The organism is Streptomyces sp. Tue6028 (assembly GCF_002300165.1).
Lineage (GTDB): Bacteria > Actinomycetota > Actinomycetes > Streptomycetales > Streptomycetaceae > Streptomyces > Streptomyces siamensis.
This window is the reverse complement of the sequence record NZ_MLCE01000032.1, coordinates 186205-243073: the sequence shown is the minus strand read 5'-3', so window position 1 is coordinate 243073 and position 56869 is coordinate 186205. Positions and strand designations below refer to the sequence as shown.

At 72.3% G+C, this 56869-nt stretch carries 50 protein-coding genes (2 of these 50 running past the window's edge); 21 read left to right on the top strand and 29 right to left on the bottom strand.

Features of this window, described 5'->3' with window-relative positions:
* Both BKI49_RS31160 and BKI49_RS31155 read right to left on the bottom strand, forming a co-directional pair.
* Window positions 1-609, bottom strand: partial view of a phage holin family protein gene (locus tag BKI49_RS31160; RefSeq protein ID WP_095937616.1) — the start only. It extends 1467 nt beyond the left edge of the window; the window shows 609 of its 2076 coding nt (coding positions 1-609); its start codon is at window positions 607-609; its stop codon lies beyond the left edge, outside the window.
* A gap of 105 nt (window positions 610-714) precedes the next feature.
* Window positions 715-1110, bottom strand: coding sequence for a hypothetical protein (locus BKI49_RS31155; protein WP_028801830.1), 396 nt, complete (start codon window positions 1108-1110; stop codon window positions 715-717).
* Between the two features lie 273 nt (window positions 1111-1383).
* On the opposite strand from BKI49_RS31155, the gene BKI49_RS31150 reads away from it, so the two are divergent.
* Complete coding sequence (locus tag BKI49_RS31150; protein WP_095937615.1) at window positions 1384-2157, top strand: MBL fold metallo-hydrolase; 774 nt, start codon at window positions 1384-1386, stop codon at window positions 2155-2157.
* 100 nt (window positions 2158-2257) lie between these two features.
* Complete coding sequence (locus BKI49_RS31145) at window positions 2258-2881, top strand: DedA family protein (protein ID WP_095937614.1); 624 nt, start codon at window positions 2258-2260, stop codon at window positions 2879-2881.
* Between the two features lie 137 nt (window positions 2882-3018).
* On the opposite strand, the gene BKI49_RS31140 is transcribed toward BKI49_RS31145, so the two are convergent.
* The 4 genes from BKI49_RS31140 to BKI49_RS31125 form a co-directional block, all read right to left on the bottom strand.
* Window positions 3019-4206 (bottom strand): MBL fold metallo-hydrolase, encoded by a 1188-nt coding sequence (locus tag BKI49_RS31140; RefSeq protein WP_095937651.1) that lies wholly within the window; start codon window positions 4204-4206, stop codon window positions 3019-3021.
* Window positions 4203-5450, bottom strand: coding sequence for an aminotransferase class I/II-fold pyridoxal phosphate-dependent enzyme (locus tag BKI49_RS31135; RefSeq protein ID WP_095937613.1), 1248 nt, complete (start codon window positions 5448-5450; stop codon window positions 4203-4205). The genes BKI49_RS31140 and BKI49_RS31135 overlap by 4 nt, the downstream gene beginning before the upstream one ends.
* Window positions 5451-5580: 130 nt before the next feature.
* Window positions 5581-6711, bottom strand: a complete 1131-nt coding sequence (locus BKI49_RS31130) for a collagen-like domain-containing protein (protein ID WP_095937612.1) — start codon at window positions 6709-6711, stop codon at window positions 5581-5583.
* A gap of 204 nt (window positions 6712-6915) precedes the next feature.
* Window positions 6916-7641 carry an ANTAR domain-containing response regulator gene (locus BKI49_RS31125; RefSeq protein WP_095937611.1) on the bottom strand — a complete coding sequence of 242 codons (726 nt, stop codon included), beginning with the start codon at window positions 7639-7641 and terminating at the stop codon, window positions 6916-6918.
* 126 nt (window positions 7642-7767) lie between these two features.
* On the opposite strand from BKI49_RS31125, the gene BKI49_RS31120 reads away from it, so the two are divergent.
* Window positions 7768-8895: a PAS domain-containing protein gene (locus tag BKI49_RS31120; RefSeq protein WP_095937610.1), complete on the top strand. Its 1128-nt coding sequence runs from the start codon at window positions 7768-7770 to the stop codon at window positions 8893-8895.
* Between the two features lie 15 nt (window positions 8896-8910).
* On the opposite strand, the gene BKI49_RS31115 is transcribed toward BKI49_RS31120, so the two are convergent.
* Complete coding sequence (locus BKI49_RS31115) at window positions 8911-9705, bottom strand: RNA polymerase sigma factor SigF (protein WP_095937609.1); 795 nt, start codon at window positions 9703-9705, stop codon at window positions 8911-8913.
* Window positions 9706-10077: 372 nt separating this feature from the next.
* On the opposite strand from BKI49_RS31115, the gene BKI49_RS31110 reads away from it, so the two are divergent.
* Both BKI49_RS31110 and BKI49_RS31105 read left to right on the top strand, forming a co-directional pair.
* Window positions 10078-10464, top strand: a complete 387-nt coding sequence (locus BKI49_RS31110) for a DUF2795 domain-containing protein (protein ID WP_095937608.1) — start codon at window positions 10078-10080, stop codon at window positions 10462-10464.
* Window positions 10465-10557: 93 nt separating this feature from the next.
* Window positions 10558-10938 (top strand): CBS domain-containing protein, encoded by a 381-nt coding sequence (locus BKI49_RS31105; protein WP_095937607.1) that lies wholly within the window; start codon window positions 10558-10560, stop codon window positions 10936-10938.
* Between the two features lie 255 nt (window positions 10939-11193).
* On the opposite strand, the gene BKI49_RS31100 is transcribed toward BKI49_RS31105, so the two are convergent.
* From BKI49_RS31100 to BKI49_RS31090, 3 genes are all read right to left on the bottom strand, one after another.
* Window positions 11194-11811, bottom strand: a complete 618-nt coding sequence (locus BKI49_RS31100) for a TIGR03086 family metal-binding protein (RefSeq protein ID WP_095937606.1) — start codon at window positions 11809-11811, stop codon at window positions 11194-11196.
* Between the two features lie 5 nt (window positions 11812-11816).
* Complete coding sequence (locus BKI49_RS31095) at window positions 11817-12122, bottom strand: DUF6158 family protein (protein WP_095937605.1); 306 nt, start codon at window positions 12120-12122, stop codon at window positions 11817-11819.
* Window positions 12123-12277: 155 nt separating this feature from the next.
* Window positions 12278-13897, bottom strand: a complete 1620-nt coding sequence (locus BKI49_RS31090) for an ATP-binding cassette domain-containing protein (protein WP_095937604.1) — start codon at window positions 13895-13897, stop codon at window positions 12278-12280.
* Window positions 13898-14277: 380 nt separating this feature from the next.
* Between BKI49_RS31090 and BKI49_RS31085 the strand changes: the two genes are divergently transcribed.
* The 3 genes from BKI49_RS31085 to BKI49_RS31075 all read left to right on the top strand — a co-directional run bounded on the left by BKI49_RS31085 (window position 14278) and on the right by BKI49_RS31075 (window position 16959).
* On the top strand, window positions 14278-15795 hold the full coding sequence (locus BKI49_RS31085) for a bifunctional phosphatase PAP2/diacylglycerol kinase family protein (protein WP_095937650.1): 1518 nt from the start codon (window positions 14278-14280) through the stop codon (window positions 15793-15795).
* Window positions 15796-15923: 128 nt separating this feature from the next.
* Window positions 15924-16745 (top strand): class I SAM-dependent methyltransferase, encoded by an 822-nt coding sequence (locus tag BKI49_RS31080; protein ID WP_095937603.1) that lies wholly within the window; start codon window positions 15924-15926, stop codon window positions 16743-16745.
* 43 nt (window positions 16746-16788) lie between these two features.
* The gene (locus BKI49_RS31075; RefSeq protein ID WP_095937602.1) at window positions 16789-16959 is read left to right on the top strand and encodes a hydrophobic protein; all 171 of its coding nucleotides are present in this window, start codon (window positions 16789-16791) and stop codon (window positions 16957-16959) included.
* A gap of 122 nt (window positions 16960-17081) precedes the next feature.
* Here BKI49_RS31075 and BKI49_RS31070 read toward each other — a convergent pair whose 3' ends face one another.
* From BKI49_RS31070 to BKI49_RS31055, 4 genes are all read right to left on the bottom strand, one after another.
* Window positions 17082-17867 carry a GvpL/GvpF family gas vesicle protein gene (locus BKI49_RS31070; protein ID WP_095937601.1) on the bottom strand — a complete coding sequence of 262 codons (786 nt, stop codon included), beginning with the start codon at window positions 17865-17867 and terminating at the stop codon, window positions 17082-17084.
* Window positions 17868-17967: 100 nt separating this feature from the next.
* Window positions 17968-19815, bottom strand: a complete 1848-nt coding sequence (locus tag BKI49_RS31065) for a transketolase (protein WP_095937600.1) — start codon at window positions 19813-19815, stop codon at window positions 17968-17970.
* Window positions 19812-21155: an NAD(P)/FAD-dependent oxidoreductase gene (locus BKI49_RS31060; RefSeq protein ID WP_095937599.1), complete on the bottom strand. Its 1344-nt coding sequence runs from the start codon at window positions 21153-21155 to the stop codon at window positions 19812-19814. The genes BKI49_RS31065 and BKI49_RS31060 overlap by 4 nt, the downstream gene beginning before the upstream one ends.
* A gap of 179 nt (window positions 21156-21334) precedes the next feature.
* Window positions 21335-21820, bottom strand: a complete 486-nt coding sequence (locus tag BKI49_RS31055) for a phage holin family protein (protein WP_095937598.1) — start codon at window positions 21818-21820, stop codon at window positions 21335-21337.
* A 171-nt stretch (window positions 21821-21991) separates the two neighbouring features.
* On the opposite strand from BKI49_RS31055, the gene BKI49_RS31050 reads away from it, so the two are divergent.
* Window positions 21992-22342: a VOC family protein gene (locus BKI49_RS31050; protein WP_028801850.1), complete on the top strand. Its 351-nt coding sequence runs from the start codon at window positions 21992-21994 to the stop codon at window positions 22340-22342.
* Between the two features lie 246 nt (window positions 22343-22588).
* Here the strand turns inward: BKI49_RS31050 and BKI49_RS31045 are convergent, their stop codons facing one another.
* The 13 genes from BKI49_RS31045 to BKI49_RS30985 all read right to left on the bottom strand — a co-directional run bounded on the left by BKI49_RS31045 (window position 22589) and on the right by BKI49_RS30985 (window position 40330).
* Window positions 22589-24562 carry a DUF5107 domain-containing protein gene (locus BKI49_RS31045; RefSeq protein WP_095937597.1) on the bottom strand — a complete coding sequence of 658 codons (1974 nt, stop codon included), beginning with the start codon at window positions 24560-24562 and terminating at the stop codon, window positions 22589-22591.
* A gap of 51 nt (window positions 24563-24613) precedes the next feature.
* Window positions 24614-25510 (bottom strand): arginase family protein, encoded by an 897-nt coding sequence (locus tag BKI49_RS31040; RefSeq protein WP_095937596.1) that lies wholly within the window; start codon window positions 25508-25510, stop codon window positions 24614-24616.
* A gap of 4 nt (window positions 25511-25514) precedes the next feature.
* Window positions 25515-26075 (bottom strand): GNAT family N-acetyltransferase, encoded by a 561-nt coding sequence (locus BKI49_RS31035; RefSeq protein ID WP_095937595.1) that lies wholly within the window; start codon window positions 26073-26075, stop codon window positions 25515-25517.
* A 26-nt stretch (window positions 26076-26101) separates the two neighbouring features.
* Entirely contained in the window at window positions 26102-26347 is a 246-nt protein-coding gene (locus BKI49_RS31030; RefSeq protein ID WP_095937594.1) for a LapA family protein, read from the bottom strand.
* A 119-nt stretch (window positions 26348-26466) separates the two neighbouring features.
* Window positions 26467-28284 (bottom strand): CocE/NonD family hydrolase, encoded by a 1818-nt coding sequence (locus BKI49_RS31025; RefSeq protein WP_373557612.1) that lies wholly within the window; start codon window positions 28282-28284, stop codon window positions 26467-26469.
* A 182-nt stretch (window positions 28285-28466) separates the two neighbouring features.
* Window positions 28467-29402, bottom strand: coding sequence for a S66 peptidase family protein (locus tag BKI49_RS31020; protein WP_095937592.1), 936 nt, complete (start codon window positions 29400-29402; stop codon window positions 28467-28469).
* Window positions 29403-29433: 31 nt separating this feature from the next.
* Complete coding sequence (locus tag BKI49_RS31015; RefSeq protein ID WP_095937591.1) at window positions 29434-31407, bottom strand: prolyl oligopeptidase family serine peptidase; 1974 nt, start codon at window positions 31405-31407, stop codon at window positions 29434-29436.
* A 9-nt stretch (window positions 31408-31416) separates the two neighbouring features.
* Window positions 31417-32721 carry a M20/M25/M40 family metallo-hydrolase gene (locus tag BKI49_RS31010; RefSeq protein WP_095937590.1) on the bottom strand — a complete coding sequence of 435 codons (1305 nt, stop codon included), beginning with the start codon at window positions 32719-32721 and terminating at the stop codon, window positions 31417-31419.
* The gene (locus BKI49_RS31005) at window positions 32714-33547 is read right to left on the bottom strand and encodes a M55 family metallopeptidase (RefSeq protein WP_095937589.1); all 834 of its coding nucleotides are present in this window, start codon (window positions 33545-33547) and stop codon (window positions 32714-32716) included. The genes BKI49_RS31010 and BKI49_RS31005 overlap by 8 nt, the downstream gene beginning before the upstream one ends.
* A 76-nt stretch (window positions 33548-33623) precedes the next feature.
* Entirely contained in the window at window positions 33624-34349 is a 726-nt protein-coding gene (locus BKI49_RS31000; RefSeq protein ID WP_095937588.1) for a class I SAM-dependent methyltransferase, read from the bottom strand.
* A 171-nt stretch (window positions 34350-34520) separates the two neighbouring features.
* Entirely contained in the window at window positions 34521-37013 is a 2493-nt protein-coding gene (locus BKI49_RS30995) for a SpoIIE family protein phosphatase (RefSeq protein ID WP_095937587.1), read from the bottom strand.
* A 303-nt stretch (window positions 37014-37316) separates the two neighbouring features.
* On the bottom strand, window positions 37317-39707 hold the full coding sequence (locus BKI49_RS30990) for an MFS transporter (protein ID WP_095937586.1): 2391 nt from the start codon (window positions 39705-39707) through the stop codon (window positions 37317-37319).
* A 176-nt stretch (window positions 39708-39883) separates the two neighbouring features.
* Window positions 39884-40330, bottom strand: a complete 447-nt coding sequence (locus tag BKI49_RS30985; RefSeq protein WP_095937585.1) for an SRPBCC family protein — start codon at window positions 40328-40330, stop codon at window positions 39884-39886.
* A gap of 170 nt (window positions 40331-40500) precedes the next feature.
* Between BKI49_RS30985 and BKI49_RS30980 the strand changes: the two genes are divergently transcribed.
* From BKI49_RS30980 to BKI49_RS30970, 3 genes are all read left to right on the top strand, one after another.
* Window positions 40501-41547, top strand: coding sequence for an Rv2578c family radical SAM protein (locus tag BKI49_RS30980; RefSeq protein WP_095937584.1), 1047 nt, complete (start codon window positions 40501-40503; stop codon window positions 41545-41547).
* Window positions 41548-41752: 205 nt separating this feature from the next.
* Entirely contained in the window at window positions 41753-43336 is a 1584-nt protein-coding gene (locus tag BKI49_RS30975) for an alpha/beta hydrolase (protein ID WP_095937583.1), read from the top strand.
* Window positions 43337-43535: 199 nt separating this feature from the next.
* On the top strand, window positions 43536-44048 hold the full coding sequence (locus BKI49_RS30970) for a GNAT family N-acetyltransferase (protein WP_095937649.1): 513 nt from the start codon (window positions 43536-43538) through the stop codon (window positions 44046-44048).
* Window positions 44049-44217: 169 nt separating this feature from the next.
* Here BKI49_RS30970 and BKI49_RS30965 read toward each other — a convergent pair whose 3' ends face one another.
* The gene (locus BKI49_RS30965) at window positions 44218-44796 is read right to left on the bottom strand and encodes an adenylosuccinate lyase (RefSeq protein WP_095937582.1); all 579 of its coding nucleotides are present in this window, start codon (window positions 44794-44796) and stop codon (window positions 44218-44220) included.
* 369 nt (window positions 44797-45165) lie between these two features.
* Here BKI49_RS30965 and BKI49_RS30960 point away from each other — a divergent pair, with 369 nt between their 5' ends.
* From BKI49_RS30960 to pssA, 9 genes are all read left to right on the top strand, one after another.
* Window positions 45166-46971: a 3-hydroxyacyl-CoA dehydrogenase family protein gene (locus BKI49_RS30960; RefSeq protein WP_095937581.1), complete on the top strand. Its 1806-nt coding sequence runs from the start codon at window positions 45166-45168 to the stop codon at window positions 46969-46971.
* Between the two features lie 136 nt (window positions 46972-47107).
* On the top strand, window positions 47108-47920 hold the full coding sequence (locus tag BKI49_RS30955; protein ID WP_179332640.1) for a TetR family transcriptional regulator: 813 nt from the start codon (window positions 47108-47110) through the stop codon (window positions 47918-47920).
* 959 nt (window positions 47921-48879) lie between these two features.
* A complete protein-coding gene (gene ccrA, locus BKI49_RS30950) occupies window positions 48880-50217 on the top strand; it encodes a crotonyl-CoA carboxylase/reductase (RefSeq protein WP_095937579.1) in 1338 nt (445 codons plus the stop codon).
* A gap of 9 nt (window positions 50218-50226) precedes the next feature.
* Window positions 50227-52254, top strand: a complete 2028-nt coding sequence (locus BKI49_RS30945) for a protein meaA (RefSeq protein WP_095937578.1) — start codon at window positions 50227-50229, stop codon at window positions 52252-52254.
* The gene (locus tag BKI49_RS30940) at window positions 52251-53216 is read left to right on the top strand and encodes an HpcH/HpaI aldolase/citrate lyase family protein (protein WP_095937577.1); all 966 of its coding nucleotides are present in this window, start codon (window positions 52251-52253) and stop codon (window positions 53214-53216) included. The genes BKI49_RS30945 and BKI49_RS30940 overlap by 4 nt, the downstream gene beginning before the upstream one ends.
* 5 nt (window positions 53217-53221) lie before the next feature.
* Window positions 53222-53749 carry a MaoC family dehydratase gene (locus tag BKI49_RS30935; RefSeq protein WP_095937576.1) on the top strand — a complete coding sequence of 176 codons (528 nt, stop codon included), beginning with the start codon at window positions 53222-53224 and terminating at the stop codon, window positions 53747-53749.
* A gap of 2 nt (window positions 53750-53751) precedes the next feature.
* Window positions 53752-54957 carry an acyl-CoA dehydrogenase family protein gene (locus BKI49_RS30930; protein WP_095937575.1) on the top strand — a complete coding sequence of 402 codons (1206 nt, stop codon included), beginning with the start codon at window positions 53752-53754 and terminating at the stop codon, window positions 54955-54957.
* Window positions 54958-55127: 170 nt separating this feature from the next.
* Complete coding sequence (locus BKI49_RS30925; protein ID WP_028801875.1) at window positions 55128-55775, top strand: phosphatidylserine decarboxylase; 648 nt, start codon at window positions 55128-55130, stop codon at window positions 55773-55775.
* Between the two features lie 22 nt (window positions 55776-55797).
* Complete coding sequence (pssA, locus tag BKI49_RS30920; protein ID WP_028801876.1) at window positions 55798-56616, top strand: CDP-diacylglycerol--serine O-phosphatidyltransferase; 819 nt, start codon at window positions 55798-55800, stop codon at window positions 56614-56616.
* Between the two features lie 69 nt (window positions 56617-56685).
* On the opposite strand, the gene BKI49_RS30915 is transcribed toward pssA, so the two are convergent.
* Window positions 56686-56869, bottom strand: partial view of an ABC transporter substrate-binding protein gene (locus tag BKI49_RS30915; RefSeq protein ID WP_095937574.1) — the 3' portion only. 1079 nt of this gene lie beyond the right edge of the window; 184 of the gene's 1263 nt are visible here — the last part of the coding sequence; its start codon lies beyond the right edge, outside the window — the gene reads right to left on this strand; the stop codon is at window positions 56686-56688.

The following is a 56869-nucleotide window of genomic DNA, read 5'->3' as shown; positions in this document are numbered from 1 at the left end:
GTGGGTGGGGCGGTCGCCGCCGAGCCACCGCGCCACGGTCGGCATCAGGCCCTTCCCGGCGGCCTGCACGAGGAGGTCGTGTCCGACTCCGTCGAGCTGGACGAAGACGGCACCGGGAGTCGAGGGCCCGGCCTGCCCGTCGCCCCGGCGGCGGCGCCGGTCGGCGAGCCGGTACAGTCGGCGCCGGTACGCGTCGTCGTCCCGTACGGCCAGGGCACCGCCCGTGGCGGAGGCGACGGCGGACATCACGGCGGCGACGACCACCGCGGTCTCCGGGGCGGCCTCACCCTGCCCGGAGGGGCTGATCCGCAGGGCGAGCAGCAGCAGCGACCCGTTGAGGAAGAACACGAGGAGGCCGAGCACGAGGGCGGGCACCAGCAGCAGGGCCCGCACCAGCAGCGGCCACACCAGCGACGACAGCAGACCGAAGACGCCCGCTCCTGCCGCGGCGGTGACGGCGATCTGCGTGGCGCTGTCGCCGTCGTCCGACTGGAGCTGGAAGTCGGGCAGCAGACCGGCGAGGACGAGCATCGTCGCCGTGGACGCGGCCCAGACGGTGATGCTGCGCCACACTCCGCTGAGGAACCGCCGCCAACGTCCTCCACCCACGCCCAGTCCACCTCGCCTCGCGGCCCGCCCGGTCCGCGAGGCCTGCTCCCACCCTGTCACACCGGCGGCACCGGGCCACGGCCCGTTCGCCGCGCGGGACGCACGTCAGCGGCCGTCGTAGCCCGCCGTCGGCATCGACAGACGGCGGTGGATCCGGGCCTTCATCTGGGCGTCGTACGAGGGTTCGGCGCAGCCGACGGTCTCCACGCGCACCCCGCGGCGCACGCACTCGGCGGTGAACTCGTCGACGGAGACGAGAGCGCGCTCCAGGACCCGGCGGCTCGGTGCGACGAACAGGTCGACGAGACCCGCCTCGACGTCCTCCCACAGGGTGCGGTGATCGGTGCGCAGGCCGCCCACGAGCAGTTCCCGCGTGACCACGTAGCCCCGCTCGGCGGCCCAGCGGGCACAGATCGCGTGCTGGCTGCGGGAGTCGACCAGGAACGGGTCCGCTTCGAGCTCCTCGAGAGGGATCAGGCTGGCGATCGCCGTGACCCGCAGCGCCCGTGAGCGGTCCCGGTCGAGCGGGTGGCCCGGCGTGTGCGGACCGCGGGCACCGCTCGGTCCGAGCGGACGGTCCGGCGTGTGCGGGCCGGGGCCGCCGTGCTCCGGCGGGAACCGGCCGGCGCCGCTCTCCTCCAGCGGGAACCGGCCGGCGTGCGGGACCGAGGCACCGCGCGCGTCTCCCATGGCGTCCCCCTCACCTCCGGGTTTCGCCGCCGACCCTACTCCTGCCCGTAGGCTCGGGGGGAGTCGCGCGAAGGAGGCAAAGAAGTGCCGGTGGAGATCACCTGGTGGGGGCATGCCACCTGCACGCTGGAGGACTCCGGGACACGCGTGCTCACCGACCCCCTCTTCGCGCGCCGGCTCGCGCACCTGCGGCGCAGGCGCGGGGCGCCGCCCCCGCCCGAGGCCGCGGTCGCCGACGTGGCGCTCGTCTCCCATCTGCACGCCGACCATCTGCATCTGCCGTCGCTCGCGCTGCTCGCGCCCGGCACCCGGCTGCTCGTGCCCGAGGGCGCGCCGCGCGCGGTGCCCGGGCTGCGCCGGCTGCGTCATCTGCTGCTCACGGAGGTGGCGCCCGGCGACCGGATCCAGGTCGGTGACCTGGTCGTACGGGCCGTCCCGGCACGGCACGACGGACGCAGGCTCCCGGTCGGACCGCACCGCTCCCCCGCCCTCGGATACGTGGTCGAGGGTGAGGCGCGCACGTACTTCGCCGGGGACACCGGCCTGTTCCCGTCGATGGCGGAGGAGGTCGGGCCGGTCGACGTGGCGCTGCTGCCGGTGGGCGGCTGGGGTCCGTACCTCGGTGAGGGCCACCTCGACGCGGGGCGGGCCGCGCAGGCGCTCGCCCGGTTGTCGCCGCGCAGCGCGGTGCCGGTGCACTACGGCACGTACTGGCCGATCGGGATGGACGCCGTGCGCCCCCATGAATTCCATGCGCCGGGCGAGGAGTTCGTGCGCCTCGCGGCCGAGCACGCGCCCCTGGTCTCGGTGCACCGGCTCGGTCACGGCGAGAGCGTCCGTCCGGAGGTCGCGCGGTGACCGCGATGACGGCGATGACGGCGATGACGGCGACGGAGCTGTCCCGGGGCACGGTGCGCGGCCCGGGACGCGGCGACGGCGCACGACCGGGGGTCGATCGGTGATATCCCTGTCCGCCGCGGCCACCAGCGTGTCGCCCGAGTCGACCCAGCAGGCCATCGGTTACCCCACGCTGTTCCTGCTCGTCCTGGTGGGCGCGCTCGTCCCGGTGGTGCCCACGGGAGCGCTGGTGAGTTCGGCGGCCGTGGTGGCCTTCCACCAGACGGCGCCGTTCGCGCTGCTGATGGTCTTCGCCGTCGCGTCGCTCGCGGCCTTCCTCGGGGACGTCGCGCTGTACTGGCTCGGCCAGCGCGGCATGCGGTCCAAGAACGGCTCCCGGTGGCTGGCCACGCTGCGCGACCGCGCCCCCGAGGAACGCCTCGGCCAGGCGCAGGAGAAGCTGAACGACCACGGCATCGCCGTCCTCGTGCTGTCCCGTCTCGTCCCGGCGGGCCGTATCCCGGTGATGCTGGCCTGCCTGCTCGCGAAGATGCCGCTGCGCACCTTCGCCCGCGGCGACGTGCCCGCCTGCCTGGCCTGGGCGGTGACGTACCAGCTGATCGGCATACTCGGCGGTTCGCTGTTCAGCGAGCCGTGGGAGGGCGTGGTCGCGGCGGTCGCGGTGACGCTGGCGATCAGTGCCGCGCCGAGCCTGTGGCGCAGGGTGCGGAAGCCGGCCACGTAGACCGGGGCCGCTTCCGCGGGGCCCGCGAGCGCTTCCGCGGGGGCGGACCGGGCCCGGCGTCCGCGAGCGCGCAGGGGCCCCGTTGTCGCCGGGGCGCGCAGGATCCCCGGCGTCCGCACGGACGCGGGGCCGGTGGCTCAGTCGGGGACGCGGGAGGCCGCGAGCACGCGTGAGGCCCCGACCGGCAGGTCCCACAGGTCCTCCCGGGGCAGCCCTTCCTTCTCCCAGGCCGCCCGCACCCGCGTCAGCGGCTCCAGGACGGGCTCGGCGGACAGGACGAACGTGCCCCAGTGCATGGGCGCCATGCGGCGGGCGCCGAGATCCACCGCCGCGCGGACCGCCTCCTCGGGGTCGCAGTGCACGTCGCTGAGCCACCAGCGGGGGTCGTACGCCCCGATGGGCAGGAGGGCCAGGTCGATGCCCGGGTAGAGTTCGCCGATCCGGGAGAACCAGTGGCCGTAACCGGTGTCCCCGGCGAAGTACACGCGCCGGCCGTCGGGCGCGGTCAGGACCCAGCCGCCCCACAGCGTGCGGCAGGTGTCCGCGAGGCTGCGCTTGGACCAGTGGTGCGCGGGGACGAAGTCGAAGCGGACTCCGCGCAGTTCGGCCGCCTCCCACCAGTCGAGCTCGGTGACCTGGCCGAACCGGCGGCGCCTGAACCAGCCGCCGAGCCCGGCCGGTGCGAACACGCGTGTCTCGCGCGGGAGTCGGCGCAGGGTCGGCGCGTCCAGATGGTCGTAGTGGTTGTGGCTGATCACCACCGCGTCGATCCGCGGCAGCGCGCTCCAGGCCACGCCGACCGGGGTGATCCGGGCCGGGGTGCCGAGGATCTTGCGCGACCACACCGGGTCGGTGAGGACGGTGAGCCCACCGATCCGCACCACCCAGCTCGCGTGCCCCGCCCAGGAGACGGCGACCGTACGGGCGTCGACACGGGGCAACGGCCCCGGCTCGTAGGGCAGTCGCGGAATGTCGGCCAGCCCCGCGGTCCCGGGGCGCAGCGCCCCCTCGCGCGCGAACCGGGCGAGGGCCCTCAGCCCCGGCAGCGGCGCGGTGAGCCGGTCCGCGAAGGACCGTGGCCAGCGCCGCTTCTCGCCGAGCGGGCGGGGCTCGGCGAGGGGCCGGGGACCGGCGAGGGGACCGGGGGCGGCAGCGGGACGGGAATCGGCGAGAGGACGGGCGTCGACGAGGGGGCCGGCCTCGGCCGGCGCGGCGAGGGGAAGGGGTGAGGACACGTGCCCGGCCGCCGCCGGGCTCGCACAGGACGCCGGATCGTCGGCGTCCTCGGTGGTCGTGCTCGTGGTCGACTCGGACTGCTGCGTCATCGAGGAGGCTCCCATCGCTGAGCTTCGTCGCGGAGATCGTCGAAGGCAGACCCCAACAGGGTCAACGCCTGTTGCACATGCGGCAGTTCCAACGGTGAGGGGGCGGTGAGGCATTCCTCCCGCTCCTCGTCCGTGGTGCCGAGCAGCGGCCCCGTGCCCAGGCGTACGCGCAGCGCGGCGAGGTCGTCGCCGAACCGATGGCCGCCCGGCGCGGGCATCCCGAGCCGGGCGGTGAGGAAGTCCTCCAGGTCCTGGGCGTCGCCCACACCGTGCGCGCCGAGCGCGGTGCGGAAGGGGCCGAGGTCCGCGTACAGGTGTCTGCCCGCCTGCGGGGGCCGCGCGAGCGCGCCCGCGCCGACCACCGCGCGGTGCGCGGCCCGGGCCACCTCCGCGTGCAGGCGTACGGCAGCCGCGAGCCGCTCCGTGACCACCTCCGGCTCGCCGAGTGCGTACGTGGCTGCCGCGGCGACCGGTTCCGCGACGCGCGCCCCGAGCACGGTGAGCACGTCGAGGACCTGCGAACGCAGCCGCGCCCCCGGGTCGTTGTCGGGGAACCGGGCGACGGCGGCCGGCCAGCCCTGCGGCAGGAACGGGCCCGCGAGGTCGGTGAGGACGGTGACCCGGTCGGGGAGCATCTCGGCCGGACTGAGCAGCACGGTGTCGTGCGCCCGGTGCACGGTGTCGCGCCACGTCTCGTCGCTGACGACGTGCAGCCCCTCGCCCGCCGCCGCCTCCACGGTCTCGTGCACCAGTTCGGGGGGTGCGACGGTGGCGGTGGGGTCGTCGGCCACCGAGAGGACGACCAGGCGCGGATCGCCGCCCTCCGTGCGGATCCGGCGGACGGTCTCCAGGAGGGCGTACGGGTCCGGGACGCCGCCGCACTCGGCGGGTGTCGCCACATGGAAGACGGACCGTCCCAGCAGGCGGGCCTGCGGCTCCCACCACGCGGCGCAGGGACGGGGCACCAGGACGTCGCCGCCGAGCGCGCCGGTCAGGGCGAGGAGCAGCGCGGGAGCGCCGGGAGCGGCGGCCACCAGGTCGGCCGTCGCGGGCAGTCCGCGGCGGTTCCAGTAGCCGCAGGCCGCTGCGAGGAGTTCGGGTCCGCCGCCGCAGGGCTCGGCGCCGGCCGGGCCGGCGGCAGCGGCGAGCACGGAGCCGAGGGCGGGCAGCACGGGCAGGCCCTGGCCGGGCAGCGGCGGGCCGTAGCGGACCGGGCCGTGGTCTTCCGGATCCGTCCGCCGCATGAGTGCCTCCGCGCAGTCCGTGGTGCCGTGCCCTGTCCGGGTTCCCGTCCCGGCACGGCCCTCGGCCGTCTGCGTACCCACGGTGCCACCGCCCCATGGGCACCCGGCCGGGCCGGGCCCCGCCGCGGTGTCAGCGCCCCCAGGTCCTGCGCCGGCGGCGCAGGCGGTGCACCGCAGCTCCCACGGCCCCGGCGATGAGGACGCTCCCGCAGATCAGGGCGGGGACGGAGTCGGTGAAGGTGCCGCCCGAACCGGCGTCCACCCCGCGCTGGACGGCCGCGGCGCCGTACTCGTCGGTGCCGTGTTCCCCGCCGGTGCCGTCCTCCCCCGTCTTCCCGTGGTCCTCGGCGCCGCCCTCGTCCTCGGCCTTCCCGTGTTCGCCACCGGTGCCCCGGGCCACGGAGTAGGAGGCGCTCCAGGGCTTGGACCGGCCGCCGGCCTCGGCGGGGCAGGCACCGTCGACACCCCACTTGGAGTCGGCGTCGGAGGCGCTGCCCCCGGTCGGGATGCGGGCCGTGCCGCGGTACGAGACGGCCGTGGCGCCACCGGGATCGGCCACACCGGCCGTGCCTGCGGGGTCCGTCAGACCGGACGTACCACCGGGGTCCGTCAGGCCGTTGGTACCACCGGGGTCCGTCTGGCCGTTGGTACCACCGGGGTCCGTCAGACCGGACGTGCCTCCGGGATCCGTCAGGCCCGTCCCGGTACCCGGGTCCGTCAGTCCCGCCGAACCGTCCGGGTCCGTCAGACCCGCCGAACCGTCCGGGTCCGTCAGACCCGCCGAACCGTCGAGGTCCGTCAGACCCGCCGAGCCGTCAGGTTCTGTGAGACCCGCCGAGCCGTCGGGATCGGTCTGCCCGGTCACGCCTCCCGGATCCGTGAGACCCGCCGCGCCACCGGGATCCGTGACACCGGGTGTGCCCGGCGCCTGCGTCGGACCGGGCACGCCACCCGGATCGGTGGTGCCCGACGTCGTTCCCGCACCCGGTGCGCTCTGTGGACCCCCCGCTCCGGTCGCGCCGTCCTGGACGCGGTGCAGCTGGATCTTGCCCTCCTCGAACCCCTTCGAGGTGGCGTCGATGGACTCCGGCGGGGCACCGGTGAGCTCGTCGCAGGTCACGGAGATGGTCACGGTGCCGCCGGGTTCCACGGACCCCGGGCTGACCTTCGCGTCCGGATCCGCGGACGCGGCCGACGCGGAGGCACCCAGGGCGGCACCGGCCAGGGCGAGGGCGGACAGGGCACGGGCGGTGCGGCGCATGGAGGGGGCTCCTTCGGCAGGGCGGTTTCCCGAGGAGCACGGCCGTCGCGCTCCTCGGGCCCATCACAGCCCGCCCCGCTGCGGGGCGCGCGCGGCCGGACACCATTCGCGGGAAAACGGGCGTCCGAGCGGGTGACACCGCACGGCCCGCCCGGTGTCCGCCGGCGCCGCGCGGGACAGCCGCCGGCCGGCGCCCGCGGCCGCTCAGCCGGACAGGGAGAGCAGCTCCCGCTCCAGCCCGCGGCCACGTCTGTCCACGACGGCGCCGGCGACGTCGGTGAGTTTCCGGTTGGTGCCCTGCGAGATCCGGCGCAGCACCGCGAAGGCCCGGTCCGCGTCGCAGCCGAGGGCGTGCATGACGATGCCGCAGGCCTGGTCGACGACGGGCCGGGAGCGCAGCGCCGCGCCCAGCTGGTCCAGTTCGGTGAGGGCGGCACGGTAGGAGAGGTCGCGGACCAGACAGCTCGCGGCGAGGTCGCCGAGCGCGCGGGCGGGGCCGTGCGGAGCGTCCTTCAGGGCGCCGGGCCGGAAGCTGTAGAGGCTGAGGGTGACGGTCAGCCCGGACCGCCGGAAGGGGATGGTGACGCTGGAGCGGACGCCCGAGTCGAGGGCCATCGCCCGGTACTCCGGCCAGCGCTCCTCGACGAGCAGGTCGGCCGAGTCGACGGGTCCACCGCGTTCCACGGCGGCCGGGATCGGTCCGTCGCCGGACCGAAGCTGCACCGACACGAGCCCGGCCAGATCGGGGTGGGTCACCGCGGCGGGGCGCTCCGCGCCGCCGCGGGACACCGTGCTGCTCGCGCCGCAGCAGTCGACGGTGCAGCGCGCGGCCTGCTCGGCGAGTTCCGACAACCGGCGTCCCGGATGGGCCGAGTCGGGTGACTCCGCGCCCAGTACGCCGAGTTGACCGTTCTCCGGCGTGATCGGCATGATCGCCTCCTCCGCTCCATCCGCTCCTCTCCCTCGGCGCCTTCCCGCTCACCTGCGCGGAAAACGGGCCCTGCGGGTTCTCCCCCCGGCCCACCCGGAACGGCGGGTTCGGGTTACGTTCGTCGCATGGCGGAGACGGGCGAATTCGGTGAACAACTCGCGGATTTCGTGCGCCGTGTCGCGGAGTTGAAGGCGGCGCGGTCCGTTCCGGCCGGCGACCTGCCGACCGTGCTGGACGCGGCGCTCTTCGAACTCGACCATGTGGTGGACCGGTTGTGGCCGTGGTTCCAGCGGCTGTCCTCGGACGGCGTGACCGCCATGGCCTCGGTGGACCGTCAGGAGCAGCAACTCCTCAAGGCGCTCTTCCAGCGGGTGCCGGTGCCCGTCGCGCTCGTGGACCGCGAGACGGTGGTGCGCAGACTGAACTTCGCCGCGACCGCGCTCGCCGGTGTCCGCGCCGGTTACGCGACCGGCCGGCCGCTGACCGGGTTCCTGGCGCACGCCGACCGGGCCGCGTTCCGTTCGCAGGCGGCGGCGGTGGCGCGCGGCGAGGGCGACCGCGGCCTCACCGTGCACCTCCAGCAGGAGCCGTCGGTGCCGGTGCGGGCGACGCTCACCGCGCTGCGCCCCGGCGGGGAGCCCCGGACCGCCGTGCTCGTCGTGCTGCAGCCCGCGGACGACCTGGTGCCGTCGGGGCGGGACGCGCCCGGCCCCGCGGTGCCGAGTCTGTCCGAGACCACCCGGCGGGCGGCGCTGATGGACCTGGTGGACGCCATGGCCACGGCGTTGCTGAGCCTGCCCGACGAGGGCGCCGCACCGGCCCTCGAACGCGCGGCGGGGGTGCTGCACGGGCGGTTCGCGGACTGGGTGGTGGCCGACTCGGGCGCCGCGCGCCTGACCCGTACAGCGGTCCTGGGACCGGCGCAGTGCGCCGAGGAGGTGGCGGCCCTGGCCGGGCAGGATCCCGCCGCGTGCCCCCTCGTGGTCGAGGCGGCGCGCGGCGGTTCGACGGCACTTCAGGTGCGGCCCGAGGACCCGGAGGCCTTCGGCCGTGACGCCTCCGGCGCGCCGGTCCTCGTACGCGCGAACGTGACGTCGTTGCTGTGCGTGCCGCTGACCGGCGCGTCAGGGACCGTGCACGGCGTGCTGACGCTGTTCAGGAGCGGGACCGGGCCGGCGTTCTCCATGGCGGAGGCACAGGCCGTGGACATGATGTCGCGTCACATAGCCCTGGCCATGGCGCGGTTGAACTGACCGGCGGCCCGCGGGCTACGCCGCGTCGCGCATGACCTGGTCGCGCAGCCGGTCGCAGCAGCGGCTGATCAGCCGGGAGACGTGCATCTGGGAGATGCCGAGTTCGTCGGCGATGCGGCTCTGGGTCATGTCGCCGAAGAACCGCATGTAGAGGATGGCGCGTTCACGTTCGGGCAGGGCCTGGATACGGGGCTTGACGGCCTCGCGGTCGACGACGGTGTCGAGCGCCGGGTCGGCCGAGCCGAGCGTGTCGCTGAGCGAGTAGCCGTCGTCGCTGCCGGGCAGTTCGGCGTCCAGGGAGAGCGCGGTGAAGCTCTCCAGGGCCTCCAGGCCGGTCCGGACGTCGTCCTCGCTCATCCTGGCGTGCTCGGCGATCTCGGCGGTGGTGGGCCTGCGCCCCGGCACGGTCTGCGCGAGGTCCTGGCAGGCGAAGCGCACACGGTTGCGCAGGTCCTGGACCCGGCGCGGCACGTGCAGGGTCCACATGTGGTCCCGGAAGTGGCGCTTGATCTCGCCGGTGATGGTCGGCACGGCGTAGCTCTCGAAGGCGTTGCCCAGTTCTGGGTCGTAGCGGTCGACGGCCTTGACCAGGCCGAGAGCGGCGACCTGACGCAGGTCCTCGTAGCTCTCGCCCCGGCTGCGGAAACGGCCCGCGAGCCGTTCGGCCATGGGCAGCCAGGCCTCGACGATCCTCTCGCGGAGCAGGTCGTGCTCCGGGCCCGGGGAGAGCCCGGCGAGTTCGCGGAAGGCCCCGACGGTATCGGGGGCGTCGTCGTGCGGATGGTGCGTCGCGCTCGCTTTGGTTCGCATGATGCGTCGCAACTCCCTCGGGGGGTGCCTTGAGTTGGACAGTCACCGTGGGAGCGCGCCCGTGCGCCGGACGGGTACACCCGTGGCGCGGTTCGCCGCTCCCACGGACGTGCCTCCTGTCCGAAGCACTGGGGCTGCGTCTGCCCCGCCGCATGCGGGACAAACGCCCGGTCCCGCCGGGGACCACTCGCGGCCGCACGGGGGTTGAAGGTCCCGCCGCACAGGGAGCGGCCTCCCCCGTCTGCCGCGAGCGCGGCCGAACAGGCCGCTGACCAGGCCGATGTACGCGCGCGTGAACGGGCGTGCGTACGCACGTGTCGAGCGCGGGCCGACGGGTACGCGCTCACCACCCCCGAACCTCTGGAGGGACAGATGCAGCGAGGCAGTGACCGCTTGAGCGTCCACCGGGACGAGGAGATGAAGCACGAACTGCGGGACGTGCTCAGGTCCGGACACCCGACCCGGACCGACGAGTGGCACGATCCCGAGCCCGTCGCCGACGACGACCCGCCGATCACGGTCGGCCCCGTCGTGCCGAACCGGTCACCCGGCTCCCTGGAGACGCTCCGGCTGGAGCTCGCGCGGTTCCTGGGCCGGACGTCGTTCCCGGCCGGACCCCGCGAGCTGATCGGCATACTGCGCGGCAAGCACGCACCCGACAGCCTCGTCGAGGCGCTGGAACTGCTGCCGCCCGAGGAGCGCTACGGCACCGTCCACGAACTGGCCGAATCGGTCGTGGGAGCCGTCAGGACGCGTTAGCGAGGGCATGGCCGCCGGGACCGGGGGTACTGCGGGTGGCATCGTCCATCACCCGGACACCCCCGGTCCGGGACGGCAGGAAGGCCGGCAGACATGGCAGTTTTCGTCAGGGACGTCATGACGCCGGGCGTCGTCGCGGTCCGCCCGGACGCCTCACTGGTGGAGGCGGCCCAGCTGATGCGCGCCCAGGACGTCGGTGACGTCCTGGTGGCCGATCACGAACTCGTCGGGATCCTCACCGACCGCGACATCACCCTGCGCGCCGTGGCCGACGGCGCCGATCCGCTCACGGTGAGCGCGCGGGCCGTCTGCACACCGCATCCGGTGGTGGTCGGTCCGGACGACGCCCTGGTGACCGCGGTGACGCTGATGCGCGACCACGAGGTGCGGCGGCTACCGGTGGTCGAGGACGGACGCCCGGTGGGCATGGTCGCCCTCGGCGACCTCGCCGCGGCGCTCGACCAGGACGTCTAGGGGGTTTCGTTCGGATCGGGTCGGATCAGTCCGCGGCGTCCGGTGCGGTGCATCGCGAGGCGGAGGATCACCGCGTACTGGGCGTACTCGGGTGGTCCGACAACGCGGCGAGGTGCCGTGCCGGGCGACGCGGACCCGGGCCGATCCAAACGAAACCCCCCTAGGACTCGACCAGGACGTCCGGGCCACGAAGGACGCCCCCGGGCCGGTCCGTGCCCGTGGGCGTGACGCCGGGGCAGGGGACGTTCGGGAGGCTCAGGGCCGGCGCCCCAGCAGGCACAGCAGCTTCGTCTGTTGGTCCGCGCCGGGCGGCGGCTGCACCGGCTCGGCGAACAGTCCGCTCTCCGCCAACCGGGCGACGTACGGGGCCACTTCGCGCATCGTGAGGGCGACGAGGTCGGCGGGGAGCTGCTCGTCCGCGCCGATCGCGCGGGACAGGTCCCAGGCGTGCACGACGAGGTCGGCGGTCATCTGCGCGCAGTAGGCGTCGGCGCCGGTGTCGCCGTACGAGAGGTGGACCGTGCGGTCGAGGGCGCGCGGCGCGCCGAACGCCTCACGGGCGGCGTGGGCCGCCGTCTCCCAGGACGCCGCGGGGTCGGAACCGAGCATGTCGCCGTCGAAGGTGTCGCCGATCGCCTCCACGGTGGCGCCGTACCGCACCAGCGCGGGCACCCACAGCTGCTCGGAGACGAGATGGTTGACCAGGTCCCGCACCGTCCACTCCGTGCACGGCGTGCCCGCCTCCCACTGGTCCGCGCGGACCTGGCGGACCCGGTCGCCGAACAGGTCCAGGGCCTGCGTGTGCCGTGTCAGCAGGGGGTCCGGGCCCGGGGCGGCGAGCGGTCCGGTCCTGTGTTCCGTCGTGGGAGTCATACGGCTCAGGCCCCTCCGGGCGTCCGCTCGCGGGCGCCGTCGCGTGTGCGGCCCGCGACGACCCGGCGGCGCGGATGGCGGCGCAGGTACTCGCCCTCCAGCTGCGCCATGCGTTCGTTGTGGACGCGCAGGGCGTCGTTCGAGCCGTGCAGGAGCGTGTCATGGCGCGTGCGGTGGATCGTCTCCAGCTCTTTCATCAGCTGCTGGTCGTCCAGACGGCCCGGGTCGACTCCGGTCATGGTGGTACCCCGCTCGTCGTGTCCTACGGTGCGGTCCGGGTACCGGCCCGGCGAGCATGGTCCGAGCGGCATCCGGGAGGGGCCATGGAGCTCGCCTTCCTCCCTCCACCTTACGAAGATCCGCGGCCCTCGGCCTCCGTGTGCGCCGAAGGAGCGGCGCGCCGGAGGCCGGGACGAGCCCGGGCGAAAGGCCCGGGCCGGGCCCCGCACGGCCCTGGATCAGCGGCTCACCTGGCACGCTCCACGCGGCGCTCGTCCCACACCGGCTCCTGCGTCTCCCGCACCCGCCCGTCGGACCCGAAGACCAGATAGCGGTCGAAGGAGCGGGAGAACCAACGGTCGTGGGTGACCGCGAGGACCGTGCCCTCGTACGCCTCCAGCCCTTCCTGGAGGGCTTCCGCGGACTCCAGGTCGAGGTTGTCGGTCGGCTCGTCGAGCAGCAGGGCGGTGGAACCCTCCAGTTCCAGGAGCAGGATCTGGAAGCGGGCCTGCTGGCCGCCGGAGAGTCTGTCGAAGCGCTGCTCGGCCTGCGCGGTCAGCTCGTAGCGGCGCAGCCGGGACATCGCGGCGCCGCGGTCCTGGGAGTGCTCGGTCCACAGGGTGTCGAGCAGGGTGCGGCCCTCCAGCTCCGGGTGGGCGTGCGTCTGCGCGAAGTGACCGGGCACCACGCGGGCGCCGAGCTTCCACTCGCCGGTGTGGGCGACGGTGTCGCCGGCGAGCAGACGCAGGAAGTGCGACTTGCCGGAGCCGTTCGAGCCGAGGACGGCCACCCGTTCGCCGTAGAAGACCTCCAGGTCGAAGGGGTGCATGAGTCCGGTGAGCTCCAGGCCCTTGCAGGTGACGGCCCGCACGCCGGTGCGTCCGCCGTGCAGCCGCATCCGGATGTCCTGTTCGCGCGGCGGCTCCGGAGGCGGTCCGGCCTCCTCGAACTTCCGCAGCCGGGTCTGCGCGGCCTGGTAGCGGGACGCCAGCTCATGGCTGATGGACGCGGCCTGACGCAGGTTCAGTACGAGTTTCTTGAGCTGGGCGTGCTTCTCGTCCCAGCGGCGGCGCAGCTCCTCGAAGCGCGCGAACCGCTCCCGGCGGGCGTCGTGGTACGTCTCGAAGCCGCCGCCGTGCACCCAGGCGTCGGCTCCCGTGGGGCTGGGCTCGACGCTCACGATCTTCTCGGCCGCGCGGGCCAGCAGTTCCCGGTCGTGCGACACGAAAAGGACGGTCTTGCGGGTCTCCTTGAGGCGTTCCTCCAGCCAGCGCTTGCCGGGGACGTCGAGGTAGTTGTCCGGCTCGTCGAGCAGGAGCACCTCGTCGGTGCCGCGCAGCAGGGCCTCCAGCACCAGGCGCTTCTGCTCACCGCCGGACAGGGTCCGCACCAGACGCCACTGCGCCTTCTCGTACGGCACGCCGAGCGCCGCCGTGGTGCACATGTCCCAGAGGGTCTCCGACTCGTATCCGCGCACCTCGGCCCAGTCGGCGAGCGCCTGCGCGTAGCGGAGCTGGGCGGCCTCGTCGTCGACGGTCATGATCGCGTGCTCGGCGGCGTCGACGGCCCCGGCCGCCTCGCGGATCCGTGGCGGGGCCACCGACACCAGCAGGTCCCGTACGGTCGTCTCGTCCCGCACGGAGCCGACGAACTGGCGCATGACGCCCAGCCCGCCCCCCACGGTGACGGTCCCCCCGTGCGGTTTGAGCTCTCCCGAGATCAGCCGCAGCAGGGTCGTCTTGCCGGCCCCGTTGGGCCCGACCAGGGCGACGACGGCCCCTTCTCCCACCCGGAACGACACATCGCCGAGCAGCGCCCTCCCGTCGGGCAGGTAGTACTCAAGGTGCGCGGCTTCGAGGTGTCCCATGAGGAGGCATTCTCGGTGGACCCGGCGCCGCGGGGCAAACGTGTATTCGGCGCGACGCCGGACATCGCGGGAGGCGCGACGCCGGACATCGCGTGAGGTCGGGGCGCCGCGGGGTGTCCGGGGACGTCGGAGGACGTCGCGGGAGGCCCGGGCGCGCGCAGTGTCCGAGGACGTCACGGGAGCCGGGGGTGGGGCGCTGGGCGCCCGAGGGCGCCGGAAGACGTCACGGACGGCCGGGGGCGGGCGCTGGGCGCCCGAGGGCGACGGAAGACGTCACGGACGGCCGGGGTTGGGCGCTGGGCGCCCGAGGGCGCCGGAGGACGTCGCGGGAGGCCGGGGGCGAGAAATCTCCGGTCCGGGGTATGCGGAGTGCCATGACCCTGACCCCAGACGTCGACCTCACGCTCCGCCCCCCGGGCCGCCACGTCCTGCGGGACCGCCTGCTCTCCACGGACTCCGGCCTCTTCGAAGCGGTCGCGGCGCGCCACTGGCCGGGCGGCGACCGCGTGCTGCCCCGTCTGAGCCGCAGTGCGAACCACGGCGTGCTGTGGTTCGCCACGGCCGCGGCGATCGCCGCGAGCCGCACCCCGAGGGCGCGCCGGGCCGCCGTCCGGGGCCTGGCCTCGCTCACCCTCGCCTCCGCGGCCATCAACACGATCGGGAAGCGGTCGGTACGCCGCTCCCGTCCCGCCCTGGACCCCGTCCCGCTGGTGCGGCAGCTGAAGCGCCAGCCGATCACCACGTCGTTCCCGTCGGGGCACGCGGCCTCGGCCGCGGCCTTCGCGACGGGCGTCGCCCTGGAGTCCCGGGGGTGGGGCGCGGCCGTGGCTCCGCTGGCCACGGCCGTCGCGCTGTCCCGTGTCTACACGGGCGTCCACTTCCCGAGCGACGTCCTGGCGGGCGCGGCCCTGGGCGTGGGCGCCGCGTACGCCGTACGGGCCCTCGTCCCGACCCGTGACCTGGGCCGCCCGGCCGGGCGGCCCCGCGTGGGCGCGCCTGCGCTGCCCGAGGGCGAGGGTCTGGTCATGGTGGCGAACACGGGTGCGGGCACGCCGGAACGGGTCCGGGCCCTGGCCGACGTGCTGCCGAGGGCGGAGGTCGTCGAGTGCGAACCGGCCGACGTCGGGGCCGAACTGGAGAAGGCGGCGGCGCGCGCCCGGGTGCTCGGCGTGTGCGGCGGTGACGGCACCGTGAACGCCGCGGCGGAGGTCGCGCTGCGCCACGGCCTGCCGCTCGCCGTCCTGCCGGGCGGCACCCTCAACCACTTCGCGCTCGACCTCGGTGTGGAGGGCGAGCGCGATCTGAGCCGTGCCCTCCAGCGGGGCGAGGCGGTGCGGGTGGACGTGGGCCGCTTCTCGGCGGGCCGCAAGGGGGGCATCTTCCTCAACACGTTCAGCCTGGGCGTCTACCCGGAGCTGGTGCGGGAGCGTGAGCGCTGGTCGCCGCGGATCGGCGGCTGGCCCGCCGGACTGCTCGGCGCGGTGCGCGTCCTGCGCGCGGACCGCCACCCGCTGCACGCCGAACTCGGCGGCCGCAAGCACCCGTTGTGGCTGCTGTTCGCGGGCAACGGCACGTATCACCGGATGGGCCTCGCGCCGGCCCGGCGCTTCGACCTGGCGGACGGAAAGCTGGACGTGCGGGTCGTGCACGGCGGACGCCACCCGGCGATACGTCTGCTCGCCGCGGCCTTCGCGGGACCGCTGACCCGCTCCCCCGCGCACGCCGCCGTCCGGGTGCGGAACCTGCGCATCGACGGCATCGCCCCCGGCACGCTCCTCGCCCACGACGGCGAAGTCACCGAGGTGGACGGCCCGGTGACCTTGCGGAAGACGCCCGAGGCGCTGACCGTCTACTGCCCGCTCCCCTTCGACGGCCAGGAAACCGGCTCCACCGCGTGAAGACGAGATCGTCCACATAGCAAGATGTCGGTCTCATCATCCGACATGAGCGCGTACGGTGATGCCATCGCCTCGCGGGGTGCGCACGCGGCCCCGCGAGGTCCCGTACGACGCGAAGGGGAACGGTCATGTCGAAGTCGCAGGAGACCGCCGTCTACACGCACGGCCACCACGAGTCGGTGCTGCGCTCGCACACCTGGCGCACCGCCGCCAACTCGGCGGCCTACCTGCTCGGTTCGCTGAAGCCCCACATGAAGATCCTGGACATCGGCTGCGGTCCCGGCACCATCACCGCCGACCTGGCCGCACACGTCCCCGACGGACACGTCACCGGCGTGGACCACGCGCCGGGCATCCTGGACCAGGCCCGCGACCTGGCCGACGAACGCGGCCTGGACAACGTCGAGTTCGCCGTCGCGGACGTGCACGCGCTGAAGTACCCGGACGACACGTTCTGCGTGGTCCACGCCCACCAGGTACTGCAGCACGTCGGCGATCCGGTCCAGGCGCTGCGCGAGATGTACCGGGTCACCAAGCCGGGCGGCTTCATCGCGGTCCGCGACTCGGACTACTCGGCCATGACCTGGTACCCGCTGTCGCAGGGCATGGACGACTGGCTGGACCTGTACCTGCGGGTCGCCCGCGCCAACGGGGGTGAGCCGGACGCCGGACGCCGTCTCAAGTCGTGGGCACTGGCCGCCGGCATCCGGGACGTCTCGGCCTCGTCGAGCACCTGGACCTTCGCCACCGAGGACGAGCGGTCGTGGTGGAGCGGGCTGTGGGCCGACCGCACGGTGGCCTCGGCGTACGCGGAGCGGGCCACACAGGCCGGTCACGCGACGGCGGAACAGCTGCGGGCGGTGGCGGACGCCTGGCGGGAGTGGGGGCGCCAGGAGGACGGCTGGTTCTCGGTCCTGCACGGAGAAATTCTCTGCCGCAAGGAGGTCTGATTCTCCGGTTCCGGGAAACTCGGACGTGCAGGAGGTCAACACTATGGTTCCCATCCTGCTGGTACTGCTGCTGGTCCTGATTCTCTTCGGTGCCGGTTTCGCGGTGAAACTTCTCTGGTGGATAGCGCTGGTGGTGCTCGTCCTGTGGCTGCTCGGATTCCTGGTGCGCGGCACGAATGCCGGCGGCGGCAGGGGCCGGTGGTACAGGTGGTAGCCATTCCCGTCTGATTCCGTGAGCTGTCCGGAGTTCCGTGAGAGAGTTCCGGGAGAGCCAGACGAGCGGCCCGCGGACCGGTCATCCGGTCCGCGGGCCGCTCGTCTCATGCCCCGTGCAGGTCAGACGTGATGCACGGTCGTGTCGCACGCAGGCCATGCCAATTCGCCCGCGAACGCGGATTCTCCGGTGAAGGCGTAGGCCGCCCACGGGCCGGTGAATTCCACCCGCAAACCTGTCTCCTCATGCTGTGCGCGACGCACACGCTCCACGAATTCCTCCGATTTCATTCGAGGAACCAGATAGGCGGCGTCGAGCACATTCGTGCCGGACTTCCCGGAGAGCTCCACATTGCGTGGCGGATGCAAACACGCGCCCTCGGCGCGGCGCGACAGGTCGTCATGCAATTGCCGGGCGTATTCCTCGGCATTCGCCGGAACCCGGCCTTCCGCCGCCGCACCGGAAATCCCCGCGCGGTCCGGGCCGGCGCCGTCGAATGCGGCGGGCCGGCCGGTCTCCGCATAGATCCGCACGCGCCATTCCACCCGCCCCTCGATCCGGTCGAGTGCGCGCACGAACCGGTCGTGCCCTTCCTGCATCATCAGACGCACGGCGGCGTCGTCGCGGAGCACCGTGGCGAGCCGCAGGGGCAGCGGGCTGGTGACGGTGGTGAGCGCGTCGACGACGCACTCGTGGGCCAGGGCGGTCTCGCCCACCCATTCCGGATCCCGCAGATGACCGCGCAGCGGCTCCACGGCGAAGTCCTCCTCCGGGACCGTACCGACCACGGCGACCAGGTCCTCGTGCAGGACCTGGCGGGCCGGGGCTCCCGCGACACCGGTCAGCTCGGCCGACAGGGCCGCGGGGAACGGCCGGCAGATCGCGTAGACGTACCGCAGACCAGTCATGCGCTCTCCTCCTTCGGGCCCGGTCGGCGCGGCCTCGGCATCGTCCGCCCGCACGCGCCGCTCGGCATACCTTCGCGTCTTCCTCCGTCCTCGCCGCCGCTCAGCGCACCATCGCCGTCTCCACCAGGAGCCGCGCGGCCGCGGCGATCGCCTCGGCGTCGATGCCCGCGGCGTGCAGCTGCTCGCCCGGGCTCGCCGAGCCGGGCATCGTACGGACGGCGAGGCGCACCAGGCGGGGCACCGGCCGGCCGTCCAGGAAGGCGTCGAGGACCGCGTCCCCGATGCCGCCCTCCTCGCGGTGGTCCTCGACCGTGACGAGGCAGCCGGTCTGTTCGGCGGCGTCCCGCAGGGTCCGGCGGTCGACAGGCTTGACCGAGTAGAGGTCGACGACCCGCACCTGGATGCCCTCGCGGTCGAGCGCCTCCGCGGCGGCCAGCGCCTCGTGGACGGTGACACCGGCCGCGACCAGAGTCAGCCGGTCCTGGCCACTGGCGCGCAGCACCTTGCTGCCGCCGACCGGGAACTCCTCCGTGGGGCTGTAGATCACGGGGCCGGCGCCGCGCGAGGTGCGCAGATAGCGGATGCCCTGCAGGTCGGCCATGGTGGCGACGAGCTTGGCCGTCTGGTTGGCGTCGCACGGATACAGCACGGTCGTGCCGTACAGCGCGCGGAACATCGCCAGGTCCTCCAGGCCCATCTGGGAGGGCCCGTCCTGCCCGATGGCCACGCCCGCGTGCGAGCCGACCAGGTTGATGCCGGAGCCGCTGACCGCCGCCATGCGGACGAAGTCGTGGGCGCGGGTCAGGAAGGCGGCGAAGGTCGAGGCGTAGGGCACCCAGCCGCGGCTGGCCATGCCGACGGAGGTGGCGACCAGTTGCTGTTCGGCGATGTAGCACTCGAAGAAGCGGTCGGGATGCTCCTTGGCGAAGAACTCGGAGCGCGTCGAGTCGCTGACCTCGCCGTCCAGGGCCACGACGTCGCCGCGTGCGGTGCCGAGCGCGGCGAGCGCCTGCCCGTAGGCGTCCCGGGTGGCGACCTCGTCGCCGGTGTCGTACCGGGGCAGGTCGAGGTGCCCGGAGTGCGCGGCGTGCACGGTCCGTGCGGCGGGCGGCTGCTGGACCTCCACGTGCCGGTCGTGGACCCCGCCCAGCTCCGCGACGGCCTCCTCGGGGTCGGGCAGCGGCTTGCCGTGCAGGCCCTCACGGTCCTGGACGGAGGCGACGCCCTTGCCCTTGAGGGTGCGGGCGATGATCGCGGTCGGCTGTCCGGCGGTGGATACGGCCTCGCCGAAGGCGCGGTCGATCGCGTCCACGTCGTGCCCGTCGACCTCGACGGTGTGCCAGCCGAAGGCCCTGAAGCGCCGGGCGTAGGCGTCCAGGTCGTGGCCGTGCCGGGTCGGTCCGCGCTGTCCGAGGCGGTTGACGTCGAGGATCGCGACAAGATTGTCGAGGTGCTCGAATCCGGCGTGCTCGGCGGCCTCCCACACGGAGCCCTCGGCGAGTTCGCTGTCCCCGCACAGCACCCACACCCGGTAGCCGGTGTGGTCCAGCCGTTTGCCGGCGAGCGCGACGCCCACGCCGACGGGGAGCCCCTGTCCGAGGGAACCGGTGGCGGTCTCCACCCACGGCAGCCGCCGGGGCGTGGGATGGCCCTCTAGCCGGCTGCCCCGCTTGCGGAAGGTGAGGAGCTCCGGCTCGCTGATGGCCCCCGCGGCCTTGTAGGCGGAGTACAGCAGGGGCGAGGCGTGGCCCTTGGAGAGGATGAACCGGTCGTTGCCGTGATGCTGGGGGCGTTCGAAGTCGTAGCGCAGGTGGTTGGCCAGCAGTACGGCCATGAGATCGGCCGCGGACATCGAGGACGTGGGGTGCCCGGAGCCCGCGGCGGCGGCCGCGCGCACGCTGTCCACACGCAACTGACGTGCCAGCTCGTTGAGTTGACGGGTCTTCATGACGCTCCTTCCGGTCGGTCGGCGTGCTTCGCCGGTGCACCGGGCACTCGTGCCAGTTCCGGCGACGCGGTGTCCAGGGGGACGGACCACGAGCGGACCAGACCGAGCTGTACGGCCTGGCGCGGGAGTACGGCGTCCAGCAGCCAGTCGGCGGCGACGCGGACACGGTTCGCCGGCATGGCGGCGAGGTGGTAGCCCCGGGTGACCGCTCCGGCGACGGGCCCCGACAGCGGGACGCCGAGCGGGTTGGCGGCGGCCTTGGCTCCGCCGAGGTCGACGGTGAAGCCCAGGTCGCGGTGGTGGTAGGCGCGGCGGCTGCCGATGCCGAGCGAGGCGGCGACGTTGCGTCCGGCGATCCGTCCGTGCCGCCAGGCGTGCTGGGCGGTCATCGGCGTGTACTGCCCGGGCCGGTCCAGATCCGGTACGGCCGCCGCGTCCCCGCACGCGTACACCTCGGGACGGCCGGGCACCTGGAGGTACGGGTCGACGAGCAGCCGACCGTGCTCCAGGGGCCGGTCGAGTCCCGCGACCAGCGGGTCGGGGCGGACGCCGACACACCACACCAGGGTCCGGGTGTCCACGAACTCCCCGTCGCTGAGCCGGACCCCGGTGGGCGTGGCCTCCTCGACGGACGTCTGGGTGCGCACGTCGACGCCGCGCTGCCGCAGCACGCGGTCGGCGGTGCGCGAGAGCCGCTCGTCGAGTTCGGGCAGGACGCGCGGCGCGACGTCGAGGAGCAGCCAGCGGGGCCGCATGCCGTCGTACAACGGCTGTTTGCGCACCAGCGCGTCGGTGAACAGCTTTCCCTGGGCGGCGACCTCGGTGCCCGTGTAGCCGGCGCCCACCACGACGAAGGTGCAGCGTGCGGCGCAGCTCTTCGGGTCGTCGGTGGCAGCGGCGAGCTCCACCTGCCGGGTCACGTGATCCCTGAGGTAGAGCGCCTCGGGCAGGCCGCGGAAGCCGTGCGCGTACTCGGCGACGCCCGGCACGGGCAGCAGTTTGTTGACGCTGCCGACGGCGAGGACGAGGCGGTCGTAGCCGAGGGTGCCGCCGTCCCCCTCCGGGCCGGTGTAGTGCACGGTGCGGGCGTCGAGGTCGATGCCGTCGGCCTCGCCGAGCACCATGCGCACCCGCGGCAGGGTTCCGGTGAGCGAGACGGTGACGCGGCGTGGCTCCAGCACACCGGCGGCCACCTGGGGCAGCAAGGGCAGATACAGGAAGTAGTCGGTGGGGTTGAGCAGGGTGATGTCGGCCTTGTGCCGGGTCAGCCGCGACAGGACGCGGGCCGTCCGGTACCCGGCGAAGCCGGCACCGACGATCAGGATGCGGGGTCGACTCACGGTTCGCCTCCGGCGGTGTCGCTCGTACGGGCTCTTCCGCGTCCCCAGGGCGCGGGCACCCAAACACCGGCGCCCCCAGCGTCTCACCCGTGTCGTCCGGGTTCACGTCGGGAGCGCCGCGGCGACGAGTCGCCGTCACCGCAGGCGGCGTGCGGGACGGTCACCGCACGCGGTGTCCGTCACGCGCGGTGGTGGGGCGCATCCGGATAGTCCGTTCCGGGAATGTGGGGGGTGCTGCCGGGGGCGCCCGGGGGCACGGGCGGGACCGGCGGGTAGGGCATGCCGAGGCCGCTGGGCGGAGTGGCCGGGGCCGAACCGCCGACGACGTGGTCGGGATCGGTGGGCCGGTGCGCGGTGTGTCCGTGCGGGTGCGTGGACGGCCGGGCCATGCCGCGCAGCACGAAGGCCGCCACCCCGAGCAGTGCCGCGGTGATCAGGGCGGCGGCCCAGCCGGGCAGCCCCGCGGCGAGGCCCAGCCCGATGGCCAGAGCCACCGCGGCGCCCGCGTACAGGGCCAGGGCGCCGGACGCCGCGTACAGCGTGGCCGTGCGGCGCTGTTTGCGGGTCTGTTCGCGCAGCTCGTCCCGTACGGTCTCGCGGGCCACCTGCGCCAGCTCGTCGACGAGGTCCTTGTCCAGGTGTTCCAGATGATCCAAGCGTTCCATGGCCGCCGAGTACCCGGCCCGGCAGAGGCGTAACGCGAGGTCGGCGGCCGGTCCGGGGAAGGACCCGGGCGGCTGCGCGCTCCAGCGGACGGGCGGGTGCGGTGCTCCCGCGGCGTGCGGGATCCGTGCGAAACGATCTCCCGTCCGGGCGGCCCCAACTAGGCTCCTCCCATGGAGATTCTGGGAGCCACGCTGCGTATCTGCGTCGACGACCTGGAGGCCTCGGTCCCGTTCTACGAGAGACTCGCCGGCGGGAGCGCGCTCCGCTTCGAACGCGGCGGTGTCTCCGTGGCCGCGGTCGGGTGCTTCCTGCTGATGAGCGGGCCCGAGGCCGAGCTGGAGGTCCTGCGCAAGGTCGCCGCCACCATCGCCGTCAAGGACGTCGACGAGGCCCACCGTGTCCTCACCGACTCGGGCGCGCACGTGCTCGCGGGTCCCGTCGCCACTCCGGCGGGCCGCAATCTGATCGCCATGCACCCGGACGGATCGGTGTACGAGTACGTGGACCGCCGAGCGGAGTAGCCGTCCGGAACGGGTCCGGCCGGCCCCGGGGGCTCCGGAGCGGCTCCGGCCGGCCCCACCGCGGCTCCGGAGCGGATCCGGCCGCCCCCACCGCGGCTCCGGTGCGGGTCCGACCGCCCCCACCGCGGCTCCGGTGCGGGTCCAACCGGCCCCACCGCGGCTCCGGTGCGGGTCCGACCGGCCCCACGGGGGCTCCGGTACTGACGGAGCCCCCGGCGGAGATCCGGGGCGCGCGCCTCCGGCCGTTCAGTCCGTGGGCGGCCGCATGCGGAACTCGTACCGCGCCGGCAGCGGATCGTCGGTCAGGCGGGCCCACACCTGGGACATCACCTCGGCGCCCTCCCGCAGGTCGGCCACCTCGAACCCCTCGTCGAAGACGGCGCGGGCCGCGGGCACGTCCCCCTCGGCGAGCAGCAGCTGCGCCTCGATCAGACGGAACCTGCCCCGCGCGCGGGTGCCGGACCCGAGCCGCTCCCACACGGACCGCGCCTGACGGGTCCGCCGAACCGCGAGGAGCGCCTCCACGGCCTCCCGCCCCAGCGCGGTCGTCACCGCGGTCCACACCTCCCCGGAGTCCCGCCGCTCGCGGCACAGGTCGTCGAACGCCTCGACGTACCGGTCGGCGGCCCGCTCCTTGTTGCCCGCCTGCGCGTCGGCGACGGCCAGACAGCGGAGCAAGGGCCACAGGGACGGGGCGAGTTCGAGGGCACGCTCCCAACTGCGCACGGCCTGCGCCGAGTCGCCGGCGTGCCACTGGGCCACCCCGAGGTGGTACTCGGCCAGCGGCACGGCCGGAGCCGTCTCCAGCATGTCCCGCCAGTGCGGGGCGACCAGCGTCTCACCGGGCGGCCCGACCCGCCGGGGCTCGGGAAACGCTCCGGTGCGCAGGAGTTCGAGCCAGGGGGCCTGCGCCTCGCCGAGCGTGGACTCCTCGAACGGCGTGCCGGGCAGCTTGTGGGCGGACCGCAGGACCTCCAGCGCTCCCCAGCCCGATCCGACGGCGAGCACCTCGCCGGGGTCGGTGTCGGCGTGCGGCAGCCAGGCGGCGTACGCGGCGTCGACGTCCCGGCGCGGCAGGACGTCCTCCAGCCGGGACTCGGCCTCCGCACGCGCCGCCGCCCAGTCCTCGCCGTGCGCCGCTTCGGCTCCCACGGTCAGCGGCCCGTAGGCCTCCAGCCAGGAGAACTCGCTCTCCGCCTCCAGCCGTACGTGTTCGAGCTGCGTGCGCGCCAGTCCGGCCTGGATCTCGCAGTAGCCGCCGGTCCCGGGCTCGGTGAGCCACTCCTGCCAGCGCCGCCCGCCCGGTCCCGAGCCCCACACGAACAGCTTGCGTCCGCGCAGCAGGTCGGTCGAGGTCTGCACGAGCGCGTCGCCCGCCTCGTCGACCGCCGCGATCCAGCGGCGCTGCCCGTCGGGCACCTCGTAGAAGAAGTCGGCCGGGAAGTGGCTGTTGAGCGGGTACGTCCGGTCGGCGTCGTCGTACGACGGCACCGGTATGCGCCGCAGCCGGCGCTCGTACCCGAAGTGCCAGGCCTCGTCGGCCGGCGCCAGGACCCTGCGCTCCTCGGGGACCGCGATGTTGGACCACCAGTACACGGGCGCGGGCCGCTCGTGCGGATTGCGCACGCGGACGCCGACGTACAGGAAGTCGGAGCCGTCCGGCAGCCACAGATCGACCTGGAAGGGGAGGTCCCGCAGTCGCTCCCACTCCCACAGGCGCAGCATCTCGCCGCCGTCGGGGGCGGGCACGCGGGCGGCGTGGAGGGGTGAGCAGGACAGGGTGGTGTGGCCGGTGGCGCCGATGTTCCACTCGATGCCGCCGGAGAACCAGGCGCCGTTGAGGGCGAAGCAGGCGGGCTGCACCACCGGGTTGCGGTAGAGGAGTTCACGCTCGGTGGGTTTGTGCAGGAGCGAGACGATCCGGCCGCCGAGGCCGGGCAGCACGGTGGCGCGCAGCCGGTCGTTCTCGATGACGACGGCGTCGAGTTCGCGGGGCGCGCGCGCCCTGCCGTATCCGTCCCGGATGCGCTCCGGCAGGACGCTGTGCAGGGGCTCGTAGCCGATCTGCCGGGCCATGTCGCGCGGCAGGCCCTCGCGGTCCCGCTCGTCGATGCGATGCGCCTCGTCGAGGGTCAGCAGCGGAGGCAGCGGATTGCTGGGACCCAGGTCCGCCGCCGGGAGCGTCAGTACGTCACGTCGGATCGTCGTCACGATGACCATGGAACATGGTCCTGCGGGAAGTGACCAGGGGCTGTGCTCGCAAGAATGCGGTCAGGATTCCGCAAAGGCGGCGACGACGATGTCGGCGAGCAACTGCCCCGCCGTGCCGTCCGGGTCCAGGTCGGGGTCGTAGATGGTGACGTTGAGGCCGACGCAGTGCGGGGAGCGCACCAAGGGGCGCAGCAGGGCGAGGAGTTCGTCGGGGAGCAGTCCGTCGGGGTCGGGGCTGTCCACGGCGGGCATCACCGACGGGTCGAGGCAGTCGGCGTCGAGGTGCACCCAGAAGCCGTCGAGGTGCGGCTGTTCGAGGGTCTGCACGGTGGCCCGCGCGAGGGCGTCGGCACCCCACTCGCGCAGTTCTCCGACGGTCACCGAAGGGATCTTCAGCGCGGCGAGCTCGTCCCGCTCGGTGTCGTAGTCGCGGATGCCGAAGAGCCGTACGTCCTCGTCGCGCAGATAGGGCCGCAGCCCCTCCAGGTCGGTCAGGTCGTCCTGGCCCCGGCCGGTGGCCAGGGCGAGTTCCTCGCCGCCCGCGGCGCCGATCCGGTCGGAGTTGCCGGGGTGGCGGAAGTCCGCGGATCCGTCGACGGCGGCGAGTCCGTAGCGGCCGATGCGGCGCAGCGCGAGCGACGCGCCCAGCTGGATGGAGCAGTCGCCGCCCAGGACGACGGGCAGGTCACCGGCGCGGACATGGTGCTCGACGCGGTCGGCGAGCTTGACGGTGTACGCGGCGATGGCGGCGGCGTTGAAGACGCCGTCGCCCTCCTGCCAGTCGCCCCGGTCGTAGCGCGGCGGGACGACGACACCGCCCTCCAGGGCGCCGAGCCGCTGCACGATGCGCTGCTCGCGCAGGGCGCCGGCGAGCTTGTAGCAGCCGGGGACGGTGCCCGGCGCCGGGGGCCGCAGGCCCAGGTTGGAGGGCGCGTCGAGGACCACGATGGTGCGCATGGGCTCATCCTCTCCCGGCGTCCGCCGGGCGGGAAGAGACCATCTCCGCCGTGATCGCCCAGCGCTCGTGGTCCCGCCAGACCCCGTCGATGCGGATGAAGTCCGGCGAGAAGCCCTCCAGTCGGAAACCGCACTTCCGGGCGAGCGCGAGGGAGCCGGCGTTGCCCGGCTGCGCGTTGATCTCCAGTCGGTGCAGCCCCATCGCGCCGAAGGCGTACCGCACGACGAGGTCGAGCCCCTCGGCCATCAGCCCGCGGCCCGCGGCGTGCGCGAAGGCGCCGTACCCCAGCGCGCCGCACAGGAAGCCGCCCTCGACGATGTTGTTGATGTTGATGAACCCGGCGATGCCCCCGTGGTCGCGTTCGCAGACGAGGAAGCCGGCCTTCGTCGGATCGTCGATGAGCCGTCCCGCGTACCGGGCGTAGGCGTCGGCGCTGTCGGGCGGGAAGAGCCAGGGCTGGTGCAGTTCCTTGCTCTCGCGGGCCCGGGCGGTGAACTCCGCGCCGTCCTCGTGGGTGAAGTGGCGTATGCCCACACGAGGGCCTTCGGCGAGGTAGTCAGGCATTCCGCCACCTTACGCGAACGGGTGTTTCAGCTCCGGCGCTTCCTGACGGCGTACGCGCCGCAGAGCCCGCCGATCGCGCCGGTGCCGAGGAGGGCCATCCACAGCGGCATGGTCACCTCCGGGCCGAGCAGCCGGATCTTCGTGCTGTGCCTGTTCTCGAAGACGAAGATCAGGGTGAGCAGGGCCAGGGCCGCGATGCTGATCCTGCCGGGGGTCGCCGGGCCGCCGCCGCTGCCGTTCCCGCCCGCGCTCTCGGAGGTCTTCGGGCTCATGCGCCCAGCATGGGCGGCGCGCTCGCGGCACGCGCGGTGGGACGTTCCTACGGGTGACCCGTGACCGCCCCCGGTCACGGGTCACCCTGGCCGGTCGCCGGGTTCCGTCGGTCCCCGCGTCAGTCCCCGACGACCGGCAGCTCCAGTACTCCGGTGTCCCCCGGTGAGCTGGTGACGGTCACCGGCTTCACCCCCTTGTTCCCGAAGTAGGCGTCGTCGCTGGCGGCGACGACGAACCGGAGCCGGTGTCCCGCCTCGTACCGGTGCACGATCCCCGGCAGCGAGACGGTGAAGCGTCGCGTGACGTCCGGCACCCGCACCGGTGCCACCAGGCGGTGCACCAGCGTCTTCGTGCCGTCGGGCGCCACGTCGTAGAGCTTGGCGAAGAGGACCAGTCTGTCCGCGGCGTCGCCGGAGTCCTGCACACGCTCCGTCCTCGGTGAGACGACCTTCAGCGTGGCCCGGGGCGCTCCGACCACGTCGACCGCGCGGGGCAGCGGTTCGCTGGTCCAGCCGAGATAGGTGCCCGGTGTGTCGTACGGCGCCGGGTCGGGCAGTCCGACGACCCCGGCGAGGGAGCTCTCGGAGTGGCTCGTGGGCAGCGGCAGGTTGCGGTACTCCCGGCCGGCGCGCGCGACCTTCTTGCGGTCGTCGACGAGCTTGCCGTCACCGGACAGGTAGAGCGTGCGGTTGAGCGAGGGCAGCCGGCCGGCCGTCGCGTAGGTGTGAGCGGGGTCGGCGATCCAGTCGCGGTAGTACGCGAACGCGGGTCCGGTGTCGGTGTTCTCACGGTGCCTCAGATAGCGGTCGAACCAGGCGAGGATCCGTTTGCCGACGTAACTCGTCTCCAAGTTGCCCTGTGACAGATTGAGTTCGCCGCTCGCCGGGTCGGTGAGCCCGCCGCTGTGCCCCCACGACTGCCAGATCATCCTGGTCGTGGTGCCCTGGGCCTTGAGCGCCTTGTACGTCGCCGTCGCCTCGTTGAGGTTGAACAGGCTGTCGGACTGGCCCTGCACGAGGAGGGTCGGCGCGCGTACGCCCCGCAGATAGGAGACGGGCGAGACGCTGCGGGCGTACTCCAGCAGCGGCCCGGTCCTGGCCGCCGGGTAGCTGCCCGAGTTGAGGGTCCGCACCGTCCGGCAGGCGTCGCTCACGAAGTGCAGGCAGGTCAGGTTGTTGATGCGAGAGGGGTCCAGGTTCGGTTCGGTCAGCGGCTGGGTCTCGCCGATCAGGTAGAAGCCGTTGGCCCACTGCCATTTGAAAGCGCCGGGCACCTCGCTCGCCCCGACCGCGTTGTTGGGGTCGAGGGAGTACGCGAGGTCGTGCCAGGTGATGAGGGGGACGAGCGCGTCGACGCGGTGGTCCACCGCGGCGGTGGCCATCTGGACGGCGCCGCCGTACGAGCCTCCGATCATGCCGACGCGGGGATCGGCCTTGCCGTCCCGTGCCACGTAGTCGGCCCGTGTGCCGTCGTCCGCGGCGCGTGTGCCGGCGAGGAAGTCGACCAGCCGGGAGGCCGCCACGCCGTCGATGCGCGGGTCGTCGAGGGAGATCAGGCACCCGGACCTGCCGAAGCCGAGCCCGGAGTAGACGAGTCCCACATAGCCACGGGCGGCGAAGGCCTTGCCGATCGCGTCCGTCGAACCGTCCGACTTGCTGCCGCCGAAGCCGTTGGTGGCGAGCACGGCGGGTGCGGGGTGGTCCCGGTCCACACCCGCGGGCCGGTACAGATCGGCGTCGATCGTGCAGGTGCGCCCGCCAGCCTCGACCGTGAACGTGAGCGCGGTGACGGAGTACGGGACGGGCGCGGCGGACGCGGGTGCGGTGAACGCGAGCGGAGCCGTGAGCGCGGCTCCGAGAGCCAGGGCGAGCGGGACACGGGATCGCCGGGGGCGGGATCCGGGTACTCGCGGGCGACGGGACACATGGACCTCCACGGTGAGGACGACCCGAATGAGCGCGAAACGACTACCGACCGGTAAGTACCGGCCGGAAGTCATGCTGTGACACGTGTCAGACGGAGGTCAATCACCGTGCTGCATGGTGTTGACGGAGATTCAGTGAACAGGCCGCGTCCGCGACCGTCGGTCACGGCGGTCGCGGACGCGGCCCGGGAGCTTCAGGCCAGGGCGGGTTCGTCCAGCGTCAACGTCCCTGCCTCGGCGTCGAGTTCGGCCGGAAGTCCGAAGGGTGTGGTGAGCGCGCCCTCGCAGTGCCCGAAGCCGAAGTGCTCGGCCACGGGCACGCCGAGACCGCCGAGCCGGTCGGCGAACACCGCGCGCACCTCTTCGTAGGGACCGCAGTCCTCCCAGGATCCGAGGGCGATCCCGGCGACCCCGTCGAGCCATCCGGCGCGCAGCAGCTGCGTCAGGATGCGGTCCAGTCGGTACGCCTCCTCGCCGATGTCCTCGATCAGCAGGAGCCCTCCCCGGGCGGAAGGACGCGCGTGCGGGGTGCCGAGGCCGGCGGCCAGCAGGGACACGCAGCCGCCGAGGGTGACTCCCCGGGCGCGCCCCGGCACCAGCGCGGTGCCGCGGCCCGAGGCGATGGTCCGCACCGACTCGGGCTCGAAGAGGGTGGCCCGCAGATGTTCCTGCGCCCGCGCGTTCTTCAGGAAGTCGATGCCCGCCACCATCGGGCCCTGAAGGGTCGCGAGGCCCACTCGGGTCGCGAACGCCTCGTGCAGCGCGGTGATGTCGCTGAACCCGAGGAAGACCTTGGGCCCCGCGGCGCGGATGGCGTCCCAGTCGAGCAGGTCGATCATGCGCTGCGCGCCGTATCCTCCGCGGGCGCACAGCACCGCGGACACGTCCGGGTCGCACCAGGCGGCCTGGAAGTCGGCGGCCCGGTCGGCGTCCGTGCCCGCCAGATAGGCGAAGTCGGGGTGACGGTCGAGGACATGGGGTGCCACCACGGGGTCGAGATGCCAGCCGCGCAGAATGTCCAGGCCCGCCTGGAGCCGCTCCTCGGGGATGGGGCCGCTGGGCGCGACGACGGCGACACGCGCCCCGGGGGCGAGTCGTGCGGGTCGGGTCAGGGGCTCGGTGGTGGTCACTCGGCGTGCTCCGGTTCCTGGCTGAGGGGTGTCACTTGGCAAGCTCCAGGGTCGGGACACCGGGCGGGTGCAGTCCGAAGACCTGGGCGTACAGCGAGAGTTCGGACTCCAGGACCCGCACCATCGTCTCGGCCCGCCGGAAGCCGTGCCCCTCGCCCTCGAAGGCGATGTAGGCGTGCGGGACGCGGCGGCCGTGCTCCTCCAGACTGGCCAGGAACCGCTCGCACTGCACGGGAGGACAGATCGCGTCGTCGAGCCCCTGGAGCAGCAGGAACGGCGCGGTGATCCGGTCGGCGTGCTCGGTGGGCGACCGCTCCGCGTACCGGCCGGGCACCTCGGCGATCGGGCCGACCAGGCTCTCCAGATACCGCGACTCGAAGTCGTGGGTCTCCCCCGTGGCCCAGCCCGCGAGGTCGAGGATCGGGTAGATGATCGTGCCGCAGGCGTACACGTCGGTGCTCGCCAGGGAGGCCGCTGTGGTCCAGCCGCCCGCGCTGCCGCCGCGGATGGCCAGCCGGCCGCGGTCGGCGGTGCCCTCCGCGGCCAGAGCCAGTGCGACGGCCGCGCAGTCCTCGACGTCAACGACGCCCCACTGCTCGCGCAGCCGGTTGCGGTACTCCCGCCCGTGGCCCGTCGATCCGCCGTAGTTGACCTCGGCGACGCCGATCCCGCGGGAGGTGAAGTAGGCGATCTCCAGGTCGAGGACGAGGGGTGCCCGGCCGGTGGGTCCGCCGTGCGCCCAGACGACGTACGGCGGCAGCTCGTCGCCCGCGGCCACGTGGCCGGGGTGGTGCGGCGGGTAGATGTGGGCGTGGATCTCGCGCCCCGCGGGACCGGTGAAGGAGCGGATCTGCGGCTCCGGGTAGTACGCGGGGTCCACCGGGTCCTCGTGCCGGGCACCGGTCACCCGGGCGCGGCCGGTGCGGGCGTCCAGCTCGACGACCTCGTAGGCGCTGCGGGGGCTGGCCCCGACGCCCATGATCCTGCTGCCGTGCACGGCGAGGGTGGGCGCGAACTCGGTCCAGGGGCCGGCCGCGTCGACCACCTCACCGGTCTCCGGGTCCAGGACGCCGAGGGCGGTGGCGCCGCGCCCGTGTACGACGGCGATCAGGCCGGTCTCCAGCGGGGCGAACCAGCGGTGTCCGACGCGCCACAGCGGACCGCCGAACTCCTCCTCGCGCGGGCACAGCGCCACCGGGCCGCCGTCCGGGTCCAGGCGGTACAGATTCCACCAGCCGGTGCGGTCGCTCGCGTACAGCAGGCTGCCGTCGGGTGCCCAGTCGGCCTGGACCACGGACTCCTCGGGACCTCCGGCGACGGACCGCGCGGCGTTCAGGGTGCCGTCCTCGGCCACGTCGGCGAGGATCACCTCCGTCCCGTCCCACGGCATCCGGGGGTGGTCCCAGGCGAGCCAGGCCGCCCGGCGGCCGTCCGGCGAGAGGCGCGCCCCGGTGACGAACCGGTGCCGCCCGTCGCTCAGTTCCCGGACGGCGTCGCGGTCCTCGGCGGCCGACCCGTCCAACGGTACGGCGGCGAGCACCCGCCGTACGTCGGAGGGGCCCTCCCCGGTGAACTCCTCCAGGACGCACCACACCTCGCCGCGCTCCAGCCGCAACTGCGGGTCCACCCAGCGCAGTCCGCCGCCGACCGTGGAGAGAGGGGTCAACGGCGTGGGTGTGCCGCCCGGTTCGTGCCGGTAGAGCCGCTGGTCGGCGAAGTTGACGAACACCGTCAGGGGTCCCTCGGGGCGCATGACCCCGGCCCACGGCTGTCCGCCGTACTCGATGACGCGGCTGCGCACGTTCCACGGGGCCGGCAGCAGGGACTCCTCCGTGCCGTCCGCCCGGCGGCGGACGAGCGTGCGGCGCCCGCCCTCCTCGGGGCGGGGCTCGGTCCACCAGGCCTCGTCACCGACGAAACCCACGAACTCGGGGTGGCCGTCGTGCGCCGCTGCCAGTGTCGCGTCGATGGGCGAGGGCCACGATCCGTACGCCAAGGTCTGCATGCCGTCCCCCTAGGCCGTGCGCAGAAAGCGGTCGAGGACGCGGACACCAAAATGGAGCGCCTCGACCGGGACGCGCTCGTCCACGCCGTGGAACAGGGCCTGGTAGTCGAAGCCCTCCGGAAGCTTCAGCGGGGCGAAGCCGTATCCGGTGATCCCGAGGCGCGAGAACTGCTTGGCGTCCGTGCCGCCGGACATGCAGTACGGCACCACATGCCCCTCGGGTGCGAACTCCTCGACGGCCGCGCGCATCTTCGCGTACGTCGCGGAGTCCAGCGGTGCCTGGAGGGCCACCTCCCGGTGGTGGAACTCCCACTCGACATCGGGTCCGGTGAGTCGGTCCAAGGTCGTGCGGAACTCGTCCTCGCCGCCCGGGAGATATCTGCCGTCGACATAGGCGACGGCCTCACCCGGGATCACGTTGATCTTGTAACCGGCTTCCAGCATGGTCGGGTTGGCGCTGTTGCGCACGGTGGCCTCGACGAGCGCGGCGGCCGGTCCGAGCTTGCCGAGGAGGCCGTCCACGTCGTCCAGGTCGGCGTCCACGCCGTACAGGGCGGCCAGTTCCGTCAGGGCCGCGCTCACGGTCGGGGTGAGCCGCAGCGGCCACTCGTACTCCCCGATGCGGGTGATCGCCGCGGCCAGCCGGGTCACCGCGTTGCTCCGGTTCACCTTCGAGCCGTGCCCGGCGCGCCCGCGCGCGGTGAGCTTGAGCCAGCCGGTGCCCCGCTCGCCCGCGGCGATCGGATAGAGCTGCCGGCCCGCTCCGTCGTGGAAGGTGAACGCCCCCGACTCGCTGACGCCCTCGGTGCACCCCTCGAAGAGCCCGGGGTGCTGATCGGCGAGGAAGCCCGAGCCGTCCTCGGCGCTCGCCTCCTCGTCGGCGGTGAAGGCGACGACGATGTCGCGGCGCGGACGCACGCCGGTGCGCGCCCACTCGCGGACGACGGCCAGGATCATCGCGTCCATGTTCTTCATGTCGACGGCGCCGCGCCCCCAGACGACACCGTCGCGGACCTCGCCGGAGAACGGGTGCACGCTCCAGTCCTCCGCCTGCGCGGGCACGACGTCGAGATGGCCGTGCACGAGCAGGGCGTCGGCGGACGGGTCGGTGCCCTCGATGCGCGCGACGACGTTCGTCCGTCCGCGGGTGCGCTCCAGCAGCGTGGGCTCCAGACCCGCTTCCGCGAGCAACGCCGCGGCGTACTCGGCGGCCGGGCGCTCCCGGCAGTCGCCTCCGCCGCGGTTGGTCGTGTCGATACGGATGAGCTCGGAGGTGAACCTCACGACCTCGTCGAGTGCCTGTGCGTCAGCCATACTGCTCCTCCACCGCGGCCGAGACGATCGTGGTGACCGCCTTGAAGGTGCGAATCCCCTCGTACATGGTGTCGCTGGTGTAGGCCACCTTGCGCTCCCCGATGCGATCGACACCGGGCACGACCGTGGCGGCCATCGACAGATGCTCGGCGTCGAACTCCAGCGCCACGGTGAACGGGCCGCCGACGACGGGTTCGTGACGCACCGCCAGCGCCGCCGCCTCCTTGGCGGCGGCCCGGATGTCCGCGGCGGTCCTGGCGGGTGTGCGGCACACCGCCGCATAGCGCGAGACGTGGTCCTTGACGGCGACCTTCAATGCCTCCGGCGCGTAACCGAGCGCGTCCTCGCAGGCCACGTCGTCGCCGGTGACGAGGACGACCGGCACTCCGTACTCGGCGACTACATGGGCATTGAGCAGGCCTTCGCTGGCGCGGACGTCGTTCACCCACACCCCCGTGATGGAGTTCGCCAGGTAGGTGTGCGCGAGGACTCCCTCCATTCCGGCGCCCGCGTGATATCCGACGAAGGCGATGCCGTCCACGTCGGCGTGCTGCACGCCCTCCACCATGGACAGCGACTTGTGCCGCCCGGTGAGCATCTGTGCCCGCTCGTCGAGCCGCTCCAGCAGGAGATTGCGCATGGTCCAGTGCGCCTCGTTGATCAGCACCTCGTCGGCGCCGCCGTCGAAGAAGCCGAGCACGGCCGCGTTGACGTCGGAGGTGAACAGTGAGCGGCATCGCTCCCACTGCTCGGTCCCCGGCAGCACGTCGGCCGGCCAGGTCACTCCCGTGGCGCCCTCCATGTCGGCGCTGATGAGGATCTTCATGACTCGAAACCGTACGCGCTTCGGCCCGGACCCGGCAGAGCCTGTGGACAACTCTCACCGGTCCAGACCACTGACGTCACCCGGTACGCCCCGCCACCAGCCATTTCGACGGAAGTTCGATGCGCGTGCCGTCCGCCCTGTACTCGGTCGTGACGAGCGGGAGTTCACCGTTCGCCAGGACCGTGAGGCCGGCTGCGCGCAGATACTCCGGGACGGCGGCATCCGCGACCTCACCGGGGGCGATGCCGTGCCGGAACACCGGAGCCAGCTTGGCGGGCGGGCCGTCGGCGCCCTGCGCCAGACCGCGCAGCACGGCTCCCGCGGCTTCGGCGAGTTCGACGAGGAAGACCCGGCCACGCTCCCCCACCAGCGTCGCCAGCCCGTCCACCAGCGGCTGCCGGTCGTCCGGCTCGGCCTGGTGGAGGACTCCGCGCATGTAGACGTTGGCGTCGCCGAGCTCCGCGTGCAGGGTCTGCGCCTCGGTCTTCTCCGCGGCGTCGAGCTGCCGGTAGCCGGCCTGACCCGCCGGGTCGGCCTGGCGTGCGTGGTCGAGCGCGGCCGCCGACAGGTCGGCGCCGACGACGTGCGGGAAGCGGTCGGCGAGGAAGCGCGTCTGGGTGCCGTTGCCGCAGCCGAGGTCCACGACGGGCAGGTCCCGGGCCGCCAAGTGGGGTTCGAGCAGGGCGAGATGGACACCGGCGGTGAGGGCGGGCTCGGCGTCCCAGAAGACCGCTCCGGGTTCGTCGGGCGCCTCCTGCCAGAAGCTCTCCCAGGCCTGCCTGTACCGACTCGTCACACTCATGCCCGCTCCCCGGGTCGCGACCGCAGCCCGCCGGGACCTGGCAGGCGAGATCGGTCTATCGCGCCCGGCGCACGGCGACAAGCGGACGGCGCGTTCCTTCACGCCACTTTCGGTCCGCGTACCCCCGGCGCACTTCGCGCGCCCCCGCCCGGTGGCCGCCTGCGCCGCCGTTCAGCGCCGCCGTGGCAGGGTCAGTTCGAACCGGACGGACTTGCCCGCGCCGGTCCGGCTGGCCCCCCACTCGCGGGCCAGGGTGCTGACGACGCGCAGTCCGCGCCCGCACTCGTCGGCGGGCCCGGCGCTGAGCAGCGTCGGCAGTGTGTGGTCGTCGTCGGCCACCTCGCACAGCAGGGTGTCGCCGCGCACCAGCCGCAGCTCGATGCGCCGGCTGTGCGCGTGGCGCACGGCGTTGGTGACCAGCTCGCCGACCATCAGCTCGGCGTTGTCGGTCAGTCCGCCCAGGTCCCACGCGTGCAGCTGTTCGCGGACCACCGCGCGCGCCCTGCCGACCTCCACCGGGTCGAGCGCGAGGCGCCATTCGGCGACGTCCTCGGGCTCGATGCCGTTGAGGCGGGCCATCAGGAGGGCCACGTCGTCCTTGCGTCCGCCGCGGGTGTTGAGGGAGCGGATGATGGTGTCGCAGGCGTCGTCCATGGACGCGGCGGGGTGCGCGGCGGATTCGCAGAGCGTGGCGAGGCCCACGCCGATGTCCTCGCCGCGGACCTCGACCAGACCGTCGGTGCACATCACGAGCCGGTCGCCGGGCGTCACGCGCACGCGTACCGACTCGAAGGGGACTCCGCCGACTCCGATGGGCGCACCGGTCGGCAGGTCGAGCAGCTCGCTGCGCCCGTCCCCGGCGTGCACGAGGACGGGCGGGATGTGGCCCGCGTTGGCGATCTCCAGCTCACCGGCGATGGGGTCGTAGACGGCGTACAGGCACGTCGCCAGGTAGGTGTCGCCGAGTCGCTGGGCGAGGTCGTCGAGATTGCGCAGGAGCTGGGCGGGCGGCAGGTCGAGCGCGGCCATGGTCTGCACGGCGGTGCGCAACTGGCCCATCATCGCGGCGGAGTTGAGGCCGTGCCCCATGACGTCACCGACGACCAGTGCGGTGCGGGAGCCGGGCAGCTTCACGGAGTCGAACCAGTCGCCGCCGACGCGGCCGAGGAGCGTGCCGGGCAGGTAGCGGGTCGCGATGTCGCATCCGGCCATGCGGGGCGCGATGTGCGGCAGCATGCTCTCCTGGAGGGTCTCGGCGACGCTCTCCTGGTAGGTGTACATGCGGGCGTTGTCCAGCACGAGGCCTGCGCGGGCGGCGAGTTCGGCTCCGGTGACGCGGTCCATGTCGTTGAACTCGATGCGCTCGGGGTGGCGCAGCAGGATCATGAACCCGAGGACCACGTTGCGGGCCTTCAGGGGGACGACCAGCATGGACCGGCCGGTGATGAGCGGTCGGATGTCGCGCTTCTCGAACTGCGCGGCGATCATGTGGCCCATCTGCTCGCTGATGCGCGGCACGAGCACGGGCTCACCGGTGGTCATGCACTGGAAGAACGGGGTGTGGGCGGGGAAGGGCATGGCCTCGCCGACGGGTACGACGTCGTCCCAGCGGCCCGGCTCGTCGGTGTGCTCCAGGGCGACGCGGTGCCACATGGTGGTGGTGTCCGGCACGCCGTCGTGGAACCCCTCGCCCGCGACGACCTGTTCGCGCAGGTAGGTGCCCGCCACGTCGGTGAAGCGGGGCACGACGGCCCGGCTGACCTCCAGGATGGTCTGCGCCAGGTCGAGGGAGGTGCCGATGCGTCCGCTGACTTCGTTGAGGAACTCCAGTCTCTCGCGCACCGCGACGTATTCGAGGTCCGTGCCCTCGTCCTGGTCGTCCTGCGGCACGGGCTCGCCGGAGGCGGCGGCCCGGGCGGCCCGCGCGCGGCGCGCCTTGCGCTCGGCGCGCCGGGGGACGCCCCAGTCGGGGGTGACGGGCACCCGGTCGTTCTGGCTGAACTCCAGGACGGGATAGCCCAGTTCGAGGACCTGCGCGACGATGCGGGCACTCTCGCCGACGCTCATGCTGGGCAGGATCTCGGGGAGCCGGCGGGCCAGTTCCTCCGCGCCGGGGAAGTCGGTGTGCAGGGCGAAGCCGGGCGCGATGCGCTCGATACCCGCGCCGGCCACGGGGTGGCCGTCCGGGTGGGCGGGGTCGCCCTGGTCGCCGAGGCGGAGTGCGGCCGCGTCGGCGGCGAGCACCAGGAGGCGTTCGCGTCCGGGGCCCACCAGCGGGTACGCCCACCACAGGACGTCGATCCGGTCGCCGTCGTCGGCGCTGAGCCGGGCCCGCCCGGCGGCCGGGTAGGCGAGCCGTCCGTCGAGGGACGTCTCCAGGCCGGGGCCGAGGCCGTCGTAGGCCGCGTAGGCCCCGTAGGGAGCGGCGTCGTCGTCCTCAGGCAGTGCGCCGGAGACGGGCAGCAGGTCCGCGGCGAGACGGCCCACCGCGTCTTCCTTGGGGGTGCCGAACAGGCGCCTGGCACCGGTGCTCCAGTGGGATACGAGTCCACCGCGGTCCACGAGGACGACGGCCAGAGGGATGCGGCCGACGGCGGTGTGGTCCGCCGTGCCGTTCCCAGCTCCGCGGCTGGGAGTCGTGCCCACTTCGGTGCCACGGTCCATGGCCCAGGCCCTCTCTCCCCACGGCTCCGCAAGATCTGTGCCGCCCCCCTTACCGTACGGCGGGCTCCCGTCATGATGTGTGTCAATACGGGAATTGACCTCTCCGGGGGCGGCTCCGGCGCGTGGTCCGCCGGGCGTGCTCCGTCGCGCCACCCGGATGCGCCGCCGACTCAGCTGCCCGGGTCCGCGGGCGTGCTCCGTCGCGCCGTCCTGAGGCGCTACCGGACCGCCGAGTCCGCTGCCCGGGCCCGCGGCCGGGCGCTCCCGCGGCCGCGCGTCCGTGTCGGCCCGCGCCGACCCGCGTCAGTCTTCGTGTCCCAGTTGCAGGTCCCGTTCCGTCCGGCCTCCCCCGGCGACCTGGAGCACGGTCGCCACCGGCGGGTAGCCCGCGGCGATGACGGTGTACTCACCGGAGGACAGGTCGACGAACCGGAACGTTCCGTCCGCGCCGGTGGTCAGGGTGTCCACCACGTTGCCCGCGGCGTCCAGGAGGGTCACGCGGGCGTCCTCGACAGGGCGTCCGCCGCCCGCCCGTACCGTCCCGCGCAGCACGGCACCGCCCGCGAGCTCGACGTCCTGGCGGGTCTCGCGGGCGGCCTGGACGGAGACGGGGAGCGCGGCCGGGCGGAACGCGGGAGCGCTGGCGGCGAGGGTGTACTCGCCCGCCACCAACTCCGTCATGACGTAGCCGCCTTCGCGCCCGCTGCGGGTGGTGGCCACCACCTCGCCGTGCACATTGGTGAGGGTGACGGTGGCTTCCCGTACCGGGGTGCCGTCCGCGGTGAGCACACTGCCGGCGAGGCGTCCCGCGCCGCCGAGCACGACGTCCAGCTCCACGGGACGTTCGCCGACGGTCACCGAGACGGCCTGCGGCTGGTGGCCGCCGGCCGCGGCGATCAGGACGTACGAGCCGGATCCCGGCGTCGACAGTGCGTACCGTCCGTCCTCGCCGCTGGCGCCGCGTCCGATCTGGGCTCCCGCGACGTCGATGAGCGTGAGCGCGGCGCGCGGTACGACGGTGCCGTCGGGGTGCTGCACCGTGCCGCAGACGGGGACTCCGGCGGGGTACGGCGAACGGCCCGGCGGGATGTGGGCGGTGGTGCGGGAGGTTTCCGGTTCGGCGGCGGGGGCGTTGTGGGACACCAGGGGTTTCTCCTTGAGGAAGAAGGCGATGGCCAGGCCGAGGGCGAGCACCGGGACGAGGTAGAGGAAGATCCGCGGCATGGCGTCCGCGTAGGCCCCGATGTAGTCGTCGCGCAGGGCGGCGGGCATCGCGTGGACGAGCTGCGGGGTGAGGGACTCGGAGTCCCCGAGGGCGTCCTGCCCGCGCGTGGGCAGGCGCTCGGCGAGGGCGTCGGCGAGCCGGTGGGCGAACAGGGTGCCGAAGACGGCGGCCCCGACGCTGCCGCCGATCTGCCGGAAGTAGTTGTTGGCGCTCGTCGCGGTGCCGAGGTCGGCCGGGGGCACGGAGTTCTGGACGGCGAGGACCAGGACCGGCATCACCAGGCCGATGCCGGCGCCGAGGACGGCCATCCAGATGCTGTAGTGCAGCCGGGGCGTGTCGGCTTCGAGGCGGGACAGCAGCCACATGCCGACGACGGAGAGGGCGCTGCCGAGGAGCGGATAGGGCTTGTAGCGGCCGGTACGGCTGATGAGCTGCCCGGAGACGATGGACGCGCCGACGATGCCGCCCATCATCGGGAGCATCAGGAGTCCCGATTCGGTGGCGCTGGCCCCGTCGACCATCTGCAGGAAGGTGGGCAGATAGCTGGCGGCGCCGAAGAGGGCGACGCCGATGACCAGTCCCACCAGCGCCGTGACGTTGAACACGCCGTCCTTGAACAGCCGTAGCGGGATGAGGGGTTCGGGCGCGACGCTCTCGACCACGAGGAACAGCAGTGTCGCCATGAGCGCGCCGGCTCCGAGTCCGAGGATGACCCGTGAACCCCAGGCGTACTCCGTGCCGCCCCAACTGGTCAGCAGCACCAGGCAGGTGGACGCGGCGGCGAGCAGGAGCACACCGAGGACGTCGATGCGTCCTCTGGCCTCGGGCTTCGGCAGTTTCAGCACGACGGTGACGACGGCCAGCGTGAGCAGCCCGAACGGCACGTTGATGTAGAAGCACCAGCGCCAGGACAGGTGGTCGGTGAAGTAGCCGCCCAGCAGGGGGCCCGCGACGGACGCCAGGCCGAACCCGGCCCCGATCAGCCCCATGAAACGGCCGCGTCGGCGGGGCGGCACGATGTCCGCGATGATCGCCTGCACGCCGATGAGGAGACCGCCCGCGCCGACGCCCTGGAGCGCGCGGAAGGCGATCAGCTGGTCCATGGTGCGCGACCGGCCGGCGAGTGCCGAGCCGATGACGAAGACGACGATCGCGAACTGGAAGACGCCCTTGCGGCCGAAGAGATCGCCGAACTTGCCGTAGACCGGGAGTCCGACGGTGGAGGTGAGCAGGTAGGCCGTGATCGCCCAGGACATCTTGTCCAGGCCGTGCAGCTCCCCGACGATCTTCGGGAGCGCGGTGGCCACGATCATCTGCTCCAGGGCGGCCAGCAGCAGGGCGAGCATCAGCCCGAAGAAGACCAGACGGATCTGGCGCGAGTCGAGTTCGGCGGGCCGGGCGACCGCCTCCACGGCGTCCTTCGGGGGTGCGGTACCCGGCTCGTCCTGCACCAGAGTGATCCCGCCCACGTGCCGCTCCCCTCGTCGCGCCCACCGCACAATTGCCGCTTATCGCGACAACTGCGAGCAAGCGCGACGAGTTACGGCACGACGTCGCGCGACAGGGAGATCCACCCGAAACGGTGAGGACCGCAACGGGCCCTGGAGCGCGGCCCCTTGGGCCGGACGCCTACGCCCTGGGACCGCTACTTCTTCTCGGTCTCGGTCGCGAGCCTGACGAGCACCGCGTCGTAGATCCGCCCGAGACCCTTGGGCGCGAAGGTCTTCTCGAAGAAGCCGCCGATGCCGCCCGCGCCGTTCCAGACGGTGGTGACCACGACACGGGACGAACCCTCGCCCGCCGGCGTGACACGCCAGGTGGTGACCATCGAGGAGTTGCGGTCCTTCTCGACGAGCTCGCCGTCGGTGGGCTCGCTCACCTCGAGCAGGCAGTCGCGGACGCGCTTGCTGGTGGCCTGCAGCTTCCAGTGGACGAGGGTGCCCTCGCCGTCGCCGCCCTCGCGCACCTCGTACTCGCTGAAGTGCTCCGGCAGCAGCTTCGCGCGCGTGCCGGTGTAGTCGGCCAGCGCGTCGAACACCGCCTCCGCGTCCGCCGCGATGACCCGCTCCGTCGTGGCCTCGACCTGCGCCATTGCACTTCCTCCAGCACTTGGTTCCTCGGGGTGTGCGGCCAGCCAACCACCAGGCGGCCCGGCCGCCCAAATCGGGGCCGGGCGGGGCCTCCCGGGCGATGCAGGTATCCGGTCGCACGATCAAGGGAACATGTGTTCTATTCTGTGGTCAGTGCTACCGAGGAGGCGCCATGCGCTGGGAGAACCTCACCGTGGACCCCGCCGGGGACCCGGCCCGCGACGCCGCGCTGTTCGGCGCGGACGCGGTGACCACCCGTACGTTCGACACCCCCGAGTTCCGCGGGATCACCTTTCACGAGATCTGGGCGCGATCGATCGTGAACCGGGTGCCGGGGGCTTCGCGCATGCCCTTCGAGTGGACGGTCAACCCCTACCGGGGGTGCACGCACGCGTGCGTGTACTGCTTCGCGCGCAAGACCCACAGCTATCTGGACCTCGACACCGGGCTCGACTTCGACTCCCAGATCGTGGTGAAGGTCAACGCGCCGGACCTGCTGCGCCGCCAGCTCGCCTCGCGCCGCTGGCACGGCGAGCACATCGCGATGGGCACCAACGTCGACTGCTACCAGCGGGCCGAGGGCCGCTACCGGCTGATGCCCGGCATCATCGCGGCCCTGCGCGACCACGCGAACCCCTTCTCGATCCTGACCAAGGGCACGCTGATCCTGCGCGACCTCGACCTGCTCAGGCAGGCGTCCGAGGTGACCGACGTCGGCATCTCCGTCTCGGTGGGCTTCACCGACACCGAGCTGTGGCGCACGGTCGAGCCGGGCACCCCGGCTCCGGAACGCCGCCTGGACGTGGTGCGCACCCTGACGGACCACGGCATCGGCTGCGGTGTGCTGATGGCGCCCGTCATCCCGTTCCTCGGCGACCACCCCGCTCAGCTGCGCGCCACCGTCCGCGCGATCGCCGCCTCGGGGGCCACGTCCGTGACCCCACTGGTCCTCCACCTCCGGCCCGGCGCCCGCGAGTGGTTCATGGCCTGGCTGGAACGGCACCACCCGTACCTGGTCCGCCGCTACGAGCGTCTGTACGCGGAGGGCGCCTACGCCCCGAAGTGGTACCAGCGCCGGATCACCCGTCAGGTGCACGAGCTGGCGCAGGAGTACGGCATCGGCCCCACGCGCGCGGGGATGCCGCGCAGGGTCGCCGCCCCCGAACCGGCCGCTCCCGAATCCGTGGCTTCCGAGCCGACCCAGCTGACGCTGCTGTGACGACCGCGCGGCGCGCCACCCGTGCCGCATGAACTCCCAGGACCGGTCCATAGGCGTCCGTGAACACTTCTGACGGCATCCGAGCGATCCCGCGGCTCAATCGGGTCAAGTCTTGTCAGAACCGGTTCCTCCGGCCTCCCTTTCCGGCACGATGCGGCGAAGGCCGTGGCGTGCACGGCTCAAAACCTCCGTCCTGGGAGGCCTTATGAAGAAACGCGCAGCTGCTCTGTGCGGGGCAGCCGCCGTGGTGGCCGGGATGATCACGTCGATCCCGGCCGACGCGAGCGCCGGCTCCGCGACCGCACCGCGCACCACCCAGACCGCCAAGCTCACCTGGAAGAAGTGTGCGACCAGCGACTATCCGACGCTCCAGTGCGCGTCGGTGAAGGTGCCGCTGGACCACTCGCACCCCGACGGGCGGAAGATCACCCTCGCCCTCTCGCGCGTCCCGCACACCGCCGCGAAGTCCCAGGGACCGTTGCTGGTGAACCCGGGCGGCCCCGGCGGCAGCGGACTCACCCTGGCCGGATTCGTCGCCTCCTCGCTGCCGAAGTCGGTGGCCGCGCAGTACGACGTCATCGGGTTCGACCCGCGCGGCGTCGGCAAGAGCGAGCCCGCCCTGGACTGCAAGCCGGGGCACTTCGCCCCTGTCCGCCCCGACTCGGTGCCCGCCACTCCGGCCCTGGAGAAGGCCAACCTCGACCGCGCCAAGGCCTTCGCCACGGCGTGCGGCAAGAAGTACGCGAGCCTGCTGCCGTACATCGACACGGTCAACGCCGTCCGCGACATGGACTCGATCCGCGGCGCGCTCGGGGCCAAGAAGATCAACTACTTCGGCTACTCGTACGGCACCTACCTGGGCGCCGTGTACGCGAAGCTCTACCCTCAGCGCGTACGCCGCCTGGTCCTGGACTCCATCGTCGACCCCGTCGGCGTGTGGTACGACGACAACCTCGGGCAGGACTACGCCTTCGACGACCGCCAGAAGGCCTTCCTGGCGTGGATCGCCAAGCACGACGCGACCTACAAGCTGGGCACCGACCCGGCCAAGGTCGAGGCCAAGTGGTACGCGATGCGCGACGCGCTCGCCAAGAAGCCCGCACAGAAGAAGGTGGGCGCCTCCGAGCTGGAGGACACCTTCATCCCCGGTGGCTACTACAACGGTTACTGGCCCCACCTCGCCCAGGCGTTCTCGGACTACGCGAACGGCAAGAAGAGCGACTCGCTCGTCCAGGCGTACGAGGACTTCGGTGCCGTGGACGCCTCGGGCGACAACGGCTACAGCGTCTACACCGCGGTGCAGTGCCGTGACGCGTCCTGGCCGAGGGACTGGAACCAGTGGCGCAAGGACAACTGGGCGGTGTACGAGAAGGCGCCGTTCATGGCGTGGAACAACGCCTGGTACAACGCGCCCTGTGCCTTCTGGCCGACGCGCTCGCTGCGGCCGGTGGACATCTCCAACAAGTCGCTGCCGCCGGTGCTGCTCTTCCAGGCCACGGACGACGCCGCCACCCCGTACCAGGGCGGTGTCACGGTCCACCGCAAGCTGCGCGGCTCCAGTCTGGTCGTCGAGCAGGGCGGCGGGAACCACGGCATCACGCTGAGCGGCAACGCCTGCCTGGACAAGTACCTGACGGCGTATCTGACCGAGGGCAAGGTGCCGCACGGCAGTGGTGAGGCCGACGCGGTGTGCAAGAAGCTGCCCGACCCGGAGCCGCTGAAGGCGAAGGCCGCGTCCTCCTCCTCGCGGGGTTCGACGCTGCACGGGCTGCTCGGCTTCCGAGGCTGATCCCCGCCGGCCGAAGGCCCGTCGGGGGCGTTGTCGGACCCGTGGTCCACCATGGACCCATGACCGAGCCGATGCGCGTCCACGCCCCCGACGGGCCTGTCCCCGCCGCCACGCCGCCGTCCCCGACGCCCCACGGGGACGGCGGGGAGAGCAGCGCGTACGGGATGGTGTGCGAGTGAACGGGCTCGTGATCCGCGAGATGACCCTCGACGACTGCCCGCACGTCGCCGAGATCCGTGTGCGCGGCTGGCAGAGCGCGTACCAGGGTCTGGTACCGCAGTCGTACCTCGACGGGCTCAGCGTGGCCGAGGACACGGCGCGCCGGCGCGCGTTCTTCGAGCGGGGCGACGGCGATGTGGTGAACCTGGTCGCCGAGCGACAGGGCGAGCTGGTCGGCTGGGCCTGCCACGGACCGTACCGGGACGGTGAAGTCCGCACCGGCGACATCGAGTTGTACGCGATCTACGTGTGTCCCGACCGGGTCGGCAGCGGGATCGGGCGGGCTCTGCTCGCCGAGTCCGTCGCCCGGTGCGCGGCGGCCGGTCACGAGCGGATGCTGCTGTGGGTCCTCAAGGAGAACGCCCCGGCCCGCCGTTTCTACGAGCGATCGGGTTTCGGACCGGACGGCGCAGAGGAGCCCTTCGAGGTCGACGGTGTCGCGATACCCGAGGTGCGTTACGCGCGCCCCCTGGCCGGTACCGCCCTCGCCTGAGCCGCCGACGTCCCCGCGAGGCTCCGGGCGGTCCCGTCCCGGCGCCCTCCGGCCGGCACCGCTCCCACCGAGCGCCCGCACGCCTTCCCTGCGATCCCGCACCCCGGCCGACCCGCACCGTCCGGCCGACCCCGCACCGTCCGGCCGACCCCGCACTTCCCGGTCCGCCCTACCCCTTCCGAGCGGGCAGCAGGGCCAGTGCGTGGACCGCCGCCTCCGCGAGGGCCGGATGGGCCAGCGCCTCGCTCAGTACGGGTCTCGCACGCTCGTCTCCCAGTGCGCCGAGGCCCTGCACGCACGCGAGGGCCACGCTCCGGTAGGGGTCGTGCGGACGCAGCCGGCGCTCCAGGGTGGTGATCAGCGCGGGCACCGCCTCGGGGGCGCGCAGCTCGACGAGCAGCCGTATCGGATGGAGGGCGTAGGCGACGCGCAGCTCGTTCGTGGCGAGCGCCGCCGCCGCGCGGGCGGTGCGCGGATCGCCGAGCCGTGCCAGCGCGTACGCGGCGGACGCGCAGCGCTGCGGGTCGCGGTGGTTGAGCAGCAGGACGAGTGCCTCGAAGGCCCGCCGGTCCCCGGCCAGCCCGAGCCGGAAGGCGACCAACTCCCTGGCCCACAGCGGCTGTCCGGTCTCCGTGAGCGCGGACGCCAGTGCGTCGGCGTCCTCGGTCGCCACGAGCCGGTCGTACTCCGCCGAGCCTGCGGCCTCGTTCCGTAGACGCTCCGTGAGTGATCGCAACTCTTCGTCCATGACGCCGAGCCTAGAGAAGCGCGTGGGGCGTCGGGACGTACATCACAAACTCGGGGGCTGGCGCGCTCGTTACCGGCGGGTTAAGCTCAGACGAGCGAGTTACCCACTCGCCTCACCCTTGCAGTGGCCTGGTGACGCAGCCGCCGCAGGAGCAGTCGGTTCGGTGCCTCAGGTACCGCAGTACGACACGGCTTGGGACAGGGCCGGTCGACTTCACCGTTCGTCGGGGTGCGCGTTCCGAGCGCCTCGGGACGGACCGGGCGTGTGCGCCAGTCAGCCCGGCAACACCCGCAATCTCCGCACCATGTGCGCCCGTCGGCGTACCCCATGTGCACTCCTCAGTCGTCACCCTCTTCCTGGAGTCCCGCGATGGCCACTCCCCTGTCCGACACCCCTCTGCCCCAGCTCAAGACCGTCGCCGTCGTCGGCCTCGGCACCATGGGCACCGGCATCGCCGAGGTCCTCGCCCGCGCCGGCCGCGACGTGATCGGCATCGACATCAGCGAGGCCGCGGCCACCCAGGCCGTCGCCGCGCTCGAAGCGTCCACGGCCCGCGCCGTGCAGCGCGAGCGCCTCACCGAGCAGGAGCGCGGCGACGTCCTCTCCCGCTTCCGCACCTTCACCGAGCTGGCCGCCGCGGCCGACGCCGACCTGGTCATCGAGGTGACCCCGGAGTCGTACGACATCAAGCAGCAGGTCTTCCGGGAGCTCGACGCCGTCGTGCGCCCCGAGGCCATCCTCGCGACCGGCACCAACGCGCTGTCCGTGACACGGCTCGCCGCCGACTCGGCCCGCCCCGAGCGCGTCCTCGGACTGCACTTCTTCAACCCGGCCCCGGCGATGAAGCTCGTCGAGGTCGTCTCGTCCGTGCTGACCTCCCCGCAGGCCGTCGGCGCCGTCACCGACCTGGCGATCGAGCTCGGCAAGGAGCCCGTCGCGGTCGGGGACCGCCCCGGTTTCGTCGCGGACGGACTGCTGTTCGGCTACCTCAACCAGGCCGCCGCGATGTACGAGGCGAAGTACGCCTCCCGCGAGGACATCGACGCGGCGATGAAGCTCGGCTGCGGCCTGCCCATGGGCCCGCTCGCGCTGCTGGACCTGATCGGTGTGGACACCGCGCGCACGGTCCTGGAGGCCATGTACGCCGAGTCGCACGACCGGCTGCACGCCCCCGCGCCCATCCTCAAGCAGCTCAGCGAGGCGGGCCTGACCGGCCGGAAGTCGGGCCGCGGCTTCTATTCCTACGAGGCCCCCGGCAGCGCGACCGTCGTGCGGGACGCGCTCACGCCGCTGGAGGGCGCCGCCCTGGTCCCGGGCCGCACCGTCCGCTCCGTCGGCGTCGCGGGTTCCGGCACCATGGCGTCCGGCATCGCCGAGGTCTTCGCGAAGGCCGGGTACCAGGTCGTCCTCGCCGCCCGCAGCGCGGAGAAGGCGCAGGCCGCCAAGGCCCGTATCGGCAAGTCACTTTCGCGCTCTGTCGACAAGGGCCGGATGACCGCCGAGGCCGCCGCGCAGACCCTGGACCTGATCACCCCGGCGGGCACGTACGACGCGTTCGCCGACGTCGACCTGGCCCTGGAGGCCGTCGCCGAGGACCTGGCGATCAAGCAGCAGCTGTTCGCCACGTTCGACAAGGTCTGCAAGCCCGGGGCGATCCTGGCCACCACCACGTCGTCGCTGCCCGTCGTGGCCTGCGCCCGCGCCACCTCGCGCCCGCAGGACGTGATCGGCATGCACTTCTTCAACCCGGCCCCGGCGATGAAGCTCGTCGAGGTCGTGCGCACCGTGCTCACCGCCGACGACGTGCACGCCACCGTGCGCGAGGTCTGCGCGAAGGTCCGCAAGCACCCGGTGGACTGCGGCGACCGCGCGGGATTCATCGTGAACGCCCTGCTGTTCCCGTACCTGAACAACGCGATCAAGATGGTCGAGGAGCACTACGCGACGCTCGACGACATCGACGCCGCGATGAAGCTGGGCGGCGGCTACCCGATGGGGCCCTTCGAGCTGCTGGACGTGGTCGGCCTGGACGTCTCGCTCGCCATCGAGAAGGTCCTGCACCGCGAGTTCCGCGACCCCGGCCTGGCCCCCGCGCCACTCCTCGAACACCTGGTGGCCGCGGGCTGCCTCGGCCGCAAGACCGGCCGCGGCTTCCGCGAATATGCCCGGCGCTGAGCGTACGGGCGACTGGTTCGCGGAGAGCCCCGACTGGGGCGGACTGCTCGACCCGGCCGGACACCCCCCGCCCCAGGAGGGCGGGGGGATCCCCGGACATGCGCGCTCTCCTGCGCACATGCAGTACGTTCGGGTCATGTCCCAGCCCGCCAAGTCCTCACGTACACCAGCCACGCCCGACGCACCGGAAAGTGCCGCCGGCAGTCGCGCGGCCGCTCAACGCCTCAAGATGCGCCGGGAACTGGCGGCCGCGGCCATGGAGCTGTTCGCGACGAAGGGGTACGAGGCGACCACCGTCGACGAGATCGCGGCCCAGGCCGGAGTGGCCCGCCGGACCTTCTTCCGCCACTTCCGCTCCAAGGAAGAGGCGATCTTCCCCGACCACGACGACACGCTGATCCGGGCCGAGGCCGTGCTCAACGCGGCTCCCGCGCACGAGCATCCGCTCGACACCGTGTGCCGGGGCATCAAGGAAGTCATGAAGATGTACGCGGCGCGGCCCGAGATCTCGGTCGCCCGCTACAAGCTCACGCGTGAGGTACCCACCCTGCGCGAGGCCGAGATCGCGTCGGTGGCCCGCTACGAGCGACTCTTCACCCGCTATCTGCTGGGCCACTTCGACGAGCACGCGCATGACGACGACGCCAACGACGACCCGCTGCTGGCCGAGGTGGCCGCGTCCGCCGTCGTGACCGCCCACAACCACGTGCTGCGGCGCTGGCTGCGGGCGGGCGGCCAGGGCGACGTGGAGGCACAGCTCGACCACGCCTTCGCGATCGTACGGAAGACGTTCGGCAACGGGATCGGCGCCGGGCGGGAGACCACCCCGCGTTCGACACCCGCCTCCTCCTTCACGGAAGGCGACGTGCTGGTGACCGTCGCCCGGGTCGACGCCCCGCTCGACCAGGTCATGCGCACGATCGAGCAGGCGCTCAAGGAGCGTCCGTAGCCGCTTCGTCCGCGCGCCGCGCCGACGCCGCGGCGCGCACCTCCGAACCGTGACCGCTCCGGACTCCGAGACGGGCCCCGGCCCCAGGTCCCAGGCCGCGCCACTCCCCAGCCGCGCCGCCGGCACCGGGGCCCGCACCTCCGAACCGTGACCGCTCCGGACTCCGAGACAGGCCCCGGCCCCAGGCCCCAGGCCGCGCCACTCCCCAGCCGCGCCGCCGGCACCGGGGCCCGCACCTCCGAACCGTGACCGCTCCGGACTCCGAGACAGGCCCCGGCCCCAGGCCCCAGGCCGCGCCACTCCCCAGCCGCGCCGCCGGCACCGGGGCCCGCACCTCCGAACCGTGAGGCCTCCGGCCCACGAGCCGCCTCAGCCTCAGACCCCGGGCCATGCCACGCCTCATCCCCGGGCCGCCACGCCCCGGCTCCCCGGCCGCGAAGATCGCGGCCTTCGCAGGTCCCGCCGATCGTGCCGCGAGCCGTCGCGAACGGCGGGCGCCCACGCATCCTCGCCCCGCCCTCGCCGCACGGTTCCACGCACTCCCCCGGCGTCCCGAACGCACGCGGGCAGCGCCCCCGCTGTGACATCCGGCGGACCACGACAAGACCTCCCATAGCCACCTACTCGACAGTAGCTTTGATCGATCATCGCTCATTTGTTACGTAAAGATTTCATCTGAGGCCAACTTCTGGCACTCAGTGCCTTGTCAGGTGACACGCGGTGTCATACGTTGAAGGAGTCCGGGCGGCCGGCGTGCAGAGACCTTTCGTACGCCGGCTGTCCCCGCAAGCCCCCCAGGCTGCGCGCCCGGACGCCTGCGTCACAGGCAACCTCCTGCGCCGACCAAGCGCCGCCACAGCACCACCTCCGCCGAACCGACGGCACCCCTCACACCCTCAGCAGCACCGACGTAACCCTCAGCGTCTTCCCTCAGGACGCTCATCGCCGGAGGCAACACCGTGAAGGAAATCCTGGACGCGATTCAGTCCCAGACCGCCACGTCTGACGACTTCGCCGCTCTGCCGCTCCCCGAGTCCTACCGTGCGATCACCGTGCACAAGGACGAGACGGAGATGTTCGCCGGGCTCAGCACCCGCGACAAGGACCCCCGCAAGTCGATCCACCTGGACAACGTGCCGGTGCCGGAGCTCGGCCCGGGCGAGGCCCTGGTGGCCGTCATGGCCTCCTCGGTCAACTACAACTCCGTGTGGACCTCGATCTTCGAGCCGCTGTCGACCTTCGGCTTCCTGGAGCGCTACGGCCGGCTCAGCGAGCTGACCAAGCGCCACGACCTGCCGTACCACATCATCGGCTCCGACCTCGCGGGCGTCGTCCTGCGCACCGGCCCGGGCGTGAACGCCTGGCACCCCGGCGACGAGGTCGTCGCGCACTGCCTGTCGGTCGAGCTGGAGTCCTCGGACGGCCACAACGACACGATGCTCGACCCCGAGCAGCGCATCTGGGGCTTCGAGACCAACTTCGGCGGACTCGCCGAGATCGCCCTGGTCAAGTCCAACCAGCTGATGCCGAAGCCCGACCACCTGTCGTGGGAGGAGGCCGCCGCTCCCGGTCTGGTGAACTCCACCGCCTACCGGCAGCTGGTCTCCCGCAACGGCGCCGGCATGAAGCAGGGCGACAACGTGCTGATCTGGGGCGCGAGCGGCGGGCTCGGCTCGTACGCCACCCAGTTCGCGCTGGCCGGCGGCGCCAACCCGATCTGTGTCGTCTCCAGCGAGCAGAAGGCGGACATCTGCCGCTCGATGGGCGCCGAGGCGATCATCGACCGCAGCGCCGAGGGCTACAAGTTCTGGAAGGACGAGCGCACGCAGGACCCGAAGGAGTGGAAGCGCTTCGGCAAGCGCATCCGCGAATTCACCGGCGGCGAGGACATCGACATCGTCTTCGAGCACCCCGGCCGCGAGACCTTCGGCGCCTCGGTCTACGTCACCCGCAAGGGCGGCACCATCACCACCTGCGCCTCGACCTCGGGCTACATGCACGAGTACGACAACCGCTACCTGTGGATGTCGCTGAAGCGGATCATCGGCTCGCACTTCGCCAACTACCGCGAGGCGTGGGAGGCCAACCGTCTGATCGCCAAGGGCAAGATCCACCCGACGCTCTCCAAGGTCTACTCCCTGGAGGACACCGGGCAGGCCGCCTACGACGTGCACCGCAACCTCCACCAGGGCAAGGTCGGCGTGCTGGCGCTCGCCCCCGAGGAGGGTCTGGGCGTCCGCGACCACGAGAAGCGCGCCCAGCACATCGACGCCATCAACCGCTTCCGGAACGTCTGAGGTCCCCAGATGACTGAGCGTCAGAAGGACCGGCCGTGGCTGATGCGCACGTACGCCGGTCACTCCACCGCCGAGGCGTCCAACGAGCTGTACCGACGCAACCTCGCGAAGGGCCAGACAGGCCTGTCGGTCGCGTTCGACCTTCCGACGCAGACCGGTTACGACCCCGACCACATCCTCGCCCGCGGCGAGGTCGGCCGGGTCGGGGTCCCGGTCTCCCACCTCGGTGACATGCGCCGTCTGTTCCAGGACATCCCCCTGGAGCAGATGAACACCTCGATGACGATCAACGCCACGGCCATGTGGCTGCTGGCGCTCTATCAGGTCGTCGCCGAGGAGCAGGGCGCGGACATCACCAAGCTCCAGGGCACGACCCAGAACGACATCGTGAAGGAGTACCTGTCGCGGGGGACGCACGTCTTCCCGCCGGGCCCCTCCCTCCGTCTGACGACGGACATGATCACCTACACGGTGAACCACATCCCGAAGTGGAACCCGATCAACATCTGCAGCTACCACCTGCAGGAGGCGGGCGCCACGCCGGTCCAGGAGATCGCGTACGCGATGTCCACCGCGATCGCCGTCCTGGACGCGGTGTTCGCGTCCGGCCAGATCGCCGAGGACCGCAAGGGCGACGTCGTGGCCCGCATCTCCTTCTTCGTGAACGCGGGTGTCCGCTTCGTCGAGGAGATGTGCAAGATGCGGGCGTTCGGGCGCATCTGGGACCAGATCACCCGCGAGCGGTACGGCATCGAGAACCCCAAGCAGCGGCGTTTCCGGTACGGCGTCCAGGTCAATTCCCTCGGTCTGACCGAGGCGCAGCCGGAGAACAACGTCCAGCGGATCGTGCTCGAGATGCTGGCCGTGACCCTCTCGAAGGACGCACGCGCGCGTGCCGTGCAGCTGCCCGCCTGGAACGAGGCGCTGGGCCTGCCCCGGCCCTGGGACCAGCAGTGGTCGCTGCGCATCCAGCAGGTGCTCGCACACGAGAGCGACCTGCTGGAGTACGAGGACATCTTCGAGGGTTCGCACGTCATCGAGGCCAAGGTGTCGGCCCTCGTCGAGGAGTCGCTGGCCGAGATCGACCGCATCCAGGAGATGGGCGGCGCCATGGCCGCCGTCGAGTCGGGCTACCTGAAGTCGCAGCTCGTCTCCTCGCACGCCGAGCGCCGCGGCCGTATCGAGTCCGGCCAGGAGAAGATCGTCGGCGTCAACATCTTCGAGTCCACCGAACCGAACCCGCTCACGGCCGACCTGGACGCCGCCATCCAGACGGTCGACCCGGCCGTCGAGGCCCGGGTGATCGGCGCCCTGGAGAACTGGCGCGACACGCGCTACCAGCCTCCGTTCAACCACCCGCGTCCGTGCAAGGCGCTGGAGCGGCTGAAGGCGGCCGCCAAGGGCACCGACAACCTCATGGAGGCCACCCTGGAGTGCGCCCGCGCCGGGGTCACCACCGGCGAGTGGGCCGGGGCCCTGCGCGAGGTGTTCGGCGAGTTCCGCGCGCCGACCGGTGTCTCCTCCGCGCCCGTCGCGGTCACCGCCGAGGAGGGCACCGCGCTCGCCCAGGTCCGTCGCAAGGTGGAACTGACGGCACGGGACCTCGGTGTCGGCAAGCTCCGCTTCCTGGTCGGCAAGCCGGGCCTGGACGGACACTCCAACGGCGCCGAGCAGATCGCCGTGCGGGCCCGCGACGCCGGCTTCGAGGTGGTCTACCAGGGCATCCGGCTGACGCCCGAACAGATAGTGGACGCCGCTGTCGCGGAGGACGTGCACGGTGTCGGGCTGTCCATCCTGTCCGGCTCGCACGCCCAGTTGGTGCCGGACGTGCTGGAGAGGCTGCGTGAGGCCGGCGCCGCGGACATCCCGGTGATCGCGGGCGGGATCATCCCGAACGCCGACGCCGAGCAGCTGCGGGCCGCGGGAGTGGCCGCGGTCTTCACACCGAAGGACTTCGACATCACCGGAATCATCGGCCGTATCGTCGACGAGATCCGGAAAGCGAACAAGCTCGACCCCCTGGAGGTCCCCGCATGACCACGCCCGTCAACCGTCTGCGTCCGCGTCGCTCCTGCCTCGCGGTACCGGGGAGCAACCCGCGTTTCCTGGAGAAGGCCCAGGGCCTCCCCGCGGACCAGGTCTTCCTCGACCTGGAGGACGCGTGCGCGCCGCTGGCCAAGCCCGGGGCACGGCACACCATCGTGAAGTTCCTCAACGAGGGCGACTGGACCGGCAAGACGCGGGTCGTGCGCGTCAACGACTGGACCACCGAGTGGACGTACCGCGACGTCGTGACCGTCGTGGAGGGCGCGGGCCAGAACCTCGACTGCATCATGCTGCCGAAGGTCCAGGACGCCCAGCAGGTCGTGGCGCTGGACCTGCTGCTGACGCAGATCGAGAAGACCATGGGCTTCGAGGTCGGCAAGATCGGCATCGAGGCGCAGATCGAGAACGCCCAGGGCCTGAACAACGTCAACGAGATCGCGACGGCCTCCCAGCGCGTCGAGACCATCATCTTCGGCCCGGCCGACTTCATGGCGTCCATCAACATGAAGTCGCTCGTCGTGGGTGAGCAGCCGCCCGGCTACCCCGCGGACGCCTACCACTACATCCTGATGAAGATCCTGATGGCCGCCCGCGCCAACAACCTCCAGGCGATCGACGGCCCCTACCTCCAGATCCGGAACATCGACGGCTACCGCGAGGTCGCCCAGCGCGCCGCCGCGCTCGGCTTCGACGGCAAGTGGGTGCTGCACCCGGGCCAGGTCGAGGCGTCCAACGAGATCTTCTCGCCCTCCCAGGAGGACTTCGACCACGCCGAGCTGATCCTGGACGCGTACGACTACTACACGTCCGAGGCGGGCGGCAAGAAGGGTTCCGCGATGCTCGGCGACGAGATGATCGACGAGGCCAGCCGCAAGATGGCCCTGGTCATCTCGGGCAAGGGCCGGGCCGCCGGCATGCAGCGCACCAGCAAGTTCGAAGCCCCGGAGGCCTGAGCACCATGCAGTTCGGACGCACCTACGAAGAGTTCGAGGTCGGCGCGGTCTACAAGCACTGGCCCGGGAAGACGGTCACGGAGTACGACGACCACCTCTTCTGTCTGCTGACCATGAACCACCACCCGCTCCACATGGACACGAACTATGCGGAGAAGACGACAGATTTCGGGAAGAACGTCGTCGTCGGCAACTACATCTACTCGCTGCTCCTCGGCATGTCCGTGCCGGACGTGTCGGGCAAGGCGATCGCCAACCTGGAGATCGAGTCGCTGCGGCACGTGGCGCCGACCTTCCACGGCGACACGATCTACGGCGAGACGACGGTCCTGGACAAGACGCCTTCCCGGTCCAAGTCGGACCGCGGGATCGTCTATGTCGAGACCAAGGGCTACAAGCAGGACGGCACGCTGGTGTGCGTGTTCCGCCGCAAGGTGATGGTCCCCACCGAGACGTACATCAAGGAGCGTGGCGGCGAGCAGCCCGGCCGTCCCGAGCCGACCGCACCTGCGGACAAGAAGACGGAGAAGTAGCCATGGCGCGACTCGCCCAGACCGCCGGTCTGACCGACATCCAGCAGGAGATCCTCTCCACCGTCCGCGACTTCGTGGACAAGGAGATCATTCCGGTCGCCACCGAGCTGGAGCACCGCGACGAGTACCCGCAGCAGATCGTCGACGGCCTCAAGGAACTGGGCCTGTTCGGCCTGATGATCCCGGAGGAGTACGGCGGCCTGGGCGAGTCCCTGCTCACGTACGCGCTGTGCGTGGAGGAGATCGCCCGCGGCTGGATGTCGGTGTCCGGCATCATCAACACGCACTTCATCGTGGCGTACATGCTCAAGCAGCACGGCACACAGGAGCAGAAGGACTACTTCCTGCCGCGGATGGCGCTGGGCGAGGTGCGCGGCGCGTTCTCGATGTCGGAGCCGGGTCTCGGCTCGGACGTCTCGGCGATCACGTCGAAGGCGGTCAAGGACGGCGACGAGTACGTCCTGAACGGTCAGAAGATGTGGCTGACGAACGGTGGCTCGTCGACCCTGGTGGCCGTCCTCGTGCGAAGTGACGAAGGACACCCCGAGGGCACCGCGCCCCACAAGTCGATGACGACGTTCCTGGTGGAGAAGGAGCCCGGCTTCGGCGAGGTCCGTCCCGGCCTGACCATTCCCGGGAAGATCGACAAGATGGGCTACAAGGGCGTCGACACGACCGAGCTCATCATGGACGGACTGCGCATTCCGGCCAATCGTGTACTCGGTGGGACGACCGGCCGAGGGTTTTACCAAATGATGGACGGAGTCGAGGTCGGGCGCGTCAACGTCGCGGCCCGTGGCTGCGGTGTCGCCCAGCGTGCCTTCGAGCTGGGTGTCTCCTATGCCCAGCAGCGTCACACTTTCGGCAAGGCGATCGCCCAGCACCAGGCCATCCAGTTCAAGCTGGCCGAGATGGCTACCAAGGTCGAGGCGGCCCATGCCATGATGGTGAACGCGGCACGCAAAAAGGACTCCGGGGAACGAAACGACCTCGAAGCGGGGATGGCGAAGTACCTCGCCTCCGAGTACTGCAAGGAGGTCGTGGAGGATGCATTCCGGATCCACGGCGGCTACGGCTTCTCCAAGGAGTACGAGATCGAGCGCCTCTACCGCGAGGCCCCGATGCTGCTGATCGGTGAAGGTACCGCCGAAATCCAGAAAATGATCATCGGGCGCAGGTTGCTCGAAGAGTATCGACTCCAGGGCTAGATGTCGTGATTCGGGGTGTTTTCTTCGCGAAGAAGATCACACCCCGTCAACACTCTTCGGCCGCCGACTCGGCTTCCTGGCTTGCCCAGTTGCGGCCCGCGACCGGTACGATCGCCGGAAAGCCGCCGTCCCCCGTTCCAGCGCGGCATCATCCGCTACGAAGGTCATCCATGCCCCACAGCCAAACCTCTGCACAACGCGGCCGCGTCCGCCTCGCGCGCGGAGCATCGCCGTGGCTCCTCCCGACCGTGGCCACCGCAGCACTCAGCCTGGCCCGCGCGCGCCGCTCCGGCGCCGCCAAGGCCGTGGCCGTACCCGCCACCGCGCTCGCGGCCGGCATGCTGTGGTTCTTCCGCGACCCCGAGCGCGAGATCGCCCAGGGCCGCGTCATCTCGCCCGCCGACGGTGTGGTGCAGAGCATCATGCCGTGGAAGGACGGGCGCACCCGCGTCGCGATCTTCATGAGCCCGCTCAACGTCCACGTCAACCGCGCGCCGCTCTCCGGCACGGTGACGTCGGTCGAGCACATCCCCGGTGGGTTCGTTCCGGCGTTCAACAAGGAGAGCGAGAACAACGAACGCGTCGTCTGGCACTTCGACACCGAGCTCGGTGACATCGAGATGATCCAGATCGCCGGCGCGGTGGCCCGTCGCATCGTCCCCTACATCCCTCAGGGCACCAAGGTGGAGCAGGGCGACCGCATCGGCCTGATCCGCTTCGGCTCGCGCGTCGACATCTACCTCCCCGAAGGTGTCGAGGTCGATGTGGAGGTCGGTCAGAAGACCGTGGCTGGGGTGACTCGAATTGACCGTGATTGATCCTGAGACACAGGCCGGCTGGGTGCCGGAGGCCGAGGACGTGGACGACGAGGAGGAGATGCCGCTCTCGCTCCGCCTCTCAATAGCGGACACCCTCACCCTCGGCAACGCCACGTGCGGCTTCATGGCGGTGTACTTCACCACCACCGGCATCCTGATCCCGCACCTCACGGGCAGCCAGGAGACGGGCATGGCGCGCCACAGCGCCGCCACGGCCGTCATCCTCATGCTGTGCGCCGCGGTCTTCGACCTCTTCGACGGTCTGGTCGCCCGCAAGCTGCGCTCCTCCCCCATGGGCGCGGAACTGGACAACCTGTCCGACCTGATCAGCTTCGGACTCGCGCCGGCGTACTTCGTGCTCGTCTACGGCATGGTCGCGGACGACGCGCACCAGCGGGTGGCGGCGGTGGGGGCCATCGTGGTCCTGCTCGCGGTCGTCCTCCGCCTCGCGCGGTTCTCCTGCGTCACGGTCAAGGACGGCACCTTCCAGGGCATGCCCTCGCCGTTCGGCGCGTTGACCGTCGTCTCCATCGTGCTGCTGGAGCTGCCGTTCGTCGCCACGCTCATGGCGATCATCGGCACCGCCTGGCTGATGGTGAGCCGGGTCGAGTACCCGAAGCCGCGGGGCCGCCTCGCGGTCGCGATGCTCTCCTGGATCGTGCTCAGCATGGGTCTCCTGGCGGCCTGGGCGTTCGACGCCCCGAGCGGCCAGCTGCTCCTTCAGACGGGCTGCGCGCTGCAGCTGGTCATGGGCGCGGTCATCCCGCTCTTCGCCACGGCCCGGAGGGTGAACAACTTCCGGGACAACCGTCGCGAGGCACGCGCGGCGCAGCTGCCGTAACACCCCGTACGTCGCCGAAGGGCCCCGAACCGGATGGTTCGGGGCCCTTCGCGTGCGTGGGGCGGGGTGTCACGAACCGGGCGTGTAGCCCTCCGCCGCGGACGAGGCCTCGGCCTCGCGGACCACCTTCATGCCGCCCACCGCGCTCTTGTCGGGCCGCAGGATCACGCTCTGCTTGGACGACGCCGACTTCGGATCGCTGAAGTCCTGCGTGATGCCGAAGCCCGGGTCGAAGGCGTTGATGGTCAGCAGG

Bases quoted from the DNA above. Each gene is read 5' to 3' on its own strand.
- BKI49_RS31130 (WP_095937612.1), bottom strand. From the start codon at position 6,711: ATGCGCCGCACCGCCCGTGCCCTGTCCGCCCTCGCCCTGGCCGGTGCC.
- BKI49_RS30995 (WP_095937587.1), bottom strand. From the start codon at position 37,013: ATGGACCGTGGCACCGAAGTGGGCACGACTCCCAGCCGCGGAGCTGGG.
- BKI49_RS30940 (WP_095937577.1), top strand. From the start codon at position 52,251: ATGACCACGCCCGTCAACCGTCTGCGTCCGCGTCGCTCCTGCCTCGCG.
- BKI49_RS30970 (WP_095937649.1), top strand. From the start codon at position 43,536: ATGACCCTCGACGACTGCCCGCACGTCGCCGAGATCCGTGTGCGCGGC.
- BKI49_RS31010 (WP_095937590.1), bottom strand. From the start codon at position 32,721: ATGGCTGACGCACAGGCACTCGACGAGGTCGTGAGGTTCACCTCCGAG.
- BKI49_RS31015 (WP_095937591.1), bottom strand. From the start codon at position 31,407: ATGCAGACCTTGGCGTACGGATCGTGGCCCTCGCCCATCGACGCGACA.
- BKI49_RS30955 (WP_179332640.1), top strand. From the start codon at position 47,108: ATGTCCCAGCCCGCCAAGTCCTCACGTACACCAGCCACGCCCGACGCA.
- BKI49_RS31095 (WP_095937605.1), bottom strand. From the start codon at position 12,122: ATGCCGCTCGGACCATGCTCGCCGGGCCGGTACCCGGACCGCACCGTA.
- BKI49_RS31080 (WP_095937603.1), top strand. From the start codon at position 15,924: ATGTCGAAGTCGCAGGAGACCGCCGTCTACACGCACGGCCACCACGAG.
- BKI49_RS30960 (WP_095937581.1), top strand. From the start codon at position 45,166: ATGGCCACTCCCCTGTCCGACACCCCTCTGCCCCAGCTCAAGACCGTC.
- BKI49_RS31125 (WP_095937611.1), bottom strand. From the start codon at position 7,641: ATGCCGATCACGCCGGAGAACGGTCAACTCGGCGTACTGGGCGCGGAG.
- BKI49_RS30985 (WP_095937585.1), bottom strand. From the start codon at position 40,330: ATGGCGCAGGTCGAGGCCACGACGGAGCGGGTCATCGCGGCGGACGCG.
- BKI49_RS31135 (WP_095937613.1), bottom strand. From the start codon at position 5,450: ATGCGGCGGACGGATCCGGAAGACCACGGCCCGGTCCGCTACGGCCCG.
- BKI49_RS31075 (WP_095937602.1), top strand. From the start codon at position 16,789: ATGGTTCCCATCCTGCTGGTACTGCTGCTGGTCCTGATTCTCTTCGGT.
- BKI49_RS31035 (WP_095937595.1), bottom strand. From the start codon at position 26,075: ATGCCTGACTACCTCGCCGAAGGCCCTCGTGTGGGCATACGCCACTTC.
- BKI49_RS31045 (WP_095937597.1), bottom strand. From the start codon at position 24,562: ATGGTCATCGTGACGACGATCCGACGTGACGTACTGACGCTCCCGGCG.
- BKI49_RS30930 (WP_095937575.1), top strand. From the start codon at position 53,752: ATGGCGCGACTCGCCCAGACCGCCGGTCTGACCGACATCCAGCAGGAG.
- BKI49_RS30945 (WP_095937578.1), top strand. From the start codon at position 50,227: ATGACTGAGCGTCAGAAGGACCGGCCGTGGCTGATGCGCACGTACGCC.
- BKI49_RS31120 (WP_095937610.1), top strand. From the start codon at position 7,768: ATGGCGGAGACGGGCGAATTCGGTGAACAACTCGCGGATTTCGTGCGC.
- BKI49_RS31115 (WP_095937609.1), bottom strand. From the start codon at position 9,705: ATGCGAACCAAAGCGAGCGCGACGCACCATCCGCACGACGACGCCCCC.
- BKI49_RS31050 (WP_028801850.1), top strand. From the start codon at position 21,992: ATGGAGATTCTGGGAGCCACGCTGCGTATCTGCGTCGACGACCTGGAG.
- BKI49_RS31110 (WP_095937608.1), top strand. From the start codon at position 10,078: ATGCAGCGAGGCAGTGACCGCTTGAGCGTCCACCGGGACGAGGAGATG.
- BKI49_RS30935 (WP_095937576.1), top strand. From the start codon at position 53,222: ATGCAGTTCGGACGCACCTACGAAGAGTTCGAGGTCGGCGCGGTCTAC.
- BKI49_RS30925 (WP_028801875.1), top strand. From the start codon at position 55,128: ATGCCCCACAGCCAAACCTCTGCACAACGCGGCCGCGTCCGCCTCGCG.
- BKI49_RS31040 (WP_095937596.1), bottom strand. From the start codon at position 25,510: ATGCGCACCATCGTGGTCCTCGACGCGCCCTCCAACCTGGGCCTGCGG.
- BKI49_RS31100 (WP_095937606.1), bottom strand. From the start codon at position 11,811: ATGACTCCCACGACGGAACACAGGACCGGACCGCTCGCCGCCCCGGGC.
- BKI49_RS30980 (WP_095937584.1), top strand. From the start codon at position 40,501: ATGCGCTGGGAGAACCTCACCGTGGACCCCGCCGGGGACCCGGCCCGC.
- BKI49_RS31030 (WP_095937594.1), bottom strand. From the start codon at position 26,347: ATGAGCCCGAAGACCTCCGAGAGCGCGGGCGGGAACGGCAGCGGCGGC.
- BKI49_RS31065 (WP_095937600.1), bottom strand. From the start codon at position 19,815: ATGAAGACCCGTCAACTCAACGAGCTGGCACGTCAGTTGCGTGTGGAC.
- BKI49_RS30965 (WP_095937582.1), bottom strand. From the start codon at position 44,796: ATGGACGAAGAGTTGCGATCACTCACGGAGCGTCTACGGAACGAGGCC.
- BKI49_RS31105 (WP_095937607.1), top strand. From the start codon at position 10,558: ATGGCAGTTTTCGTCAGGGACGTCATGACGCCGGGCGTCGTCGCGGTC.
- BKI49_RS31090 (WP_095937604.1), bottom strand. From the start codon at position 13,897: ATGGGACACCTCGAAGCCGCGCACCTTGAGTACTACCTGCCCGACGGG.
- BKI49_RS31005 (WP_095937589.1), bottom strand. From the start codon at position 33,547: ATGAAGATCCTCATCAGCGCCGACATGGAGGGCGCCACGGGAGTGACC.
- BKI49_RS31055 (WP_095937598.1), bottom strand. From the start codon at position 21,820: ATGGAACGCTTGGATCATCTGGAACACCTGGACAAGGACCTCGTCGAC.
- BKI49_RS31070 (WP_095937601.1), bottom strand. From the start codon at position 17,867: ATGACTGGTCTGCGGTACGTCTACGCGATCTGCCGGCCGTTCCCCGCG.
- BKI49_RS30975 (WP_095937583.1), top strand. From the start codon at position 41,753: ATGAAGAAACGCGCAGCTGCTCTGTGCGGGGCAGCCGCCGTGGTGGCC.
- BKI49_RS31000 (WP_095937588.1), bottom strand. From the start codon at position 34,349: ATGAGTGTGACGAGTCGGTACAGGCAGGCCTGGGAGAGCTTCTGGCAG.
- BKI49_RS31140 (WP_095937651.1), bottom strand. From the start codon at position 4,206: ATGACGCAGCAGTCCGAGTCGACCACGAGCACGACCACCGAGGACGCC.